The 57,671-nt window shown below is 64.5% G+C and carries 48 protein-coding genes; 19 read left to right on the forward strand and 29 right to left on the reverse strand.

The features are described from left to right. Together EPN80_RS15975 and EPN80_RS15980 are read right to left on the reverse strand one after the other, a co-directional pair. Positions 1 to 521, reverse strand: a 521-nt coding sequence (locus EPN80_RS15975) for an ATP-binding cassette domain-containing protein (RefSeq protein WP_293029406.1), incomplete at its 3' end; no start/stop codon positions are given. Beyond that, positions 518 to 1,297, reverse strand: a complete 780-nt coding sequence (locus EPN80_RS15980; protein ID WP_293029409.1) for an ABC transporter ATP-binding protein — start codon at positions 1,295 to 1,297, stop codon at positions 518 to 520. The genes EPN80_RS15975 and EPN80_RS15980, both read right to left, overlap by 4 nt. A gap of 544 nt (positions 1,298 to 1,841) precedes the next feature. Here EPN80_RS15980 and EPN80_RS15985 point away from each other — a divergent pair. Beyond that, entirely contained in the window at positions 1,842 to 3,242 is a 1,401-nt protein-coding gene (locus tag EPN80_RS15985) for a sigma 54-interacting transcriptional regulator (RefSeq protein ID WP_293029559.1), read from the forward strand. 227 nt (positions 3,243 to 3,469) lie between these two features. Continuing rightward, the gene (locus EPN80_RS15990; RefSeq protein ID WP_293029411.1) at positions 3,470 to 4,243 is read left to right on the forward strand and encodes a 3-hydroxybutyrate dehydrogenase; all 774 of its coding nucleotides are present in this window, start codon (positions 3,470 to 3,472) and stop codon (positions 4,241 to 4,243) included. 22 nt (positions 4,244 to 4,265) lie between these two features. Here EPN80_RS15990 and EPN80_RS15995 read toward each other — a convergent pair whose 3' ends face one another. The 7 genes from EPN80_RS15995 to EPN80_RS16025 form a co-directional block, all read right to left on the reverse strand. Further along, the gene (locus EPN80_RS15995) at positions 4,266 to 5,675 is read right to left on the reverse strand and encodes an amidohydrolase family protein (RefSeq protein ID WP_293029414.1); all 1,410 of its coding nucleotides are present in this window, start codon (positions 5,673 to 5,675) and stop codon (positions 4,266 to 4,268) included. A gap of 17 nt (positions 5,676 to 5,692) precedes the next feature. Next, entirely contained in the window at positions 5,693 to 7,057 is a 1,365-nt protein-coding gene (locus EPN80_RS16000) for a nucleobase:cation symporter-2 family protein (protein ID WP_293029417.1), read from the reverse strand. A 75-nt stretch (positions 7,058 to 7,132) separates the two neighbouring features. Next, the gene (locus EPN80_RS16005) at positions 7,133 to 8,233 is read right to left on the reverse strand and encodes a GTP-binding protein (protein ID WP_293029420.1); all 1,101 of its coding nucleotides are present in this window, start codon (positions 8,231 to 8,233) and stop codon (positions 7,133 to 7,135) included. After that, a complete protein-coding gene (locus EPN80_RS16010; RefSeq protein WP_293029423.1) occupies positions 8,230 to 8,874 on the reverse strand; it encodes a UbiX family flavin prenyltransferase in 645 nt (214 codons plus the stop codon). Before EPN80_RS16010 ends, EPN80_RS16005 begins: the two co-directional genes overlap by 4 nt. After that, positions 8,871 to 10,250 (reverse strand): UbiD family decarboxylase, encoded by a 1,380-nt coding sequence (locus EPN80_RS16015; RefSeq protein ID WP_293029562.1) that lies wholly within the window; start codon positions 10,248 to 10,250, stop codon positions 8,871 to 8,873. The genes EPN80_RS16010 and EPN80_RS16015 overlap by 4 nt, the downstream gene beginning before the upstream one ends. Positions 10,251 to 10,332: 82 nt before the next feature. Beyond that, positions 10,333 to 11,241 carry an amidohydrolase family protein gene (locus tag EPN80_RS16020; RefSeq protein WP_047213925.1) on the reverse strand — a complete coding sequence of 303 codons (909 nt, stop codon included), beginning with the start codon at positions 11,239 to 11,241 and terminating at the stop codon, positions 10,333 to 10,335. A 15-nt stretch (positions 11,242 to 11,256) separates the two neighbouring features. After that, positions 11,257 to 12,201 (reverse strand): amidohydrolase family protein, encoded by a 945-nt coding sequence (locus EPN80_RS16025; RefSeq protein WP_293029428.1) that lies wholly within the window; start codon positions 12,199 to 12,201, stop codon positions 11,257 to 11,259. 251 nt (positions 12,202 to 12,452) lie between these two features. Between EPN80_RS16025 and EPN80_RS16030 the strand changes: the two genes are divergently transcribed. Beyond that, positions 12,453 to 13,433, forward strand: coding sequence for a LysR substrate-binding domain-containing protein (locus EPN80_RS16030; RefSeq protein WP_293029431.1), 981 nt, complete (start codon positions 12,453 to 12,455; stop codon positions 13,431 to 13,433). Here the strand turns inward: EPN80_RS16030 and EPN80_RS16035 are convergent. From EPN80_RS16035 to EPN80_RS16050, 4 genes are all read right to left on the reverse strand, one after another. Then, complete coding sequence (locus EPN80_RS16035; protein WP_293029433.1) at positions 13,387 to 14,196, reverse strand: alpha/beta hydrolase; 810 nt, start codon at positions 14,194 to 14,196, stop codon at positions 13,387 to 13,389. The genes EPN80_RS16030 and EPN80_RS16035 overlap by 47 nt on opposite strands. Positions 14,197 to 14,246: 50 nt before the next feature. Further along, entirely contained in the window at positions 14,247 to 15,848 is a 1,602-nt protein-coding gene (locus EPN80_RS16040) for a benzoate-CoA ligase family protein (RefSeq protein WP_293029436.1), read from the reverse strand. A gap of 95 nt (positions 15,849 to 15,943) precedes the next feature. Further along, on the reverse strand, positions 15,944 to 17,527 hold the full coding sequence (locus EPN80_RS16045) for a 3,4-dehydroadipyl-CoA semialdehyde dehydrogenase (protein ID WP_293029439.1): 1,584 nt from the start codon (positions 17,525 to 17,527) through the stop codon (positions 15,944 to 15,946). Between the two features lie 74 nt (positions 17,528 to 17,601). Further along, positions 17,602 to 18,075 carry a DUF4863 family protein gene (locus tag EPN80_RS16050; protein WP_293029441.1) on the reverse strand — a complete coding sequence of 158 codons (474 nt, stop codon included), beginning with the start codon at positions 18,073 to 18,075 and terminating at the stop codon, positions 17,602 to 17,604. Positions 18,076 to 18,246: 171 nt separating this feature from the next. Between EPN80_RS16050 and EPN80_RS16055 the strand changes: the two genes are divergently transcribed. The 4 genes from EPN80_RS16055 to boxA all read left to right on the forward strand — a co-directional run bounded on the left by EPN80_RS16055 (position 18,247) and on the right by boxA (position 23,754). Continuing rightward, positions 18,247 to 19,176: a helix-turn-helix transcriptional regulator gene (locus tag EPN80_RS16055; RefSeq protein WP_293029565.1), complete on the forward strand. Its 930-nt coding sequence runs from the start codon at positions 18,247 to 18,249 to the stop codon at positions 19,174 to 19,176. A gap of 119 nt (positions 19,177 to 19,295) precedes the next feature. Continuing rightward, entirely contained in the window at positions 19,296 to 20,954 is a 1,659-nt protein-coding gene (boxC, locus tag EPN80_RS16060; protein WP_293029444.1) for a 2,3-epoxybenzoyl-CoA dihydrolase, read from the forward strand. Positions 20,955 to 21,037: 83 nt separating this feature from the next. Beyond that, entirely contained in the window at positions 21,038 to 22,465 is a 1,428-nt protein-coding gene (boxB, locus tag EPN80_RS16065; RefSeq protein WP_293029447.1) for a benzoyl-CoA 2,3-epoxidase subunit BoxB, read from the forward strand. 38 nt (positions 22,466 to 22,503) lie between these two features. Beyond that, entirely contained in the window at positions 22,504 to 23,754 is a 1,251-nt protein-coding gene (gene boxA, locus EPN80_RS16070; RefSeq protein ID WP_293029449.1) for a benzoyl-CoA 2,3-epoxidase subunit BoxA, read from the forward strand. A gap of 12 nt (positions 23,755 to 23,766) precedes the next feature. Here the strand turns inward: boxA and EPN80_RS16075 are convergent, their stop codons facing one another. The 3 genes from EPN80_RS16075 to EPN80_RS16085 all read right to left on the reverse strand — a co-directional run bounded on the left by EPN80_RS16075 (position 23,767) and on the right by EPN80_RS16085 (position 26,273). Continuing rightward, entirely contained in the window at positions 23,767 to 24,282 is a 516-nt protein-coding gene (locus EPN80_RS16075; protein ID WP_293029452.1) for a hypothetical protein, read from the reverse strand. Between the two features lie 66 nt (positions 24,283 to 24,348). Beyond that, positions 24,349 to 25,800 (reverse strand): DHA2 family efflux MFS transporter permease subunit, encoded by a 1,452-nt coding sequence (locus EPN80_RS16080; RefSeq protein WP_293029455.1) that lies wholly within the window; start codon positions 25,798 to 25,800, stop codon positions 24,349 to 24,351. 38 nt (positions 25,801 to 25,838) lie between these two features. Then, positions 25,839 to 26,273 (reverse strand): VOC family protein, encoded by a 435-nt coding sequence (locus tag EPN80_RS16085; protein ID WP_293029458.1) that lies wholly within the window; start codon positions 26,271 to 26,273, stop codon positions 25,839 to 25,841. Positions 26,274 to 26,401: 128 nt separating this feature from the next. Between EPN80_RS16085 and EPN80_RS16090 the strand changes: the two genes are divergently transcribed. Beyond that, positions 26,402 to 27,046, forward strand: a complete 645-nt coding sequence (locus EPN80_RS16090) for a TetR/AcrR family transcriptional regulator (RefSeq protein WP_293029461.1) — start codon at positions 26,402 to 26,404, stop codon at positions 27,044 to 27,046. Between the two features lie 48 nt (positions 27,047 to 27,094). Here EPN80_RS16090 and EPN80_RS16095 read toward each other — a convergent pair whose 3' ends face one another. The 5 genes from EPN80_RS16095 to EPN80_RS16115 form a co-directional block, all read right to left on the reverse strand. Continuing rightward, positions 27,095 to 27,523 (reverse strand): heme-binding protein, encoded by a 429-nt coding sequence (locus tag EPN80_RS16095; protein WP_293029464.1) that lies wholly within the window; start codon positions 27,521 to 27,523, stop codon positions 27,095 to 27,097. Between the two features lie 117 nt (positions 27,524 to 27,640). After that, the gene (locus tag EPN80_RS16100) at positions 27,641 to 28,612 is read right to left on the reverse strand and encodes a GTP-binding protein (RefSeq protein ID WP_293029467.1); all 972 of its coding nucleotides are present in this window, start codon (positions 28,610 to 28,612) and stop codon (positions 27,641 to 27,643) included. After that, positions 28,605 to 30,254, reverse strand: coding sequence for an amidohydrolase (locus EPN80_RS16105; protein WP_293029470.1), 1,650 nt, complete (start codon positions 30,252 to 30,254; stop codon positions 28,605 to 28,607). The genes EPN80_RS16100 and EPN80_RS16105 overlap by 8 nt, the downstream gene beginning before the upstream one ends. Before the next feature lie 48 nt (positions 30,255 to 30,302). Next, complete coding sequence (locus EPN80_RS16110; RefSeq protein WP_293029473.1) at positions 30,303 to 31,691, reverse strand: sodium:solute symporter family protein; 1,389 nt, start codon at positions 31,689 to 31,691, stop codon at positions 30,303 to 30,305. Positions 31,692 to 31,709: 18 nt separating this feature from the next. After that, positions 31,710 to 31,919, reverse strand: a complete 210-nt coding sequence (locus EPN80_RS16115) for a DUF3311 domain-containing protein (protein ID WP_293029476.1) — start codon at positions 31,917 to 31,919, stop codon at positions 31,710 to 31,712. A gap of 429 nt (positions 31,920 to 32,348) precedes the next feature. Between EPN80_RS16115 and EPN80_RS16120 the strand changes: the two genes are divergently transcribed. From EPN80_RS16120 to galE, 10 genes are all read left to right on the forward strand, one after another. Continuing rightward, positions 32,349 to 33,365, forward strand: coding sequence for a M23 family metallopeptidase (locus EPN80_RS16120; protein ID WP_293029479.1), 1,017 nt, complete (start codon positions 32,349 to 32,351; stop codon positions 33,363 to 33,365). Positions 33,366 to 34,155: 790 nt separating this feature from the next. After that, positions 34,156 to 36,876: a sugar ABC transporter gene (locus EPN80_RS16125; RefSeq protein WP_293029482.1), complete on the forward strand. Its 2,721-nt coding sequence runs from the start codon at positions 34,156 to 34,158 to the stop codon at positions 36,874 to 36,876. After that, entirely contained in the window at positions 36,869 to 40,789 is a 3,921-nt protein-coding gene (locus EPN80_RS16130) for a tetratricopeptide repeat protein (protein WP_293029484.1), read from the forward strand. The genes EPN80_RS16125 and EPN80_RS16130 overlap by 8 nt, the downstream gene beginning before the upstream one ends. Before the next feature lie 72 nt (positions 40,790 to 40,861). After that, positions 40,862 to 41,401 carry a penicillin-binding protein activator LpoB gene (locus tag EPN80_RS16135; protein WP_293029487.1) on the forward strand — a complete coding sequence of 180 codons (540 nt, stop codon included), beginning with the start codon at positions 40,862 to 40,864 and terminating at the stop codon, positions 41,399 to 41,401. A 10-nt stretch (positions 41,402 to 41,411) separates the two neighbouring features. Beyond that, positions 41,412 to 42,797: a PelD GGDEF domain-containing protein gene (locus EPN80_RS16140; protein ID WP_293029490.1), complete on the forward strand. Its 1,386-nt coding sequence runs from the start codon at positions 41,412 to 41,414 to the stop codon at positions 42,795 to 42,797. Beyond that, positions 42,790 to 43,794, forward strand: a complete 1,005-nt coding sequence (locus EPN80_RS16145; protein WP_293029493.1) for a hypothetical protein — start codon at positions 42,790 to 42,792, stop codon at positions 43,792 to 43,794. Before EPN80_RS16140 ends, EPN80_RS16145 begins: the two co-directional genes overlap by 8 nt. Next, positions 43,791 to 45,344, forward strand: a complete 1,554-nt coding sequence (gene pelF / locus EPN80_RS16150; RefSeq protein ID WP_293029496.1) for a GT4 family glycosyltransferase PelF — start codon at positions 43,791 to 43,793, stop codon at positions 45,342 to 45,344. The genes EPN80_RS16145 and pelF overlap by 4 nt, the downstream gene beginning before the upstream one ends. Continuing rightward, complete coding sequence (gene pelG / locus EPN80_RS16155; RefSeq protein ID WP_293029499.1) at positions 45,344 to 46,723, forward strand: exopolysaccharide Pel transporter PelG; 1,380 nt, start codon at positions 45,344 to 45,346, stop codon at positions 46,721 to 46,723. Before pelF ends, pelG begins: the two co-directional genes overlap by 1 nt. Beyond that, entirely contained in the window at positions 46,716 to 47,618 is a 903-nt protein-coding gene (locus EPN80_RS16160; protein ID WP_293029502.1) for an endo alpha-1,4 polygalactosaminidase, read from the forward strand. The genes pelG and EPN80_RS16160 overlap by 8 nt, the downstream gene beginning before the upstream one ends. Positions 47,619 to 47,662: 44 nt before the next feature. Next, complete coding sequence (gene galE / locus EPN80_RS16165; protein WP_293029505.1) at positions 47,663 to 48,715, forward strand: UDP-glucose 4-epimerase GalE; 1,053 nt, start codon at positions 47,663 to 47,665, stop codon at positions 48,713 to 48,715. 149 nt (positions 48,716 to 48,864) lie between these two features. Here galE and EPN80_RS16170 read toward each other — a convergent pair whose 3' ends face one another. From EPN80_RS16170 to mdcA, 8 genes are all read right to left on the reverse strand, one after another. After that, positions 48,865 to 50,172, reverse strand: a complete 1,308-nt coding sequence (locus EPN80_RS16170) for an MFS transporter (protein ID WP_293029567.1) — start codon at positions 50,170 to 50,172, stop codon at positions 48,865 to 48,867. 178 nt (positions 50,173 to 50,350) lie between these two features. After that, on the reverse strand, positions 50,351 to 51,283 hold the full coding sequence (gene mdcH, locus EPN80_RS16175) for a malonate decarboxylase subunit epsilon (RefSeq protein ID WP_293029508.1): 933 nt from the start codon (positions 51,281 to 51,283) through the stop codon (positions 50,351 to 50,353). Further along, entirely contained in the window at positions 51,280 to 51,948 is a 669-nt protein-coding gene (locus EPN80_RS16180; RefSeq protein WP_293029511.1) for a malonate decarboxylase holo-ACP synthase, read from the reverse strand. Before EPN80_RS16180 ends, mdcH begins: the two co-directional genes overlap by 4 nt. Positions 51,949 to 52,037: 89 nt before the next feature. Next, entirely contained in the window at positions 52,038 to 52,859 is an 822-nt protein-coding gene (mdcE, locus tag EPN80_RS16185) for a biotin-independent malonate decarboxylase subunit gamma (RefSeq protein ID WP_293029514.1), read from the reverse strand. Further along, positions 52,856 to 53,707, reverse strand: a complete 852-nt coding sequence (locus tag EPN80_RS16190; RefSeq protein WP_293029517.1) for a biotin-independent malonate decarboxylase subunit beta — start codon at positions 53,705 to 53,707, stop codon at positions 52,856 to 52,858. Before EPN80_RS16190 ends, mdcE begins: the two co-directional genes overlap by 4 nt. Further along, positions 53,704 to 54,021 carry a malonate decarboxylase subunit delta gene (locus tag EPN80_RS16195; RefSeq protein ID WP_293029520.1) on the reverse strand — a complete coding sequence of 106 codons (318 nt, stop codon included), beginning with the start codon at positions 54,019 to 54,021 and terminating at the stop codon, positions 53,704 to 53,706. Before EPN80_RS16195 ends, EPN80_RS16190 begins: the two co-directional genes overlap by 4 nt. Before the next feature lie 6 nt (positions 54,022 to 54,027). Then, positions 54,028 to 54,942 (reverse strand): triphosphoribosyl-dephospho-CoA synthase, encoded by a 915-nt coding sequence (locus tag EPN80_RS16200; protein ID WP_293029523.1) that lies wholly within the window; start codon positions 54,940 to 54,942, stop codon positions 54,028 to 54,030. Continuing rightward, on the reverse strand, positions 54,942 to 56,603 hold the full coding sequence (mdcA, locus tag EPN80_RS16205; RefSeq protein ID WP_293029526.1) for a malonate decarboxylase subunit alpha: 1,662 nt from the start codon (positions 56,601 to 56,603) through the stop codon (positions 54,942 to 54,944). The genes EPN80_RS16200 and mdcA overlap by 1 nt, the downstream gene beginning before the upstream one ends. Positions 56,604 to 56,721: 118 nt before the next feature. Between mdcA and EPN80_RS16210 the strand changes: the two genes are divergently transcribed. Next, a complete protein-coding gene (locus EPN80_RS16210) occupies positions 56,722 to 57,633 on the forward strand; it encodes a LysR family transcriptional regulator (RefSeq protein ID WP_293029528.1) in 912 nt (303 codons plus the stop codon). The last annotated feature ends 38 nt before the right edge of the window (positions 57,634 to 57,671 follow it).

Genomic DNA, 57,671 nt, shown 5'->3' on the forward strand with positions numbered 1-57,671 from the left:
ATCTCGTCGAGCAGCAGCAGCCGCGCCCCCGTGCGCAGGATCCGCGCCACCGCCAGCATCTGCTGCTCCCCGCCCGACAGCCGCGTGCCCTGGCTGTGGCGCCGCTCGTACAGGTTCGGAAACATCGCATAGATCTCCTCGAGCGACATCGCCTGCGTGCGCGGGCCCACCAGCGGCGGCAGCAGCAGGTTCTCCTCGCACGAGAGCGCCGCAAAGATCCCCCGCTCCTCCGGACAGTAGCCGATGCCCCGGTGCGCGACCTGGTGCGTCGACAGGTGAATCGTCTCCGCCCCGTCGACCCGGATCGAGCCCTGGCGACGCCCCGTCAGTCCCATGATCGCGCGCAGCGCCGTGGTGCGCCCCGCCCCGTTGCGCCCGAGCAGCGTGACCACCTCGCCGTGCCCCACCGACAGGTCCACCCCGTGCAGGATGTGCGACTCCCCGTACCACGCCTGCACGCCCTCCAGTTCCAGCGCCGGCGCGCTCGTGCCGCCTGCCTTGCCGTTGCTTGCCTTGCTCACCCGTGCGCCCCCTCCAACTCCGCCTCGACCGTGCCCATGTAGGCCTGCATCACCTGCGGGTTCTTCGACACCTCGGCATACGCCCCCTCGGCCAGGATCTCCCCGCGCTGCAAGACTGTGATGGTGTCCGAAATACCCGCGATCACGCTCATGTTGTGCTCGACCATCAGAATCGTGCGCCCGGCCGACACCTTCTTGATCAGCGCCGTGACCCGGTCCACGTCCTCGTGACCCATGCCCTGCGTGGGCTCGTCAAGCAGCATCAGCTCCGGCTCCATCGCCAGCGTCGTGGCAATCTCCAGCGCACGCTTGCGCCCGTACGGCAGCTCCACCGCCGGCGTGTGCGCGTACTCGGCCAGCCCCACCTCGCCCAGCAACGCCAGCGCCTGCTCGTCGAGCACCGCCAGCGAGCCCGCCCCGCGCCAAAAGTGAAACGCCGTGCCCAGGCGCCGCTGCAGACCCACCCGCACGTTCTCCAGCACGCTCAGGTGCGCGAACACCGCCGAAATCTGAAACGAGCGGATGATCCCGCGCCGCGCAATCTGCGCCGGGCGCTCCCGCGTGATGTCCTCGCCGTTGAACAGGATCTGCCCCGCGCTGGGCTCCAGAAATTTGGTGAGCAGGTTGAAGCACGTCGTCTTGCCCGCCCCATTGGGCCCGATCAACGCATGGATCGTGCCCCGCGCCACCCGCAGGTCCACCCCGTTGACAGCCGTAAAACCGCGGAAGCCCTTGCTCAGGCCCCGGGTCTCCAAAATGTATTTTGACGAATTCATGTCTCCAACCAAGCTTTATTTGTCGTGCCGCCGATCTTCGATGCTGGCCCTCCCCAGCAGGCAAGGTTGCCCGTTGCTCGGGTCCTGCCGCGACCGGACGTAACAGAGCAAAACGCGTGCCAGCCGCGTGCGGTATCACGATCATCCGTGCGCCGGGCGGTTGGGCTCGCCCCGGCGGGGCCGGCGTGCGGCTGATGTCTCGCCATCGAGACATGCGTTCCCGATGGATGGACGAATTTGGCACGGCCGGCGCATGTGCGTTTCTACGGATGGAGACGAGCGGGGGCTTGCGCTATGCTTGCCGCGGTTTGCTGCGCGCCGGATCCGGGTCCTGGCCACGCGCAATGGCTTGATATCGAGGCGCTTGATGACGTTACAGAACGACGACATAACATTGATGATTGCCACCGCGGCCGGCAGCCGGGCGGTCGACGCTCAGTCCGGCGCCGCGTCGCAACAAAGCGGGCTTATTGGTACCCGGCAACGGGAGCACAGCACGTCGGAGCCTACCTCGTCCGACTATGCCCGTCTGCGGCTGCTGGCGATGCGCTCGCTTTTCGAGACGTTCGAATGCGCCAGCGAGGGTACCCTGATCGTCGATCGCGATGCGCGTATTGTCTGGATGAATGAGCGATATGCGCGCCGCTTCGGCCTGGAGTGCGCCGCGGAGGCGATCGGCCGCTCCTGCGAGTCGGTGATTCCCCACAGCCGGATGCGTGAGGTGGTGCAAAGCGGAGAGCCCATTTTGCTCGACATTCTCGAGGGTGAGGCTGACCCGCTGGTGGTGTTGCGTCTGCCGATCAAGGACGAGCACGGACAAACCATCGGCGCGATCGGCGTTGCCTTGTTCGACAAGTTGCGCTCCCTGTCGCCGCTGCTCTCACGCTACTCGCTGATGCAGGCGCAACTTGCCCGCGCGCACGAGACGCTCAAGCGCGAACGGCGTTCGAAATACTCGTTTGCCAGTTTCGTCGGTACCAGCACGCCGACCCTGGAGCTCAAGCGCCATGCGCGCCGTGCGGCGGCGACCGAATCGCCTATTTTGCTGCTCGGCGAGACCGGTACCGGCAAGGAACTGCTTGCCCATGCGATCCACGCAACGTCCCAGCGCGCGCACAAGACCTTCGTCAGCGTGAATCTGGCGGCAATCCCGGAAGCGCTGCTCGAGGCCGAGTTTTTCGGGGCAGTCGCCGGCGCATACACCGGGGCCGACCGCAAAGGCCGGCCCGGGAAATTTCAGGCCGCGCAAGGCGGCACGCTGTTCCTCGACGAAGTGGGTGATATGCCGCAGCAGGTGCAAGCCAAGCTGCTGCGCGTGCTGCAGGAAAAGGAGTTCGAGCCGCTCGGCTCCAATGAAGTCATTCATGCCGATGTGCGCATTATTGCGGCGACCTCCCGTGATCTGCATGAAGAGGTGCGGCAAGGCCGCTTTCGCGCCGACCTGTTCTATCGGCTGAATGTGCTCACCGTCGCTGTGCCACCCCTGCGCGACCGGCTGGAGGATATCGAGGTGCTGTGCGAGGCCATCTTTGCCGACCTGCTGTCGCAAGGCGGGTACGAGAGCGCCGTGCTCTCGCAAGGGGCGCTGGCCGTGCTGCATCAATACGACTGGCCGGGTAACGTACGCGAATTGCGCAACGTGCTCGAGCGCGCGCTGCTGGCCGCCGATGGAGCGCCGCTGGAGGCGGGCGATATCGAAGCCGCCATCGCTGCCGGCATGCGCGTCGAATCATCGCCGCCGGCGCGTGTTTCATCGAGCGCATCGCTTTGCGCGAGCACCCGTTATGACGATGCGATGGGGCGCTTCGAGCGAGGCCTGATCGAGGAGGCGTTGCGCGAGTGCGGCGGCAAAGTCGCGGAGGCCGCCAGGCGGCTCGGTATCGGGCGCGCCACGCTCTACAAAAAGATGGCGCAACTCGGTGTCGCCGCGCCGCGCGGCGCCTGAGTCTCGGGCGATCGTTGCGGGCCACGGGTCCCGCTCGGGCAGTCTCTGATCGGAGACGATTTCCCGATTTCGAGACGCGGCGGCAAGTGCGGCGGACGTTGGGCCATTGGCATGCAATTCGCTTTAAGCGATCGTGCGTGCCTGCAAAATGCAGCAGGTGTGAAAAGGCCCCGGCAAGTGTTTGAAAAGGCTGCCGCGCGCACATTAACCAGCAAAGGAGATTCGATATGTCACTGCAAGGAAAGACGGCGCTCGTCACGGGATCGACCAGCGGGATCGGCCTGGCGATTGCCGACGCGTTGGCCCGGCAAGGCGCGCACGTCATGCTCAATGGCTTTGGCGACCACCAGAGCGCGCAGGCACAGATCGCCCGTCACGGCCACCGCGTGAGCTACCACGGCGCCGACATGAGCAAGCCCGGCGAAATTGCCGACCTGATCGAACAGACCGTGAGCACGTTCGGGGGCATCGATATTCTGGTCAATAACGCCGGGATACAGCACGTCGCGCCGATCGAGGCGTTCCCGGTGGAGAAGTGGGACGCGATCATCGCGATCAATCTCAGTTCGGCATTCCACACCACCCGACTCGCCTTGCCGCACATGCGGGCGCGGGGCTGGGGGCGAATCGTCAACGTCGCCTCGGTGCATGGCCTGGTTGGCTCGGTGCAAAAGTCAGCCTATGTCGCTGCCAAGCACGGCATCGTTGGATTGACCAAGGTCGTGGCGCTCGAGACCGCTGAGCAACCGATCACGTGCAATGCGATCTGCCCCGGCTTCGTGCTCACGCCGCTGGTGCAACAGCAGGTTGCCATGCGCGCGGCCGCGTTGTCGGTCGACGATGAGCAGGCCAAGCGCGCGCTGCTGCAGGAAAAGCAGCCGTCCGGCGAATTCGTCGCCCCCGAGCAACTCGCCGGGCTGGTCGTTTTCCTGTGCAGCGATGCGGCCGCGCAGGTGCGGGGCGCGGCCTGGAACATGGACGGCGGCTGGACCGCCCAATAACGCCAAGCCGCGCCGCCGGGGCTCAGGCAGCGGCGTCGAGCCCCGCGAGCAATTGCTGCACGCCACGCTGCGCATCGGCGCGCAATTTGGCGATGTCCAGCCCGGGGATGATGCCGTCGTCGACGACCACGCGGCCGTTGACGATGCTGGTGCGCACGGTGACCGGCTCGCCGGCGGCCACCGGCGCCACGGCCGGATCGTGGAAGCCGAAAAAGCGCGGGTGATCGATGTCGTACAGCACCAGGTCGGCGGCCTGGCCGACCTCGAGCGTGCCGACCGCGTCAAGACCAAGCACCCGTGCGCCGCCGGCGCTGCCCCAATGAATCACTTCCTCGACGGTGGTCGCCCCGGCGCCTTGCGCTGCGCGGTGAATCAGCCACGTCATGTGCGCCTCGCCGATCATGCTGCCGGATTCGTTCGACGCCACACCGTCGACCCCCAGCGAGATCGGCACCCCGGCCGCGGCGAGCTGCGGGATCGGCGCGATACCGCTGCCGAGCCGGCTATTGCTGACCGGGCAATGAGCGATGCCGGTGCCCGTTTGCGCAAGCAGCGCAATTTCAGACGGCTCCAGGCACACCAGATGGGCGAACCAGACGTCGCTGCCCAGCCACTCATGGTCGGCGACGAACTCCACCGGCAGGCGGTTATAGCGCTCACGGCAAAAGCGCACGTAGTTGTCTGTCTCGGACAAGTGCGTGTGCAGACGCAAGTTCATCGCCCGGGCTGCCCGAGCGAGCTCGCGCAGCAACTCGGGCGGCAGCGAGAAGGTCGGCGTAGTGGGCGCGACCACCACGCGCCGCATCGCGTGCGCACCGGCATCGTGGTAGCGCGCCTTGAGGCGTTCGAGGTCGGCGAGCATGGTATCGAGGCTTTCCGGGCGCAGCGCCGTTTTGGAAAATCCCGGATGGTCGCCGGCCGACTGCAGCGCGCCGCCACGGCAAAGCACGAAGCGCATGCCGAATTCCTCGGCGATGTCGAACAGCGCGTCGCCCGTTTCGCCGCCACCGCCGGCGTGATACAGATAGTGATGATCGGCGCAGGTGGTGGCCCCCGAGAGCAGCAGCTCGGCCATGCCCAGGCGGGCCGCGATGCGCGTGAGCTCAGGCGTGAAGCGGGCCAGCCGGGGGTAGGGCACGCTGGCGAGCCACCCCTGCAGATCCTCGTTCATGCCGTCGGGCACGGCCTTGAGCAGGTTCTGGAACAAGTGGTGGTGCGTGTTGATCCAGCCCGGATACACCACGCAGCGGCTGGCGTCGATCACGCGCTCGCCAGGCTGCGCCTGCAGGCCGGGGCCGATTGCGGCGATGCGGCCGTTTTCGATCCGCAGGTCGACGCTGCCCGCGCGGGCGCCCTCCCCGGGCAGGCCGGTCATGACCGCGACCGGTTTGCGAATCAGAATGCTTTGTCCAGCGTCGCTTGTTTGCTTCATGATCATGATGCTTCCTGTTACACGCCGCCGATCGCGGTGTGCTGCGATGATTTTTCCAGGGGGGGCACGCCGCCGGCGGCTGCGTCGCGCAGGCCGTTGAGCAATCCGTTCAGGACCACCGATACGATGCATGCGATAACGACGCTGCTGTTCAGGAACGGCTGCGTCCAGTCCGGGAGCTGCTTGAAGACCGTAGGGGCCATCACCGGTATCAACGCCGTGGCGAGCGTGAATCCGACGATCAGCACGTTGTAGCGGTTATTCTCGTAATCGACTTTGGCCAGGGTCTGGATGCCGGCGGCCACCACCACGCCGAACATCGCCAGACCCGCGCCGCCGAGCGCCGCGGCCGGCGTCGACGCGAACACCGCGCCGGCTTTCGGAATCAGCGCGATCACGCACATCAGCACGCCGCTTACGGCGACCACCCAGCGGCTGCGCACGCCCGTCAGAATGACCAGCCCGACGTTTTCCATGAAAGCGATGAACGGGAAGGCGGCGAACATGCCTGCGATCGCGCTGGCCAGGCCATTCGCGCGCAAGCCATTGACTACATCCGCTTCGCTGATGTGCTTGCCGGTGATGTCGCCGATAGCGAGAAACAGCCCCATCGATTCGACCATCTGCACGATCATCACGACGATCATCGTGGCGATGGGCACCAGGCTGAATACCGGTGCGCCGAAATGAAACGGCACCGGAACGGTGACCCACGGCGCACGCGAGACGCCGCTGTAGTCGCCCATGCCCAACCCGCAGGCCAGCAACGCTCCGACAATCAGTCCAATCAGTACGGCGAGATTGCGCAGCAGCGGATTGCCATAACGATTGATGCAGAGGATCGTGATGAGTACCACCAGTGACACGAACAGGAACAATGGCGCGCCGAAGTGGGGGGCGCCGCGGCCGCCGCCGACCCACTCGTAGGCAACCGGAAAGAGCTGAAGCCCGATGACGGTCACGATGCAGCCGGTGACGACCGGCGGGAAAAGACGCCGCAAGCGCCCCACGAACGGCGCGGCAAGCAGCGTGAAAATGCCGGCGCCGATCACTGCGCCGCAGACGCCGGCGAAACCCACATGCGGATTGGTGCCGATGGCGATCACCGGCCCGACGCTACTGAATGCCACGCCCTGCAGGATCGGCAGGCGCACGCCGAATTTCCAGAAACCGACGGTCTGCATCAAGGTCGCGATGCCGGAACAGAAAAGCGCGGTACTGATCAGCACGATCGTGTCGGCTTGCGACATTTTCAGCGCCGAGGCGACGATCAGCGGCACGGCGATCGCGCCGATGTAGGCGACCAGCATGTGTTGCAGACCGAGCATGACCATCTGCCGGGCCGGCAACACCTGGTCGACCGGGTGGGTTGCATTGTTCATTGTTTGTCTCCTGAATGTCGTTATGAATTGGGCGTTGCCGTTCGGCGTTATGCGCCCGTATGGGATAACTCTAGTTCATGCAGCTAAACACGCGTGGAATCGCTCGTTCAAGGCCGCCCGATCGAGATCCCGGCCGATGAAAACGACGCGGCTCGAGCGCGGCTCGCACCCCCACGGCTGGGCGGGGCGAAACTCGATCAGGCTGTGCACGCCCTGCAGCACGTAGCGAAGCTCCTCGCCCTTGACGGCCAGGATGCCTTTCATGCGGAACAGGTTTTCCGTATCGGCAGCGCGCAACTCGTCGATCCAGCGCTGAATTGCCGTGATGTCGACGTCGGACGAGACTTCAATGCCGACCGACGATACGCTCGGGTCGTGCTGGTGATCGTGCGGCTCGTGCGCGAACGCATCGTGCTCATGATCAGGCGCGTGCGAGGCGTGATCGTCGTGGTCGCGCACCGCGGCGTGATCGGCCGGCGCGGTAGTGTGGTCGTCGCCGATCTGCATCAGGCGCTGAGACACTTCGAAGGCGCCTATGCCAAGAATCTTGCCGAGGTCGATCTGCGCGTAGTTCGAGGTGACGATGTCGGCCGTGGCATTCAGGCCGCGGATGCGCTCGGTAAGCGCTGCGATTTCCCGGGCGTCTACCAGATCCACCTTGTTGATCACAATGCGGTCGGCGCAAACGATCTGGTCGACCGCCTGATTGTCGATGCCATCGAGCTTCACGTCATCCAGGTGCGCAGCGATATGCTTGGCGTCGACCATCGTGACGATCGCATCGAGCGTAACCTGGCGGGCGATCGGATCGTCAATGAAGAAGGTTTGCGCGACTGGATACGGATCAGCCAGCCCACTGGTCTCGACGATGATGTGGTCGAGCCGCTCGGGCCGCTCGAGCAGCATCTTGATGATGCGCACGAGATCCTCGCGCACGGCGCCCACGCAGCAGATGCAACCGTTGGTCATCTCGTAGATTTCCTCGGTCGACTCGAGCACCAGGCCACCATCGATACCGATCTCGCCGAACTCGTTTTCGATGACGGCGATCTTGCGCCCGTGCTTCTCGCGCAAGATGTAGTTCAGTAGCGTGGTCTTGCCCGCGCCGAGGAATCCGGTGAGCACCGTGACAGGGATTTTGTGAACTTCATTGGGGGCCATGGACAAGGTGTTCATGCGTGCTCCTTCGTGGTAGAGAGGTGTGGCTGATGAATCGGGGAGGGCGTGTCAGGCTCGCCCCAGCGCAATGCAGTACCGGCATCCAGCCCGAACAGGTCGAGCGCGCGGCCCAGCGTGTGGTCGACCATCTGGGCCAGGCTCGCGGGGCGCGCATAGAAGGCCGGCACCGGCGGCGCGACGATACCGCCCATTTCGGTGACGGCCAGCATATTGCGCAAGTGCGCCAGCGTGAGCGGCGTCTCGCGGGCGAGCAGCACGAGCGGGCGCCGTTCTTTGAGGGTGACGTCGGCCGCGCGGGTCAATAGGCCCGATGACGTGCCAGTCGCGATTTCGGCCAGGGTTTTCATCGAGCAAGGCGCGACGATCATGCCCAGCGTGCGGAACGATCCGCTGGCGACGCTGGCGGCGACATCGTCGGCTCGGTGGTAGAAGTCGGCGCGGGCGACAATCTCGGCGAGCTTGTAATCGGTCTCGTGAGCCATCGTGAGCTGCGCTGCGCGCGTGACCACCAGATGCGTCTCGATGTCGAGCGCGCGCAGCAATTCGAGCAGCCGCGCGCCGTAGATGAAACCGGACGCGCCGCTGATCCCGACCACCAGACGCGTGCGCGGTGCGGCCGTCGTCACCCGGGCGTTCATGAGCGCGCTCCCGCCGGACGCTGCAGCAGGATGCGCGCGCGCTCGAGCGCGGCCGGCTCGACCACCGCGCGCTTGCCTTCGAAATGCGCGCCGCGTGTGGCGTCGATGCCCAGGCGCGAAGTGGTACCGTCGACCGACGAGGAAGGGTCGAGCGGGCTACCGGGTAGGCCGTCGACGACGAACAGATCCTGGTGCGGCTGAAAGTGCGTGGCCATCGCCCAGAGGACTTGTGCGTCGTCGGTGATGTCGATGTCCTGGTCGACCGCGATCACTGTCTTCAGGTAAGGGTCCCAGCCGAGCAAGGCCAGCATGATCTGGCGTGCTTCGCCGTCGCGCGTTTGTTCAAGGGCGACATAGCAGTGGAAATGGGTACCTGAATTCGGGTAGTGCAGCGCGGTGACCGACGGGAAGCGCGCCTTGAGCTTCTCGCTCATTTCGGCCTCGCGAGGCAGGCGCGCCAGCGTCAGGTGTTCGGCATACGGCCCGCCGACCACATCGACCAGCCAGGCGTCGCGCCGCCGCATCAGCGTATCGACGCGCAGCACATTGTTGGTCGAGCGGTCGGACGAGTAGCCCGTGAATTCGCCGAACGGGCCTTCTTCGGCGTAGGCGGTCGGATCGATCGCACCCTCCAGCACGAACTCGGCACAGGCGGGCACGCCAATGCCGTAACGCGGCGTGCGCACCAACTCAAGCGGCGCGCCGAGCAAGCCGCCGGCGATCGTCCGCTCATCGGTGCCGAACGGCACGCGTGCCGAGGCAGCGAGCATGAACAGTGGATGCGCCCCGATGACCATCGCCACGCGCAATTCGTCGCCGCGCGCACGCGCTGCCTGCAACATGCGCCACAAATGGCCCCGCGAGTGCAGGCTGGTGGCCAGCGCGTTGCGTGCATGTCGCATCGAACGGTGATAACTGAGATTGGCCACGCCCGTGACGGGATCCTCGGCGACGATCACGGCGTTGGTCACATAAGGGGCGCGATCGCTCAGAAAATGCTTGATCATCGGCAATTGCGCCAAATCGACCGCGTCGCCTTCGAACACTTCGTCCAGGATCGGGCCGTAGGGCACATAGCAAGGCGGGATCGGCGCGTTTGCGCGTTGCTGATATGCCGCATGCAACTGACTTGTCTCGACGCCGAACAGGCGAGCGATGCGCTCGCGCGAGGCGAACACGTTGGTCGCCAGCGGCGCGCCCAGGCCGTCGACATGCTCGCACACGACCATGGGATGCCGGTTTTGAGCGGCCAGCTCGACCACCACGGCGGTCACGTCCTGATCCGAAGACAGCGTCTGGCCAACGGTCAGGACGTCGTCGGGAAAGCAATCGCGGTACGCGTTCACGAATGCGTGAAAGTCCTGCACATTCCGCATATCGACAAAAGACCCCAAGGTCATCGTATACCTCTGCAAAAAGCGGGCGCGGATTCCGGGAAAAACGCGCCCGCAGTAAACATCACTTCACATACGTGCTGGTCAGGCGCTTTTGCGCTTCTTCCAGGTCTTTCGGCGGCTTGGTCGGCTCGATGCCCACCAGGCGGGCAATGTTGTTGCCCATGTAGTCCTCGAGCCCGTCCTCGTCGAGTCCCATGCCTTGCGGTTCCGGCGAGCACAGGACTTCCAGCTCGCGCAGCCACATGCCGGGCTCGTTGGGCGGAGAATCCGTGCCGAACACAATCTTGTTGCGCGGCAATTGCTTGGCGAACTCGACGATGCGCGACTGGAAGCACCAGCCCGACTCGCAGTACACATTGGGGGTGTCCATGGCCATCCAGAACGCCTCGAACGAGTAATTGCCGCCGGTTTGGATACCGAAGTGTCCGATGATGAAATTGACCATCGGAAACTCACGGATGATCGGGTAGAACTGCGTCGGAATGGTGTAAGGGCCATCACCCGTGTGAATCAGCACCACCACCCCGAGCTCGGCGCATTTCTTCATCGCCGGGCGCAGCCAGTCGAGTGCGCGATCGGGCCGGTAGCCGTGCATGTTGGCGTGCAGCTTGAGCATCTTGAAGCCGTATTCCTTGACATGGAACTCCAGCTCCGCGGCGCCGTTTTCCGGGCCCCAGCGCGGGTTGTAGGTGAAGTTGCCGATGAATCGATCGGGGTACTTCTGCGTCAATTCAGCGATGTACTTCATATAGTCGCGAATGCCTTCGCGGCCGCGCCGGTTGCCGTCGCGATAGCCGGTGTTGCCGGGCGGCGGCTGGATGAATCCCATGTCGATGCGGCGCGGCTTGCCATTGATGATGTAGGGCCCGTCCATCAACTTCAGCAGGCGCTCGCCGGTGAACGGCTCGCCGGTGTGGCGCCACGCTTCGTCGACGAGATTGGTCGGGTGCAGATGGGTATCGATGATCATTGAAAGGACTCCCGCTCAGGCAACCAGCGTCGCCAGATAATGTTTGTTTTCGATGCCGTAGGCGGCCAGTTGGGCTTCGGCTTGCTCGACGCTGCGCGGCGGCTCGGTCGGGGCAAGGCCGATCATGCGGGCGAGGTTGTTGCCGAGGTAGTCCTCGAGCGTGTCTTCGTCGAGATTGAGCCCTTGCGGCGGCTCGGTGCACAGCACTTCGAGCAGGCGCAGCCACATGCCGGGTTCATTGGGGGGCGTATCCGAGCCGTAGAGGATCTTGTGCTTGGGCAGCACCTTCGAGAATTCGACGATGCGCGATTGCAGGCACCAGCTCGATTCGCAGTACACGTTGGGCAGTTCCATCGCCCACTGGAACGGCTCGAAGCAATACACGCCACCGGTCTGCACGCCGAAGTGCGCCATGATGAAATTCACGTTCGGGAATTCCTTGATCATCGGCACCCATTCGGTGGGTATGCTGTAGGGACCGTCGCCGGTATGCAGCTTCACCGGGACGCCGAGCTCGGCGCATTTTTCGAACGCCGGGCGCACCCAGTCGATCGCGCGGTCGGGACGGTAGGCGTGCATGTTGGCTTGCATCTGGACCATCTTGAAGCCGTGTTCCTTGACATACCGCTCGATGGCCTCGACGCCGTTTTGCACGCCGCAGCGCGGGTTGTAGACGAAGCAGCCGAGGAACCGGTCGGGGTATTGCTGGACCAGTTTCAGGGTATACGCCATGTAGGCGTCGATCGCCTCGCGCCCGCTCTGCACGCCGTCGGTCCAGGTGTAGATGGTGTTGCCCTGCGGGGGCTGGATGAATGCGCGGTCGATGCGGCGCGGCTTGCCGTTGATCCGGTAAGGGCCGTCCATCATTTGCAGCAGGCGTTCGCCGGAAAACGGCTCGCCATCGTGCCGCCAGGCCAGATCGACCACGTCGGTCGGGTAGCAGCTGGTATCGATAATCATGTACTCGATCTCCTAAGACAGGGAAGTCGGCGGAACTCTTCTGCTGTTGCAGCGAGTTCCTCTCCAACCTTCGAATCGCGGGCAGCCACGTCTTGCCACGGCCTTTTACTAAGCGCGTTGCCGCGCTTTCCCCCGCCCTGCATCAGGTGACACATGACGTGCACTGCTGCTTGAGTCGCAGTATCACGATCGCGATGCGCTCTGTACAATATTATTTAAAGCGATGTTTGATACTTATTCGATATGGCGATATGGACATCCGTCTCTTGCGTTACTTCGCGGTGCTCGCCGATGAACTGCACTTCGGGCGTGCCGCCGCCCGGCTCAACATGTCCCAGCCGCCGCTCAGCCAGCAGATCCGTTTGCTCGAGGAAGAGATCGGCACGCCTCTGTTCGTGCGCACGCATCACCGGGTCGAGCTCACGCCGGCGGGGCAAACGCTGAAGGACCAGGTGCCGCTGATATTCGCGCAGATCGAGCGTGCGCTCGACCTGACGCGGCAGACCGGGCGCGGCCAGCTCGGCAAGCTGGAGATCGGCATGCTCAGCTCGGTGCTGGTCGGCGTGATCCCGCGTGCCATGCATGTGTTTCGCGAGCGCTATCCGGATGTATCGTGGAACCTGCGCGAGATGACGCCGGCGGCGCAACTCGCGGCCTTGCGCGAGAGGCGCATCGACGTGTGCTTCTTTCGCATGAGCCATGACGATCCGGGCCTGTGCAACGAAGTGTTGCTCTACGAGCCCATCATGGCGGTGCTGCCCGAGACGCATCGCATGGCCAGCCAGGCCGAGCTCGCGCTGGCCGACCTGGCCGCTGATCCGTTTGTCTCGTTTGGCCTGGGGCAATCGCGCTTCGCCGATTTCCTTTACCAATGCTGCGTGCAGGCCGGTTTCGCGCCGCAGATCCGCCAGCAGGTGATCGAGGTGCAAACGTTGCTGAGCCTGGTACGGGCCGATTTCGGGGTGGCCTTGCTGCCGGCCTCGATCGCGCATATCGCGCCGGCCGGGGTGGTGTTCCGGCGCCTGAGCCCGGCCGTGCCGGAGGTGCCGTTGTATGCGATTTATCGCGCCGACGACGTGTCGCCGGCGCTCAAACTGTTTCTCGATACGATTCGCGAAGTGGTCGCGCAAGACAGTCGCGCGCCGGCCAGCGAGCCGGCCAACGCGCAACGGATCGAGGCGGTGTTTACCGCGCGCGTGCCTGCGCCGCGTGCGAGCTCACGAAAGCCTTGATGTGTTGATTCAGCACGTCCGGCGCGTCGCGATGCGGCGAGTGACCGCAGGCGGGCAGCTTGACGATTTGCGCGTGCTGCACGTGCTGGCCAATGCTTTCCATCTGCGCCATCGTGCCGTACTCGTCGTCGAATCCCTGCACCGCAAGCAGCGGGCAGCGTATGGCGCCCAGCGCACCCTCGATGTTCCAGTCCCGAAAGGCCGGATCGAGCCAAATGTCGTTCCAGCCCCAGAACGCGGAGTCCACATCATCGTGATAGCGCGCCAGACGCGCGCGCAAGCCCGTGCCGGTATAGGCCTGCCTGGCTTGCGTAATGCTCTGCACCGAGACGTCTTCGACGAACACGTGCGGCGCGATCACTGCCGCGCCGGCCAGCGCATCGGGAAACGCCGCGGCGTAGAGCAGGGCGATCGAGCCGCCATCGCTATGGCCGATGAGCCACATGCGCCGGCGTTGCGCCTCGTCCACGCCCAGCGCATCGAGCAGTGCGGGCAGCACTTCGCGGGCCTGGCGATGCATGAACGTCACTGGCCACTTTTCGTTGGCCGCGCGAGGGCTCGAACGACCATAGCCGGGGCGCGAGTAGACCAGGCCGCGCATGCCCAGCGCCGCGCATAGCGTGCGCGGCCAGTCCTTCCACATCGCCACCGACCCGAGTCCTTCATGCAGGAATACCGCCAGCGGCGCGTCGAGCGCCGCCGTGTCGAGCCACTGATATTCGATTTGCAGCGAACCTGTCGATGCAGTGGCAGGCAACGTCATCAGTTCCGTCCCGGACGGTGGGGGCACAATGGATCGCGAAGCGTTGGCGCTCATAACAACTCCCTCAATTTGAAGCGCTGTATTTTACCGGTGGCGGTCTTTGGCAGATCGTCGACGAAAACGATCTCGCGCGGATACTTGTGCGGCGCCAGGCGTGTCTTGACGAAGGCCTTCAGGTCCGCCGCCAACGTCTCGGAGCCGGTGAAGCCTCGCCTGAGCACCACGAAGGCGCGCGTTTTGACCAGCCCGTCGTGCGTGACGCCGGCCACGGCCGCTTCGAACACGCATTCGTGCTGGGTGAGCACCATTTCGACTTCGATGGGCGACACGTACTGGCCGCTGACTTTGAGCATGTCGTCGCTGCGCCCGGCATAGACGTAGCAGCCGTTGGCGTCGCGCCGATACTTGTCGCCACTCCTGAGCCACTCGCCGAGAAACGTTGCGCGCGATTTTTCGCGGTTGGTCCAGTACATCAGCGCGGCACTCGGCCCCTTGATGTAGAGGTCGCCGATCTCGCCGTCGGGTACCGGATGGCCGGCTTCGTCGCGCAACTCGACCTCGTAGCCCGGCACGGGCTTGCCAGTGGTCCCGTAATGAATGTCGCCCGGCCGGTTCGACAAAAAGATGTGCAGCATCTCGGTCGAGCCGATGCCATCCAGGATGTCGCAGCCAAAGTGCGCGCGGAAGTGCTCGCCAATCTCGCGTGGCAGCGCTTCGCCCGCGGAGGTGCACACGCGCAGGGCGACCTGCTCGCGCGCCGGCAGGTGCGGCGAGGCGAGCATGTTGGCGTACAGCGTGGGCACGCCGTAAAAAATCGTGGGGCGGTCTCGCGTGAGGCGCTCGAATACCGCCTCGGCGGTTGGGCGCCCGGCCATCAGCACGACGCTCGCGCCGACCGACAGCGGAAACGTCAGGCCGTTGCCCAGTCCGTAAGCAAAGAAGAGCTTGGCCGCCGAGAAGACCACGTCGTTTTCAGTGATGCCCAGCAGTGGCTTGGCATAAAGCTCGGCTGTCCAGTACAGGTTGGCATGCGTGTGTACCGTGCCCTTGGGCCTGCCCGTCGAGCCCGACGAATACAACCAGAATGCGATGTCGTCGGCGCTGGTGTCGACGGCCTGGGCTACCGGCGTGGCCGCGGCGATCAGCTCGCTGAACACCGGCACGGTGGCCGGCATCGCGATCGATGGCTCGGCCACGATCAGCCGGCAGTCGGCTTGCCCGCTTTGCGCCAGTGCCTGCTGCACGGTGTCCAGCAGCGGGCCGGAGACGATCGCCGCGCGCGCATGGCAATGGCCGAGCATATAGGCATAGTCGGCCGCGCCCAGCAGCGTGTTGACGACCACCGGCACGATGCCGGCGTATAGCGCGCCGAGAAACGCGACCGGCAATTCGACGGTGTCCTGCATCACCAGCAGCACGCGCTCTTCGGGGTGAATGCCCAGAGCGCGCAGGGCGCCGGCGCAACGCCGCATACGTTCGGCCAGTTCGCCGTAGCTGAGCACGCTCGTATCGTCGATATAGGCCGGCTTGGCGGCACGTGCGACATTGAGCGCTTCCACGTGCGCAGCGAAATTGAATTGTGGCGGCGGCGGCTCGCACGGCGGATGCTGCGGCTCGCCCGAGGCAATCGGGGATGGCGTCTGGACTTCCATACTTCCTCCTGTGGAAATGCGAGGCGGCGCTATTGAATAGCGTTTTGTTGCGCCGTCCGAATCGTGCTGAATGGGTTTTGCCGGCTTAAACGGTATTACGGGGCGTACGCTGCGGCGGTCTCGGCCGTGGCCGCGACGGTAGCGCTCGGACCCTGGATTGCCGTGCGCCTGTGATAGAACGCCAGGGCGCGCAACCCGCCGAGCTCCTCGCCACCGCCGGCACGGCCGGGGCCGCCGTGCAGCGACATCGGCATCACATTGCCGTGACCCGTCTGGCTTTGGGCGACCGACGGCGAGACGGTATGCACGCGCCCGTGGGTGCCGGCCAACTCGAGCGCGATGCGCGTCAGGCGTGTTTCATCATTCGAGAACACCGACGCGACCAGCGAGCCTTGCCCGCGCCGGGCCAGCGAGACGGCATGGCGCTCGTCGCCGATCGCCGCATCGTAAGGCGCGAGTGTCGCGACCGGACCGAACACTTCAACATCGTGCAAATGCGCAGCCTGCTCCGGATGCCGCTGCACGAACAGATGCGGCGCGAGGCACGCGGCAAGTGCCGGGTCGGTGTCGACCAGCGGCACTTGGGCGCCATCGAACGCCAGTTCCGCCTCCTGGGCCAGCAGCGCGATACCCTCGCGCACGCTGTCGTACTGAGCGCGACTGACCAGCGCGCCCATGCGCACGCTGTCGTTGCGCGGATTGCCCACCGTGATTTTGGCCAGCCGGGCGCACAGCGCCTCGGCGGCCGCATCCAGATGCTGCGCGGGCACGAAAGCACGGCGGATCGCGGTGCATTTCTGACCCGACTTGACGGTCATCTCGCGCACCACTTCCTTGACGAACAAATCGAAGGCCTCGGTGCCGGGAGTCGCGTCGGCGGCCAGAATCGCACTGTTCAGACTGTCCGCCTCGACGTTCAGGCGCGCGCCGCGTTGCACGAATGCCGGATGCGCGCGCAACTGCGCCGCGGTCTGCGCCGAGCCGGTGAACGACACGACGTCGAAGGCCTCGATCCGGTCGAGCAGTCCGGCGGCGCTGCCGCAAATCACCGAGAGAGCGCCCGGCGGCAGAATGCCGGCATCGACCACGTCGGCCACCATGCGCTGCGTGAGCCAGGCCGTGGCGGTGGCTGGCTTGACGATGACCGGTACACCGGACAGCAGCGCCGGCGCTGCTTTTTCCCACAACCCCCAGGACGGGAAGTTGAACGCATTGATGAACAGTGCGAGGCCATGCGTGGGCGTGAGGACGTGCCGCGTGTTAAACGATTGGTCTTTGCTCAGACTGACCGGCGCGCCGTCGCTCAGCACCTGCGCGTCGCCCAGCGTTGCACCAAGCTTGGCGTAGTGCGACAGCGTGAAAATGCCGCCGTCGATGTCGACCGCGGAGTCGTTGCGGGTGGTGCCCGAGTTGGCCAGCGCAATCGCGTAGTAGTCGTCGCGCTTGCTTTGCAGCAGTTTGACCACCTCGCCCAGCAGCGCGGCACGCGCGCCATAGCTCAGTGCGCGCAGCGCGGCTGCGCCCTCGTCGCGGGCAAAGCGAAACGCCGCGTCGAGATCGAGCCCGTCGCTGGACACGCGCACCAGTGCCTCGCCGGTGACCGGATCGGTCAGCAGGGTGCCGTCGCCGCGCCCGGCGACCCAACGGCCTGCGACGTAGTTTTTCAATAACTCTGTCATGGGGATGAAATCTCTCTAAAGGGGGAAACGACGAGCTCGCCTCGTCGATTTGCACCGTGGCTGCCGGCGGCGTGCTATGCGGCGGTTTTGGAAAACTCGATGGCGCCGCCGGGCAACAGGTACAGCACCAGCGCCTGGCCGTTGGCGACCGTGGGGCGGTGGGCGCTGCCCGGTTCATAGACGCACCAGCCGGCGGGATGGCCGTCGAAGGTGGCGCCTTCGGTCAGGGGCATGATCAGGTCGATCTCGCCGTTCGGGTGTACATGGTGCGGCCCTGCAATGTTTTGCATGTCGACGACATCGACTGAAAATCCATGCGTTTCCGGCAGTGCCTTGAAAATGCGGCCATATTTGATGCCACCGCCTTCCCGGTTGCATAGCCAACCGTCCGCCACACCGCTCCGGCATGCGTGCGCCAACGCCCGGTAGGCGAGGCTGTCGGCGCCATATTCGCGATTGAGCCAGGCGGCCAGGGCGCCATCGAGCGGGCGTCCTGCCAGACGCGCGGTCACGCCGGCAATCAATTGCTGGAATTCGTTGGGGGACATGGCACGTCTCCTTGTATCATCGTGCGAACGGATGCGGCACGGGCGGCGGGTACGCGAGGGAACGCGGCGCCCACGCCGTTGTATTTTTGCCGGGGTGCGATGAAAATTAGCACGCGACAAAACCCGAGTCAAGCACTATATTACATAAAATCAAGCAATGGAATTGAGATGATGAAGCAAAGTGCTGCAATGCAACCCCTGGAAGCCGTGCCGGAGTCCGACCACGAGAAGGAAGCGCCGCGCGATCCGTTCCTGAGCGCCATGGGCGAAAGGGTAAGGCTGCTGCGCGCGCGCCGCGGCTTGACGCGCAAGGCGCTGGCGCACGAGGCGGCGGTCTCCGAGCGGCATCTGGCCAACCTCGAGTCCGGCACCGGCAATGCCTCGGTCCTGTTCCTGCGGCAATTGACGCACGCACTGAACTGCACGCTGGCGGAATTGATCGGCGACGAAACCACCACCTCGGCCGAATGGCTGCTGATCCGCGAGTTGCTGCACGGGCGGGACGCCGACTCGCTCAAGCGGGCCCGGCAAGCGCTGGCGGAACTGTTCGCGCAGGCGCCGCCCGACCCGAACCGGCGACATCGCATTGCGTTGATCGGCCTGCGCGGCGCCGGCAAGTCGACGCTGGGGCGCATGCTGGCCGACGACCTGAAGCTGCCGTTCGTCGAGCTCAATCGGGTGATCGAACAGCTGGCCGGCTGCCCGCCGTCGGAAATTCACGCGTTGTATGGCGCGAATGCCTACCGGCGCTACGAGCAGCGCGCGCTCGAAGCCGTGATCAACGAGCACGAGCGGGCCGTGATCGCCTCGCCGGGCGGCCTGGTGTCGGAAGCCACCACCTTCAATCAACTGCTCGCGCACTGCTATACGGTTTGGCTGCAGGCGTCGCCCGAGGAGCACATGCGACGCGTGATCGCACAGGGAGATCTGCGGCCGATGTCGGGCAACAAGGAAGCAATGGACGACCTGAAGCGGATTCTGGCGGGCCGCGCGGAGTTCTACGCCAAAGCCGATATGACGTTCGACACCAGCGGCAAGACGCTGGCCGACAGCTATCTGCAGTTGCGCGAGCGTCTGGCGGTGCGTCTGACGTCCGAATAGGGTGCCGGTGGCGGGGGTGGCGGTGCCTTTGCAGTAAAATGCATTAAAGTGCTTGACTCGTGAAATTTGCTGCACTATGATTCCTGTAACCCGCCAGTCGCGTATTTCAGGAGACAAGCATGTCAGGCATCCCCCCGGTCGATTACCGCACCGATCCTACCCAGTACAAGCATTGGAAATTGTCATTCGACGGCGCTGTTGCCACGCTGGGCATCGATATCGCCGAAGATGGCGGCATTCGCGAAGGCTATAAGCTCAAGCTCAATTCCTACGATCTGGGCGTCGACATCGAACTGCACGACGCCATTCAGCGCATCCGCTTCGAGCACCCCGAAGTCAAGACGGTAGTCATCACCAGCCTGAAGGATCGCGTGTTCTGCTCGGGCGCGAATATTTTCATGCTCGGCTTGTCGGCTCATGCGTGGAAAGTCAACTTCTGCAAATTCACTAACGAGACGCGCAACGGCCTGGAAGACTCGTCGCGCCACTCCGGGCTCAAGTTTCTGGCGGCCGTCAATGGCGCCTGCGCGGGCGGCGGCTATGAGCTGGCGATGGCCTGCGATGAAATTTATCTGGTCGACGACCGCTCGTCGTCGGTGGCGCTGCCCGAAGTACCGCTGCTGGGCGTGCTGCCGGGCACCGGCGGCCTAACCCGCTTGACCGACAAGCGTCGCGTGCGCCACGATCGCGCCGATATTTTCTGCACCATCGTCGAAGGCGTGCGCGGCGAGCGCGCCAAGGCCTGGCGGCTGGTCGACGAAGTGGTCAAGCCGAATCAATTCCAGCAAAGCGTTCAGGCCCGCGCCCTGGAGCTGGCCGCGCAAAGCGACCGGCCTGACAGCGCGCAGGGCGTGACGTTGCCGCGCCTGGAACGCACAGTCCGCGAAGACGGCCTGTTCTATGAGTACGTTTCGGTCGCGATCGATCGCGCCAAGCGCACCGCGACCTTCACCGTCAAGGCCCCGGCCGACACGCCAGCGACGCAAATCGAAGCGATCTTGGCAGCCGGCGCGCGCTGGTGGCCGCTGCAGTTCGCGCGCGAGCTGGACGATGCGATTCTCTCGATGCGCACCAACGAACTCGATATCGGCACCTGGATCTTCAAGGCCGAGGGCGAGGCGAAAAACATTCTGGCGGTCGATGCGGCGCTGCTGGCGCACGGCGATCATTGGTTCGTGCGCGAGACCATCGGCATGCTGCGCCGCACGCTGGCGCGCATCGACGTGTCGTCGCGCTCGCTGTTCACGCTGATCGAGCCCGGTTCCTGCTTCGCCGGGACCTTTGCGGAGTTCGCTTTTGCCGCTGACCGCACCTACATGGCCGCGCTGCCCAGCAACGAAGAGGAAGAACCGGCCATCACGCTCTCGGAAGTCAACTTCGGCCTGTATCCGATGGTCACGCGCCAGTCGCGTCTGGCGCGCCGCTTCTACGACGAAGCAGCACCGCTGGAAGCTGTGCGTGCCAGGATCGGCGTGCCGGTCAAGCCAGTCGAAGCCGAGCAATTGGGGCTGGTGACCGCCGCGCCGGACGATATCGACTGGGCCGATGAAATTCGCATTGCCCTCGAAGAGCGCGCGGCGATGTCACCCGATGCGCTGACCGGACTGGAAGCCAATTTGCGTTTCAATGGCCCGGAAACGATGGAAACGCGCATCTTCGGGCGGCTCTCGGCATGGCAGAACTGGATCTTCAACCGGCCCAACGCGGTCGGCGAGCGCGGTGCCCTCAAGGTGTACGGCAAGGGCAGCAAGGCTCAGTTCGACATCTCGCGCGTTTAACCCGATTCATATCAAGCGGCGGCCGGTGCGCATCTGCGCCGGTCGCTGGAGACAATGCAGCGCCTTTGCACAGGAACCGAAACATGTCTTCGATCAACTACAGCGAAAAGATCCCGAACAACGTCAATCTGGCCGACGACCGCACGCTGCAGCGCGCGCTCGAACAGTGGCAGCCGAATTTTCTGTCGTGGTGGGGTGATATGGGCCCGGAGGGCTCGCACGGCTATGACGTGTATCTGCGCACGGCAGTCAGCGTCGACGCCGGCGGCTGGGCACACTTCGATCACGTGAAGATGCCCGACTATCGCTGGGGCATCTTCCTGACCCCTGGCCAGGAAGACCGCAAGATTCACTTCGGCGAACACAAGGGCGAGGCGGCATGGCAGGAAGTGCCGGGCGAGCATCGCGCCAACCTGCGCCGCATCATCGTCACGCAGGGCGACACCGAGCCGGCGTCGGTCGAGCAGCAGCGTCACCTGGGGCTGACCGCGCCGTCGATGTACGACCTGCGCAACCTGTTTCAAGTCAATGTGGAAGAAGGCCGGCATCTGTGGGCGATGGTGTATCTGCTGCATCGCTACTTCGGGCGCGACGGCCGCGAGGAAGCCGAGGCGCTGCTCGATCGGCGCTCGGGTGACGCCGACAATCCCCGTATTCTCGGTGCCTTCAACGAGAAAACGCCTGACTGGTTGTCGTTCTACATGTTCACTTACTTCACCGACCGCGATGGCAAGTTCCAGCTGTCGGCGCTCGCGGAATCGGGCTTCGATCCGCTGGCCCGCACCACGAAGTTCATGTTGACCGAAGAAGCGCATCATATGTTCGTCGGCGAATCGGGCGTCTCGCGTGTGATCCAGCGCACCGCGCAAGTGATGAACGAGCTCAAGACCGATGATGTGAACAAGATTCGTGCTGCGGGCGTGATCGACCTGGCCACCATCCAGCGCTACATCAACTTCCACTATTCGGTGACCATCGATCTGTTCGGCGCCGACCAGTCGTCGAACGCGGCGACTTTCTATAATTCGGGGTTGAAAGGCCGCTACGAGGAAGCCAAGCGTGACGACGATCACCAGTTGAACGGCCAGATGTACCGCTTGCTCGACGTGCAGGACGGCAAGCTGGTCGAGCGCGAAGTGCCGATGCTCAACGCCATGAACGAAGTGCTTCGCGACGACTACATCAAGGACTCCGTGGCCGGCGTCGGGCGCTGGAACAAGGTGCTGGAAAAGGCCGGCATCGATGTGCGCCTGACGGTGCCGCACAAGGCCTTCAACCGTCAGATCGGCACCTTCGCCGGCGTGCGCGTGTCGCCTGACGGGCGCGTGATCAGCGAGGCCGAATGGCAGGCTAACCAGGCCAGGTGGCTGCCCACGCCGGAGGACCGCGCCTATGTCGCGTCGCTGATGGGGCGGGTGATGGAACCCGGCAAGTTCGCCAACTGGATTGCGCCGCCGGCGATGGGCATCAATCGCCAGCCGGTGGATTTTGAATACGTCCGTTTCAACTAAGCGCGAACGTTGATTATCGGACGGTGGTGGAGACGACTATGAACGGCCCAGTTTCGATCGAAGTGCTCAAGCAACATTTGATCGATCCCGAAATCTGCATTCGCTGCAATACCTGCGAAGAAACTTGCCCGATCGATGCGATCACCCATGACGATAACAACTATGTCGTGCGGGCCGACGTCTGCAATGGCTGCATGGCGTGCATCTCGCCATGCCCGACCGGCGCGATCGACAACTGGCGCACGGTGCTGCGGGCCGAAGCCTATAGTATCGACGAGCAACTCACCTGGGACGTGCTGCCGGCGCAAGGCACCACCGCCGCCGACGCGCTGCGCGCCGGGCAGGCGGGGGGCAACGATGCCGGCGCGGGCGCGGCGGCCGAACCGGCCGGCATCGAGGTCGACACGGTGCGCGGATCGACCGTGCCGCCGTGGTCGGCCGCCAAGCCGTACGTCAATCTCTACACGCACAAGGCACCGCTGCGCGCGACGGTAGTGGGCAATTACCGGCTCACCGAAGCCTCGACCGAGAGCGATATCCACCACATCGTGCTCGATTTCGGCACGACGCCGTTTCCGGTGCTCGAAGGACAGTCGCTCGGCATCCTGCCGCCGGGCACGGCGCCCGACGGGCGGGCGCACCATGCTCGCCAGTACTCGATCGCCAGTCCGCGCGATGGCGAGCGCAAGGGATACAACAACGTGTCACTGACGGTCAAGCGGGTGACGCAGGACTACCAGGGCAAGCGCGTCGACGGGGTGTGCTCGAACTATCTGTGCGATCTCAAAAAGGGCGACACGGTGGAGGTGATCGGGCCGTTCGGCAATACATTCCTGATGCCGAACCATGCGGACTCGCATTTGCTGATGATCTGTACCGGCACCGGGTCGGCGCCGATGCGCGCGATGACCGAGTACCGGCGGCGACGCCGGCTCAAGGGCGCAACCGGCAAACTGATGTTGTTCTTCGGCGCGCGCACGCAGGAAGAGCTGCCGTATTTCGGGCCGCTACTCAATTTGCCCAAGGATTTCATCGACACGAATTTCGCCTTCTCGCGCACGCCGGGGCAGCCCAAGCGATACGTGCAGGATGTCATGCGCGAGCGCGCGGCCGATGTCGCACAAATGCTGCGCGACGACAGCACCTACATTTACGTGTGCGGCCTCAAGGGCATGGAAGACGGCGTGCTGCAGGCGCTGCAGGCCATCGCCGATCAGCACGGCCTGGCCTGGGAGACCTTGTGGCCCAAGCTCAAGCGGGACGGCCGGCTGCATCTGGAGACCTACTGAAAATCTCGCGAATCAACGCGGCGGATTGAAGTCATCGGCGATCCAGGCGGCCGCCGTGGTGGCGTTGAGCTTGAAGCCGGGCGTCACGCGCACCTCGGCGAGCAGTTCATCGCCAGCGTCGCGTGCGCTCAAGCTGGCATAAGGATCGTCTTCGTCGGGCACGATGTCGAGCAGCACGGTAATGGTGCCGCCGGCAGTTGCAACGTCGATGCGCTTGTGCAGCGTCGCCTGCCAATGCTGCTCGTGCCGGCGCAATACCTCCGAGGCGGTTTTCACCAAGGTGCGAAACGCCGCGCCGTCCAGCGGCTTGGGGTTCTTCTTGTCGCGTCCCATGGTCCATGGGCCGACCAGCGCAGGTTCGGCCTCGCCGTCCTTATACATCGCGACCGCCCAGCCCTCGTCGTCTTCATTCTTGATGACCTGCGCGGTCCAGCCATCCTGGCGCCAGCGTCGCGGGGCCTGTATCAGCGCGGTGTCGTCGGCAGCGGATTGGTCGGGTAGATGCGATAGCGAAACGGATTCGGTCATGGCCAGGCGGGTTCCAGGAGGTATTGCGCAGGACAGCAATTCTAACCCGTCGCGCGAGGCGGCCCGCTAGGAGCCCGCGGCATCGGATGACAACATCGCGCCGTCCCCACCGGGCTCCCGCACCCTAAGCAACAAAGCCCCGATCAGGGCGGCCGCGACTGCGGAGATCGCGCCCGACATGAAGGCGGCGTGATAGCCGGCATTGAGAGCCGCGAGGGAATTCGCACCGGCGGCCTGCATGCCGCTCGAAACGGCCGCAGCCAGACTGGCGAGAATCGCCAGGCCAAGCGCGCCGCCCATCATGAACGACGTGTTGACCACGCCCGAAGCCAGGCCGGAGTCGCTCGGCGCTACCTCACTCATGGCCGCCAGCAGCACCGGGTTGAAGGCGATCCCCGCACCGAGCCCCAGCAGCAGCATGCCGGGCAGCACGTCGGCCAGGAACTGGCCGTGGATGGGGGCGAGGGAAAAAAGCAACAGGCCGGCGGAGGCCATCAGCAGTCCGGCGACCAGCGGCCACTTGATGCCGAGGCGCATCACCAGTCTGGCCGACAGGCCCAACGAAAAAGCCGCCATGATCAAATTGGCCGGCAAAAACGCCAGGCCGACCTGCAGCGGACTGTAGCCAAGCACCAACTGCAGATACAGCGCTGAGATGAAAAACCACGCGAACATCGCCGCGGCCCACAGGACGCCGACGACGTTGGCAATCGTGACGTTGCGCACGCGAAACAGGCCCAGCGGCACCAGCGGGTGGCGCACGCGCGCCTCGATGCCGATAAACAGCGCGAAGCACAGCACCGCGACCACCAGCAGTCCCAGCGTGCGCAACGATCCCCAGCCGGCTGCGTTGCCGTTGACGATCGCATAAACCGCCAGAATCAACGATATCGTCACGGTAAGCGCGCCGGCGACATCGAGGCGACCCGCCTCGGCTTTGGCGTGGCGGGCGGGCAGCAGCGCGCGGCACAGGAGAAAGACCGCGATGCCGATCGGCAGGTTGACCAGGAAAATCCAATGCCAGCTCAACGATGCGGTAAGCACGCCGCCGAGCAGTACGCCGATGCTGCCGCCGCCGGCGCACACGAAGCCATAGACCCCCATCGCCCGGGCGCGCTCGGCCGGCTCGACGAACAAATTCATGATCAGCGACAGCGCGAGGGCCGATACCACCGCGCCGCCGAAGCCCTGCACGGTGCGCGCGGCGATCAGCAGCGACTGCGAAGTCGATAGTCCGCAAGCCAGCGATGCGGCCGTGAAGCAGGCGATGCCAGCGAGGAACAGGCGGCGGTGTCCGAACAGGTCGCCCAGCCGGCCGCCCAGCAGCAGGAAGCCGCCGAAGGTCAGCATATAGGCGTTGACGACCCACACCAGCGACGTCTCGGAAAAGCCGAGATCGGCTCGTATCGAGGGCAGGGCGACATTGACGATGGTCGTATCGAGCACGATCATCAGTACGCCCAGGCACAGCACCAGCAGGGCCAGCCAGCGCGTGCGCTCGTCGTCAGCGTGGGTCATGCAGGTTACTCCTCCAGGTTTGCAAATCGGTGATCGGCCTACTCGTGCCCGGGAACGATCACCATCCAAGATACACCGAAGCGGTCGGTCACCATGCCGAAGCAAGGCGAGAAGAACGTTTTGTCCAGCGGCATCAGCACTTGGCCGCCGTCGGCCAGCGCATTGAAACGTCGCCGGGCGTCGTCTGGGTCGGTCAGCGTCAGCGACAGCGATACGCCGCGAAACTCCGGCTTGCCGCCGAAGGTCATGCCACCGGAGGCGCCGTCGGACGCGTGCAGCAGCGTCTCGCCCACGCGCATCGTGACGTGCATGACTTTCTCTTCCGCGCCGGCCGGCGCGCATTGGCCTTGCACGTCGGGTGGGGCGTCCTTCATGCGCATGAGCATGGTCACCTCAGCCCCCAGCGCGGTGCGGTAAAACTCGATCGCTTCGTCACAACGTCCGTCGAAAAACAGGTACGGGAAAATCTGCATGGTGACTCCTTTCAGGTAGGTGGCGCTAACGCCGTGGGTCAAGCGGTTTGGCCGCGCTTGATGAAAAGTTGTGTACACTGTCCACAAAAGATAGCAGATAAAATGTACGCCGTCCACAAGGAGCTGAAATGTCGAATCTGGAAGCGAAGCATCCCGCGCGGAACACCTACCGGCATGGAAATTTGCGCCAGGCGCTGCTCGAGGCCGGCTTGCAGCTGGCGCGCGACGGCGGCCCCGGGGCGGTCGTGTTGCGCGAGGCAACGCGGCGTGCCGGCGTGGTGCCCAACGCGGCCTATCGGCATTTCGCCAACAAGCAGGATCTGCTGCAGGCGGTCAGGGCCGCGTCGCTCTCGGCGCTGGCGATCGCCATGGAGGAGGAACTGGACAAGGTGGAGGCGCCGCCTCGCTCGCCGGAATACGCCCGCGCGAGTCTTGCGGCCATCGGCGCCGGGTACCTGCGCTTCGCCAGAACGGAGACCGGGCTGTTCCGCACGGCCTTTTCCATGCCAGACGAGGTCGAGAACGACGTCGATCCGGCCAAGGCCGGCAACAGTGGGCTGAATCCGTTTCAGTTGCTGAGTGCCGCGCTGGATCGGCTGGTGATCGCCGGCGTGCTGCCGCCCGAGCGGCGGCCCGGCGCCGAATACCTGGCGTGGTCGGCCGTGCACGGCCTGGCGCTGCTGGTGATCGACGGCCCCTTGCGGGCCCAGCCCGGCGAGCAGATCGATGCGATCGGACTGCGCCTGCTGGCGATGGTCGAGAAGGGGCTTTAACGAAGCGTTGCCGTTTTGGCAAGCGCCGGCGATGCCGGCGCGCAGGGCTCAGAGTGTGATGTTCAGGCCGTGCGCATCGGCGAGCGCCTTGATGCCGGCCCGTGCCACCTGCGCGTCCTGGTCGGAGCGCACACCCGACACGCCGACCGCGCCGATGCATTGGCCGTCGACGAGAATCGGCACGCCGCCCTCGAGCACCACCAACTCGGGCACCGACAGGAAAGCGGTGCGACCGCCTTTGACGACTTCCTCGTAGAACTTGCTTTCCTTGCGCGAGATGGCCGCGGTATTGGCCTTGCCCACGGCGATTTTCGCCGACAGCGGCGCCGCGCCATCCAGGCGCAGGAAGCCGAGCAGTTGGGCGCCGTTGTCGACCACCGCGATCGAGACGTTCCATTGTTGCGCGAGCGCCTCGGCTTGCGCGGCGTCGAGAATCTTCCGCACGTCGGCGGCTTCTAGCGTGGGAATCTGTTTCATGCTGTCTATCTATCCTAGGAAGCGGCGGGCACGATCAAATTCGCGCCCGCCCAGTGATCCGGGTAATTCAATCAGCCCAAAGGCCCCCACGAGGATACCTAAAAATGCGACAGCGCGTCAGCCGCCACTCACGGCTTCGACTGCGCCAAGCCGCGCGGTGACGGCCGATTCGATGTCGTCGTCGAAGCAGCCGATGAATACCAGCACCGAGTCGGCTGGAGCCGGGCCGCCGAAAGGCGCAATGCGCACACGGCCGCCGACCACGTGCAAGGCCTGGGGTATCGCCTCGCCGGCGAGTCGGACGATGCCTTTGGCACGCAGCAACGGCGCCGGAAAGTCGCGGAAGAATTGTTTGAGTCGTGCCTTGTCGAGCGGCTCGCCCAAGCGGCACGAGAAACTGCTGATGCCCGCGTGCGGCTGGTCCGGCCGCGCAGCACGCAGGCGTTCCGAATGGTGGTGCGGCGCGCGCGGCATGACCTCGGTATCGAAGAACAGCGCCAGCGGCACCGCCCCGTGTGCGGCCTCGAACTGCAACGCGGTGGGGGCAATCGATCGGAGGGTGCGCTGCGCGGCCGCCTTTTGGGATGCCCCGACGCGATCGGTTTTGGTCAGTACCAAAGCCGTCGCGCCAGCGATCTGGCGCGTCGCGATATCGCCCACCAACGCATCGCCCAGGGTGGCCTCGAGCCGCTCGGCGTCGACCGCAACGATGATGCCGTGCAGGCGAAACGCGGGATCGAGCATGCCGATCTGGGCCACCTTGGCCGGATCGGATACGCCGCTGGCTTCGATAAGCAGCAACTCGGGCCGCTCCGGCCGGGCGGCGATGGCTATCAGCGCGTCGGCCAGACGGCCGCCGATCGAGCAGCAGATGCAACCGTTTTCAAGTGCGATGACATCGCTGCTGCGCTCGCGGATCAGCGCCGCGTCGATGTTGATGTCGCCGAAATCGTTGACGAGCACCGCAATGCGTCGTCCGCCTGCATGGGCGAGCACATGGTTGAGCAGAGTCGTCTTGCCCGCTCCGAGATAACCGCCGATGACCGCCAGGACGATCGGCGGCGCGCCGGCAGGATGAACATCATTCATGTTCGGGGGATTGGAAAACGCGGCCCGCCAGCACCGTGCCCCATACGCGCACGTCTTTCAGGCGTTCGGCTGGGATCTCGGTCGGATCGTCGTCGAGCACGGCGAAATCGGCGAATTTTCCCACCTCGATACTGCCGATGAGGTGATCCATCTTGAGCGTATAGGCCGCGCCCAGCGTAATCGCGCGCAAGGCATCGGCCACCTCGACCCGCTCGCCGGGGCCCAGCACGCGGCCCGAAGCGGTCGTGCGCTGGACTGCGCACCATGCGGTGAACAGCGGGTTGAGCGGGGTAATCGGTGCATCCGAATGAAACGCGAACGGAATGCCCAGGCGCCGTGCCGTGCCCGCGGCGTTCATCCGGTTGGCGCGGTCCGGCCCCATGGTCTGGCTGTAGTGGGCGTCGCCCCAGTAGTAAATGTGATTGGAGAAGAAGTTGATGCACAGGCCCAATTGCGCGGCGCGCGCGAGCTGGCTCGGGCTGGCCATCTGGCAGTGCTGCAGCGTATGGCGGTGGTCGCGGCGCGGGTATTGGTCGAGAATCGTCTCTAGCGCGGCGAGCACGACCTCGGTGGCCTCGTCGCCATTGGTGTGAATGTGCAACTGCAGGCCGGCGCGATGATAGGGCGTAAACAACTCGACCAGCTGGCTCGGCGGAACCAGCCAAAGCCCGTTGGGCTGGCCACCGAAATAGCCAGGCCACAGCAGGCGGGCGGTGAAACCCTGAATCGAGCCGTCGACAATGAACTTGACCGGACCGAACCTCAATTTATCGGTGCTTTCGGGCATGGCCGCCAGCACTTTTTCGGCGCCTTCGCCGGGGCTGCGCTGCGGCGCGAAGGCCGGCACGATCCGCACCGGATAGTCGGGACTGGCGGTGACCTCTTGCAGGTTGCGATTGCCCAGCGACGACAGGTCGTTGACCAGGTCGGTCGCGGTCGTCACGCCAGCCAGTTGCGCGACTCTGCCGAAATTCCAGATCGCGCTCGGCTTCTCGCTGGCGGCAATCGACAACTGCTTGCCGATGACCCGATATACCGGGAACATCGCGGCGAACTCCTGCAACTCGCCGGTCGGCCGCCCCTGGGCATCCTTGTCGATGCCGTCGATATCAGTGTCTTCGTCGATGCCGGCCAGCGCGAGCATGGCCGAGTTGACGTTCATCAAGTGTACGCTGGCGTGCAATATCACGATCGGTCGCTGCGCCGCAACCGTGTCGAGTTCCTTGACCGACAGGCGCTGCGTGCCGAAGAAAATCGGATCGAAACCCCATGCCAACAGCGGCGCGGCCGGATCGGTCAGCGCCGCCTGCGCCGCGCGCAAACGTTCGATCACCTGCTCGAGGTCTTTCAAGCCGCGCCAGAGCTTGCCGTCCGGTCCGCGGCGATCGTAGTAACCGACGTACACGGCGTCCCACATGGCGCCTTCCATCAGATGGCAATGGCCTTCGACCAGACCGGGCATGAGCACCTTGTCGCGCAGCGTGTCGATGATGTCGGCCTCGCCCCATTGGCGCACGTCCTCGAGGCCGCCGACCGCCAGCACCTTGCCGTCGCGCACGGCCACGTGCGTCGCGAGCGGCTGGGCCGGGTTCATGGTCAGGATTTTCCTGGCGACATAAATGCTGATCTGACTGGATTGCATGCGACTCATCCCTGATTTTGCGAATTCAAAATACGTGCCCGTCAAGGCTCACGAGGCGGACTGCAACTGCGCGCGGCCGCCAGCCAGCAAGTTGGCCACCGAGGCGACCACGATATTCGCGACCAGGCACACCAGCCCCAGATTCACGCCGCCCAGATCGATGTGATGCAGATAGAGCGCGACCGCCATGATCTGGCCGGTCAGGATGCCCAACGCAATCGCCATGGGCTTCACCCGCAGGCCAAACAGAATCACCATCACGCCGGGGAAGAACTGCGTAATGCCATAGTAGGCTGTGTTGATCAGCGTGAGCATCAGCTTCGGCGTGAGCAGGGTCATCACGATCGATACTAGCAAGTAGATGACGATGACCACTTTCGCGCCGGCCTTTTGCTTGCTCTCAGGCATGCCCGGCAGCAGATTGCGGGTGACGATCGGGCCGATTGCCAGGCAGATGCCTGCCAGAACCAGCAAGCCCGAGAGCGATGCGCCGGCGGCCACCAGGCCTAGCAGCCAGCCCGGCAGCAGGCGGATTGCCGCGGCGAAGAACGCTTCATTGGGCGAGCCCAGGTGCAGGTTCTGGCTCAGCGCGTAATAGGACGCCAGCACCAGAAACGGGTACATCAACATATACAGCGGCATCGCCACCTGCGTGCGCCGGATCGTATTGGCGCTTTTGGCGGTGAAAAAATTCTGTATGCCGAACGGCATCATGTAAAAGCCGAGCGACTGGAACAGCATGGTGCTCATCGAGAAAGACAGCTGCCGCGAATTCATCTGATTGCTGAAATGCTGGCTGGCGGTATGGAACACATGAGTGACGCCGGTCTCCCACGAGACCGCCACGCCGGTGATCACAATTGCCAGCACCATCAATACGTCCTTGAGCACCGCGATGTAAGCCGAGGCCCGTACGCCCGAAATGGCGATATAGGTAAACGCCAGCGCCGCGGCGATCAGTATCAGGTACAACGGCTGGAAGTCCCACCCCAGTCCTTTGAGCGCGGCGACCAGGCCGGTGAACTGCAATTGCCCCCACGGCAATAGAAACAGAATGGCGGATGCCGCCACGACGATCTCCAGCACGCGGCTACGGTAGTGCCCCTTGAACAGATCGGGGAGCGTAATCGCATTAAAACGCTTGCCCGCTTCCCAGATTTTGGGGCCGATGAAATAGCCGATCGGGTAGGCGAGCAAAATGTAGCCGAGGAACCAGATGCCGTATGTGGGTCCTTTGGCATAGATGCCGCCGGGGAACCCGACCATCGTACCGATGCTGTAGATTTCACCGGCCGCGAGGAAGAACACCAAATAGGCGCCAAATTGGCGTGATGCGACAAAAAAGTCGTGCACGCTTTGCGCGCTGTGCCCCTTTTTCGATCGAACTGCCAAGTAAATTGAGAAAACGATGAAGCCAAGAAATACGATGGTCGACATGGCAATGCGCTCCTGGCTTTAGGTATTGTGCGGGTCGGCTTCGCTGACGGCGCCGTCGAACAGACGCCAGCACAGCAGGAGGCACCCGGAGGTCAAGACGAACCAGGCGAAAATCCACGCGTAGATAAACGGCACGCCGAGCACCGTCAGGTTGACCGACGAAACCCACGGCAATAGGCCTATCACGCCGATATAAGGAATGCCGATGCCAATAAAGAATTTGAGCATGCTGTCTCCGCTGGTTGTCAGGTTTTCTATATTTGTGTCTTGAGCGCAGTAGCGCTCGGGATGCCGGTTTTGGCGTGTCCCGCGCATGGGGTGCGCGGGGCAGGCGCTCGTTGGCGATCGTCTCGATCGATCGTCGCGGTGCCGCGATGCCGTGCCTGGCGGCACGTCGATGCGATCACTTGAGTATGCGCAAGCAAAAAAGGGCGGGATAGTACCAGTTGATGCGAGTCGATTGGTCCAATGGGCTAGCCGCGCGACAGTACGCATGCTATGATCGTTCGCGTTCATGCGGGCGAGCGGTTTGTCTTCATCGCCCGGTCTGTTTTACCTCAGTGTGTTTGCGAAGTCCCCCCGCGCGTCATATCCGCCTCGAAAATTGGCGTATCGGGAGAGCTTTTGCTGCCCGCTTGCCAATGTACGGATTTGTCGATGCCACTGCCGTCAAGCACAGCCCTGTCTCGCGCCCCATCGAAGCAACTCGTCTGCGTCCTGCTCGGATTGGCAGTCATCGCCGTGGCTCCCCGCGGCATCGAATATCTGTCGGGCCGCGCCGCGGCGCCCACCGACGACGCGCTCGATGCGAGCGGCGACGCGTCATCGGCGGCAAACGACGCCACGGTAGCGCCTTCGGCTTCGCCGCCTGCCCCTGCACCTTACGTCACGCGCTCGGTGACGATCGAACGCTCGTTCGATAGCGCCGCGCTCAAGGCTGGCGTCAGTCCTCAGGTGGCGGCCTCGCTGGTCAAGGCGTTTTCGTCCGAGATCGATTTCCGTCGCGACCTGCAAAAGGGCGACAGTTTCACTCTGGTGTTCAAGCGCAATGGAATCGATGGCGACGATGTCGCAGCCGATCGCAAGCCGGTCGCGGCAAAAATCGATCTCGGTTCGACGACGCACACCATCTACTGGTATCGCAAGCCAGGGGGGGAGGGAAGCTACTACACGCCCAATGGCAGCAGCACGCTGCCGGCGTTTTCGCGCTATCCGATCGCCTTCACGCGCGTATCGTCGCCATTCTCTCTCGCCCGTTTCGACCCGGTTCTCAAGCGCGTGCGCCCTCATGACGGCGTCGATCTGGCCGCCCCGGTCGGCACGCCGGTGCATGCAACCGCCACTGGCAGGGTCAAGTTCGTCGGTTGGCAACGCGGGTACGGCAAAGTCGTCATACTGAGTAATCCAAACGATTTCTCGACGCTGTTCGCTCATTTGTCCCGCTTCGCGCATGGCCTGCGCCGCGGCGAGGCAGTACAACGCGGGCAGGTCATCGGTTACGTGGGCGAAACCGGCTGGGCGACAGGGCCACATTTGCACTTTGAATTGCGCCGCGACAATGTGCCGGTGAATCCGCTGACTGCGCGCTTGCCAGTCGAGCACCGCCTCAAGGGCGCTGACAAGGAGCGCTTCGCAAGCCAGGCGCAGAAGCTGTCGTCGTTCCTGTCATCTTGATTCGCCGCGGCTGGCGGTGCGCCGCCGCCGCTGGCCAAGTCGCATGCATTCGTGCGATTCCTCAAAAATATCCTTCCCATCTCGTCAAGTACTTACATTTAATCGCCGCCAGCAAAAACGAATGTTAATTACCGTTAAATCGGTGCGGCTCAACCCTGTCGGATGTTTTCAATTCGACTCAAGGTGAAGATAATTATTTTTGAAAAGCCCAGAGAGAACCGCTGGGGCAAAATTGCTCCTTTATCCAAGGGGTAACCCTTTCCCTCATGACTCCTTAAGTTTGGCAGATGGATGTTTTCACGCCTTTTAAATCCGGTTAAATTTATTCCGAATATCAGGTACAAAAAAAATGCAAAAACAGACCACTGTCACGATGTTGAAGAGAAGGCGGGCTTGATCAAAAAATCGCCTCCTTTAATGAGCCATCAATGCGCTGGTGACCCATTGATAAAAATCATCAAATAAGCATCTTTTGTTTTGTAAAACCCCTATATACAGAAAATGACGAATCGATTATTCTTGCCCTGGGGGAAATTACGGATTGCTACGATTAACTCTGTTGTCGGGAATTCCGAAGATCGGGCTGGCTGGCCGATTTGATGAGTCGCTTGATCAGACAGGCTCTGGCGGGCGGCGGGGGGTTGTCGGTCGGTAGTATCCAAAAAGAACGATGCTGGAAGCGAGCTTTGATCATTCGGGGAAAAAAGTGATCGTACGTGGGCTTCATTTTGGCGGGCGACCGCCTGCCAAAGGTGTAAAGGAGCGGCTGTTCCGCCTGCTGCTTGCGGTCATGGGGTTTCTACTTATTGGTAGCGCCAACCCCGCCGTGGCGGCTGCCAGCCCGGCGGCGGCTGTTGCCAATCCAAATATTGCGTTTTATTACGGGGAGCACCCGCCGGTCGACGAGTTGCAGGCGTTCGATGACGTGGTGATCGATCCCGCCGTCGCGGCACTGCCTGATACCCAGGCAACACCTCATACCGCCTGGCTGGCACGGCTCGACCTGCGAGCTCAGGCCGACAGCCCCGGGCAAACGGCCGAAGCTTATGTCTCTGAGGCGGTAACGCCGCTTTGGAACAAGGGTTATCGCGGCTTCCTGCTCGACGACGGCGCACCGCTCGACCAGAATGACAGGCCCGACGATGCATGGCTTGCCGGGTTGGTGCAGGCAATTCACGCTCAATATCCCCAGGCGCGCGTGATGTTGCGCAATCACCTGGGGTTGGCCACGCGCATTGCCGATCAGTTAAACGCCGTGATGGTCGACGCGCTGTACCGACGCTACGACCTGCTCGGCGGATTCTTTGCCAACGTGCCCGATGCCGAGCGCACCGACGCGCTGCGGCGGATCCAGGCGCTGCGCCGCGGCGCCTCGTCGCTTGCCGTGGTTGCCGTCGATTACTGCGGGCGCGATGATCGGGCATGCCGGCGCGACACCGCGCGCCGGCTCGAACACGATGGCCTCACGCCGTTCGTCACCGACCCGAGCTTCGCGACGGTCGGCATCGGCCGCATCGAGGTCATGCCGCGCAAAATTCTGGTCGTGCAGACGCCGGAGCAGGGCGAGCCGCTGGATCTGACGGCCGGCGTGCGCGACATCGCGATGCCGCTCAATTATCTCGGCTACGATATTCAGTATGCCGACGCCAATCAGGCATTGCCGCGCGACATCGACAGCGACCGCTATGCCGGCATCGTGGTGGCGATCGACCGGACGGTCGACAACCCCGATGCCTGGCGCCGTTGGCTGCTCGGCCGTATCCGCGCGGGCGTACGGGTCGCGGTGGTCGGGCAATTTGGTTTTCCGATCGATCAGGAAGCTGCCCGCGTGCTTGGCCTCGAAGTGGTGCCGGGGGCTGCTCCGCCCGACGTTGCGCCGCAGATCGTGGACAAGGCGCCGATGATGGGCTTCGAAATCCTGCCGCCGCCCGATATTCGCGACGCTTTGGGCGTGCGCGTCGGGGCGCAGGGCAAACCGCTGCTGCGGCTGCAAGCCGGCAGCTACGTCTATGACATGGCCGGCATGTTGCCGTGGGGCGGCTACACGCTCGACCCCTACGGCATTGCCACCCTGGGCGGCATTCAGCAGGAGCGCTGGGCGATCCAGCCAATCGAATTCTTCGAGCAGGCCCTCGCGCTGCCCGAGATGCCCGTGCCGGACGTGACGACCGAAAACGGCCGCAGGCTCCTGTTCGTGCATGTCGACGGAGACGGCTTCGCCTCGCGTGCGGAGTTCCCTGGCCCCGCCTATGGCGGGCAGGCGCTGTACGATCAGATTTTCACCAAATTTCCGATCCCGATGACCCTTTCGGTGATCGAAGGCGAGGTCGGGCCGACCGGCCTGTATCCGAAAATATCGCCGACGCTCGAGTCCATCGCGCGCCAGATCTTTGCCTTGCCGAATGTCGAAATCGGTAGCCATACATACTCGCATCCGTTCAATCTGGAGATGATCGATCCGAAGACCGGCGGGCGCATCACCGGCAAGGTCAGAAAGGAGTGGGGGGGCGACAGCGCGTTCTCACTCGATATCCCACACTACAAATTCAATTTGAATCGCGAAATCCAGGGCTCGATCGACTACATCAATCGACGCCTGGCGCCGCCCGGCAAGCATGTTGTCGTGCTGCAATGGCCCGGCGACGCCGCACCGCCGGCCATCGCGGTGCGCCGCGCTTATGCGGCCGGCGTGCTCAATATCAACGGTGGCGATACGGTCATCACCAAAACCAACAACAGCTGGACCAATATCGCGCCGTATGGCGTGTCCAAGGGGCCGCAGCCCGACGACTTTCAGGTCTATGCGGCCGACATGGACGAAAACGTCTACACCGGCGACTGGACCGGTCCGTTTTACGGTTTCACGCGTGCGCTGGAGACTTACGCGCTGACCGACCGGCCGATCCGCTTCAAGGCAATCGATATTTACTACCACTTCTATTCGGGGACCAAGCTTGCATCGCTGCGCGCCTTGCGCCAGATATACGAGAGCACGCTCAAGCAGGCGGTTCTGCCGATCTACACGACCGAGTACATCAAGCGCGTTCTCGACTGGCGCGGCGTCGCGGTGGCCCGCGAGGGCAATCGCTGGCTGGTGCGCTCCGGTCCCAATTTGCGCGAGTTGCGCTGGCCGCTCGGGCGCGGCGTCCCTGATCTGACCACCGCCACCGGGGTCAGCGGCTATCTGCCCGGGCCCGGTGGGCTGTATATCCACATGGGCGGGGACCAGGCCAGTTTCTCGATCACTCCCCATGCCACCGCCAGGATTCCCTATATCGCCGAGGCGGCGGGATTTGTGCGCCATTATCAACGAGATGCACGCACCATGAGCTTTGATTTCGGCGGCTACTACAAGCCTTTCGTGAGCTTCGCCGATGCGAATGGCTGCCGCGTGACGGTCGACGGCAAGGCGATCGCGGCGCCGGTCAGAAACGGCGTCCTGCGCGTCGACGTCGCGGGGCGCGTGGCGCAGCAAGTGACCTACCATTCGCTCAAGGTGACCTGTGAATAGCGATCGTCCTCGCCTTTGTCCGCCATGGCTGTCGGGTCTGATCGCCCTGGGTATCGTATTGGCCCTGGCGGCGGCCTATCCGCGCGGCGGCATGCAGGCCCGCCTGCTGGCCGCATCGCCGCCGAGCGAAGTCACGGTCGCCTACATCGAGGCGTGGCTTCGCATTGAGCCCAACTCGCCGACCTACCTGAGTTTGCTTGTCGATCAGTACATGGGGCTGGGGCAATGGGAGAAAGCCGAGCTGGCCGCGCAAAAGCTGGCGCTGATGGGCGGCGAAGACGGCCGCGCCAGGGCGCTGCTGATTCAGCTCACGGCGGCCGAGCGACGGGCCTACGCGGTTAGGCCGGACGACCCACAGCGCCCGGCGCTGATGGTCAAATATATCGCGCTGCTCGAGCGCACTACCCAGCGCACCTGGGATGTACCGGTGATGCGAGAGCTGGCGGCCAAGGCGCGCGCGGCGGGCGCGACCGGCGTGATGCTGCATTTTTACCGCGAGCTGGCCGCGGCCGACAGTGCCAATCGCGCTGAATGGGACGAAAAACTCGCTACCGAGGCGCTGGCCCAGCAATCGTACGCCGACGCCGCCAATGCCTACTTCGCCGCGCAGGATGCGGCGCAGACCTTGCCGGACAAGCGACGCTATTTCATCGCGGCGCTCAAGGTGCTGGTCTCGGGCAATCAGGTCGGGCAAGCCTGTGATGAGGCCGCCAAACGCATCGGCGTGCTGGCCGAAGATCCGCAAACCTTGCGCTATCTGATCGGTCTGGCACGCCAGGCGCATCGCACGGACCTGATGAAGCGCTATGCGCGCGCCCTGGGCCAACTCTCCAGTCTTGAACCGGCCGGCCCGCACGTTGCGACCTTTGCGGCGGCGAACTCGCCCGGCACGGCCCGCCATCGGCCGGTCTATCTGGATGGGTACGAAGCAAGCCTGCGCGGTGTTCGATTCGGTGGCGCCAGACTTCGACTGATCGCCGCGACGGCCCCGGCGGGTGCCAACGCGGTGACCCCCAGCGATTACGATCTCGCCTTCAAGGCCTTTGTCGAGAGCGGAGCGCTCGACGACGCCGAGAAACTTGCCGAGCAGGCGCTCGCGCACCATCTGGACCCGCTCGTCTGGACCCGTCGGCTGGCGCAAGTCGCGCAATGGAATAATCACCCGGCGCTGGCGCTCAAGTATTGGCTGGCGTTCGCGCGCGACTCCGGTAACGACGAAGCGTGGCAAAACGTCCTGAAGCTGGCGCCGCAACTGGATGACGATACCGCCTATGTTGCGGCCTTGACCCAAGAGGCAGATCGCCAACCCGCGAATCTGGCCTTGAAAGACCAGTTGATCAACGCCTATGAGCGCCTCGGCCAGCCGCAACAAGCGCTCGACTACCTGAAGCAACGCGCGGTAGGCGCGCAGCGAGAGCCGCTGCTCGAGCGCTATGCGCTCGTCGCCGAGCGGGCAGGGCAAGATAACGAGGCGCTGCGCACCTACCGCGTTCTGCAAACCGAATTCGGGCCGAACGCCAAATATGCGCTGCATATCGCCAACCTCGAATACCAGCAGGGGCACTACGACGCGGCGCTCGATGCGTTGCGGCGGGTTCGCGACAAGACGCCGAGCCTTCCGCAGGACGCACTGTACTGGCGTACCTACAGCGAGCTGGCGCGGCTCACGCGGCATGACGAAGATGCCAACTTCGCTTATCAGCGGCTGCTGGCGACCGGACAGGCCGAGGCGACCGACTTGAGCGGCATGTCCTACTTCTATCAGGGCTATCCGATCGATGCCGGGCGCACCGCCGAAATGGCGTTCCGCAAGGACGGTTCGGCGAGGTCGCTGCAATCGGCGCTGTATTTCTATACCGTCGCCCACGCGTGGCCGCGCGTCCGGGATTTGCTGGCCAGCCTGACGCCCGCGCAACGCGACATGTTCGATCACTCGAGCGCGTTGCTCGCCGCCCGCGCGGACTATGAACGCCAGGTCGGGCAGTGGGATGCGTCGCTCGCCGATCTGCGGCGCGCGGCGTCGCTATCCGATGCCAGCGACGATACCAAGGTGTCGTATCTGTGGGCGCTGATCGACTTCGGCGGTGACGGCGAGCTGCGGCAGGCGATGCGCCGGTGGCGCTCGATTGCTGACGCCAACTCGGACTACTGGGGCGCCTATGGGGCGGGCGAGGTGCGTCTGGGCGATCCGGCGCGCGCGCTCAAGTACCTGCGCCGGCAAGTGTCGCAAGCGCAGGACGATCCTCTGTGGCTGATCGCCACAGCCGACGCGGAAGCCGCCGCCGGCCATGCCGACGTCGCCTGGCGACTGCGCCGCGCGGCCTGGCGCGCCCTGCCGGCCAAACTCGCCGCGCCAGCAGCGCCGGCCGCATCAACCGGGACCGGGGCTGCGCGATCTCACGTCGCGGCCTTGCCCGGCACGCCCGAGGCGATCGCCCAGGCGCGCATGGCGCAGGTGACGCTGAGCCAGACATTCACCAACGGCGACCGCTCGCGCGATCTGCTGATTGCGTTGCTCAAGGCCGATCGCCGCGAAAACGGCAGTGCGGCGGTGGCCCGCTCCCTGCTTGGCATGCGCGCCAAGGGGCTGGCCCCCGATCTTGTGATGCCGGATCAAGTGTCCGGCAAGACCGCGCAAGCGGCCGAGGCGCGCCGGCAACTGATCAGCGCGGCGGCCAAGGACGTCGTGCAGGCATGGGCGATCAGCGGCGAACACAATGAACTCGCGCGTGCCTGGCTTGCCAGGGAATACACCGATCGCTTGCTGCAGCCGGCCGATGCGCAGATCACGCTGGCGCTGGCCGACAACGATCACGAGGCGCTGGCGCGGGCGCTCGCGCACGGGCGCGGCGGCGTGCCGGTGGGCAGTCGCATCGATGCGCTCAATCGACTGGGACGGACCGACGAGGCGGAAACGGTTGCCTTTCGTGCCGTCCAGGGTGCGCCGGACAACGACGAACTGCAGGAGTCGCTGCGCGAGACGCTGCTGCGCGACCGCCCGGCGCTTGGCGCCGATGTCTTCGGCACCCGCGCCAGCCCGCTCAACAGTATCACCAGCTCGCTGCTGGGCGGTGTTGCCTTGACCGGCAGGCTTGCTTTGATTATCGAGGCGATCCAGCGCAATCAGCACTCGGCCGATACCAGTCAACTGGCCTGGGTGCCTGCGCAAGACCGCTCGTTCGAGGCCACCTTGCGCGACCATACGGTAGAGCGCGACCTGTCGGCAAGCGTCGGACATCGCAATGCGGTCAACTCCTTCTATACCTTCAAGGTGCACGGCGAATTCAACCGGCGTGGGCCGCTGACCACGGACATTACCGCCGGGCTCAACCAGTTCACCGACATCTCGCCGCAGATGCAAGTCGCCTCGACCAAAGACATGCTGCGCATGGGAGCGCTGTGGGATACGCAAACGCGCTGGTTCATGCAGGGCAGCGCCGAGGTCGATGGATTTCACGCGCAGGATCGCACCTACCTGGGGCGCGGCGTGATTCTCGCTGCCGAATTGGGTTACCGCCTGCGGCTTGGTTATCCCGACTGGAACGTGCGCCTGACTGGCGAGCGCGGCATTTATACCGCCAGCGGCAACGTGATCCCCTCGCTGGCGCGATTGCTGCCGGCGGGCCAGACGCCCACGGCGGACCAATTCATGCCGCAAAGTGTGACGCGTTATGGCCTGATGACCGGATTCGGCATGGATTACGAGAACGCCTATCGGCATGCCTGGGTTCCGTATCTCGACGTCGGTGTGGTGCACGACAGCATCGAGGGATGGGGTCCGCAGGTCAACGTGGGCCTGGCAGGCTCGATTTTTGGCAACGATCATGCGCGCGTGTATTACTCGCATGAGGCAGTGACCGGCGGCGGAGCGTCGGTGACGCAACTCGGCGTGGCGTACCGTTTGTACTACTAGCGCGCCGAGACGGAAGAGGCGGGCATCGCGCGGCTAGTGGCCGCTGTTTCATCAAAACCGGAGAGGAAGAAAATGAAAGGCTTGAGAGCGGGAAATATTTATCGGCTGATCGGCGCCGTGCTGCTGGCTGTGCTGGCGGGCTGCTCCACGATCGACGCGGGACATGCGCCCGCCCTGAGCAAGACCGACAACTGGGCGCTGTTGCCGGTAGCGAACTACACGGAAACGCCGGAAGCGGGCAAACGCGCCGAGAGCATCGCACAGAGCGTGCTGCAGCAGGATGGCTTCACCAACCTGTGGCAATACCCCGGCGATAACGATACCGACGCGCTGCTCAACGGTCACCCCAATGCCGCGCGAGCCAAGGCGCTGGCATGGGCGCGCAAGGCGGGCGCTCGCTACGCGCTGACCGGCTCGGTGCAGGAATGGCGTTACAAGGTCGGCGTGGACGGCGAGCCGGTGGCCGGCTTGACGTTCGACGTGATCGACGTGAGCACGGGCAAGATCGTGTGGAGTGCCACGGGCAGCCGCAGCGGTTGGAGTCGCTCGAGTCTGGCCGGCGTCGGTCAAACGCTGATCCGCCAGTTGCTGGCCCCGCTCGCGCAACGCTGAGGTGTCCGCCGTGCAAACCGATAAGCAAACATCGCCGCCGCAAGCGCGGGCCTCAGATCCACTCGGGAACGTCGGCTACTACGGCCGTTTGCTTGCACCGGCGCTCACGCGTCCCGTTGCCGTCGTGGAAGTCATCTGCGTGATGGCGCTGGTGATCGGTTGCAGTTACTTGCTGCGACCTGCGGATCCGCTGTTGCTGCATATCGGCTTTCCGTGGCTGTGGCTGGTCGCCGCGATCATGGCACTGCGCTACGGCGCGTTGCTCGGTGTGCTGGCAGGAATCTGCATCACCGCTGCCTGGTACGGATTTTACGGGCACGCGGCAGGCGCGGAATTTCCGGCCATGTTCTTCGTCGGCGGTCTGGCGCTGGTGGTGATCTCGGGACATTTTTGCGACATCTGGGGCAATCGCGCCAATCGCATCAGCAGCATCAACACCTATCTGAGCGACCGGCTGGTAGCGATTACGAACAATCACTACCTGCTGCGCATCTCGCACGATCGGCTCGAGCATGACGTGCTGACCCGGCCGGTCACGATGCGCGATGCGATCATGCGCTTGCGGGATTTCTCGCCAGCCCGGAACAACGCTGCGCCCGATGCGCCGTTGCCCAACGTTCAGGGCATGCTGGAATTCGCCGCGTTGACCTGCCAAATCGGCGACGCATCGATATTTCCCGTGACAAAGGGCCGTGTCGAGCGTGTGGCCGCCGCGTCGGTAGGGGAGTCCTTCGAAGTCGATTCCGACGATCCGCTATTGCGTGATTGTCTTGAGAAGAGCGCGCTTTCGCATTTGCGCGAGCTCGATGAAACGGGCCGCAGCGCCTATCTGGTATGCGCTCCGCTGATCGCGGCATCTGGCAAGCTGATCGGGGTGCTGGTTGTGCGGCGCATGGCCTTTTTGTCGCTCAATCAGGACAACCTGCAACTGCTGCTGGTGCTGCTCGGCTACTACGCCGACAGCGTCGAACATCGCGCGATGGTCGACGCGATCACCCAGCGCGTGCCCGATTGCCCCTATGATTTTGCACTCGAACTGGCCCGTCTGACGCATATGAAGCGCGCCAGCAATATCGATTCCGCGCTGGTGGCACTGGTGTTCGCCCGCGACGCCGACGGCGATTCGCTGTTCGATCAGGTGACCCGGACGCGGCGTGCGCTGGACGTGCTCTGGGCGTTGCGCGATGACGAGCGTCAGGTGGCGATCACCCTCATGCCGCTGACCGACGACAACGGCATCAACGGCTATCTGATGCGCACCGAAAACACCCTGAAAAGCCAGTTTTCGACCGACTTCGAAAAATCGCGTGTCGCGGTGCATACGGTTGCGGTCAGCCCGACCGATCCTGGCGACGTGTTGCAGCGTTTGCTCCAACGGTGCGGCCATCATGGCTAAGATGCTGCGCTCATTACTGTTTGGCGTGCTGGCGCTGCTCGCGCAAGGCAAGGCGGTCTATTCGTTGTGGCACCCGCTTGGCGGGATCGATCCGATGGTCGTGTTCTTTGTCTGGCAAGCGTTGGCCGCGCTGGCAACCGCGTTGTTCGTGAGTGACATTCTGCCGCCGCATTACCGCCGGGCGAGGAGCGGCGCGTTTGTGCATGTTTTTGTCATTTGCCTGTTTCTCCCGGTCGCCGGCCTGGTGCTGTTTCTCAGCTTGATCCTCGTGGCGCTGATGTTCCCCACGCCGCCCGATGACGTCCCGATCGAGGCCGTCGAGGCGCCGCAATTTGCCACCTATCTGGTCTCCCGTGTGACCCACGGCACGGGCGCCCGGTTGCGCGCTCGCCTGGAGAATCTGCGCGCGCCCGCCGGCGATCGCGTCGCCGCGCTGGTCGCCATGCAATCGCTGCCGTCGCGCATCAGCAGCGGGCTGCTGCACGACTTGCTGTCCGACCCCATCGAGGAGATTCGCCTGTTGGCTTACGGCATTGTCGATGGCACCGAAAAGGAGATCATGCAAAAGATCTTCGTGGCCAGGGCGCAGCTCGAGCGGGCCGCCGGCGGGAGCGAGCGGGGGCTGGCCTGCTCCCGCCTGGCCGAACTGTATTGGGAATTGATTTATCAGCATCTGGTGCAGGGCGAGGTCTACCGCTATACCCTCGAGCAGGTAGAGTCGTTTGCGCAACAGGCCCTGGCGCAAGGACAGGAGGCCGCCGTGATGTGCTATCTGCTCGGGCGCTGCGCGTTGCTGCGCAACGCTGCCGAGCGCGCGGAGGAATTCTTCCGGCGCGCCCAGGCGTTGCGCTTTCCGGCCGACCGGCTGGCGCCCTGGCTGGCCGAAGTGGCGTTTCTCAAGGGTGACTACGAGCGCATTCCGCCATTGCTCGATACACTCAACAAGGCGACGGCCACGCCTTTTCTGCAACCCATCGTGCGCTATTGGTCTCAATGAACTCAGATCTCCATCGCCGCGCGGCTTCGGCCGATATCGCCTTGCTGCTCGAGGGCACGTTCCCCTATGTGCGCGGGGGTGTCTCGGCGTGGGTCAATCAGATGATCCGCGCCTTTCCGGAATTCACATTCGCGATTGCCTTCATCGGCAGCCGGCGCGACGATTATGGCGGCGCGCACTACGCGCTGCCCGACAACGTGGTGCACTTCGAGGAACACTACCTGTACGATTTCGAGACGGACAAGCCGGTGATCAGCAGCCAGGGCGACCGTCAAGCGTTCGAGCACGTCGCGCGCATGCACGATGAACTCAAGCAGCACAAGCACGCCGGGGCGATCGGCAAACTGATGCGCGAACTGATGCCGATGCTCGAGGAGGGCGGACCGATCAGCGAACAGGAATTCCTGCACAGCCAGCGCTCGTGGGATGTCATCACCGACCGCTACAACCGGTTTTGCACCGATCCGTCGTTCACCGACTATTTCTGGACGGTGCGCATCATGCACAAGCCCTTGTGGCAACTGGCGCGGATCGCCGAGAGGCTGCCACAGGCCAAGATCTACCACACGGTGTCGACCGGTTACGCCGGGTTTCTCGGTGCGCTGCTGCATTTTCGCCATGGCCGCCCGTTGCTGGTGTCGGAGCACGGCATTTATACGAAAGAGCGCAAGATCGACCTGTTGCAAAGTCAGTGGATTCGCGACAACCGCGGTATTTTCGAGCGCGACGTCTCGCAAGTCGGCTACTTCCAGGAACTGTGGGTGCGCTTTTTCGAGGCGATCGGGCGCATTGCCTACGAGGCGGCCAGCGATATCGTCGCGCTCTACGAAGGCAATCGCCTGCGCCAGTTGGAGGACGGCGCCCCGCCGGACAAGACCTGCAGTATTCCGAACGGCATTGCCGTGGCGCAGTTTGCGCCGCTGCGCGCCCAGCGCCCGGCGAGCGTGCCGCCGGTGGTGGCGCTGATCGGCCGGGTCGTGCCGATCAAGGACATCAAGACATTCATTCGCGCGATGTTCATCGTCAAGCGCCAGTTGCCGGCGGCGCAGGGGTGGATCATCGGCCCGGAAACCGAGGATCCCGATTATGCGCAGGAGTGCCGCGACCTGATCGACAGCCTGGGCATGCAGGAAAGCATCAAAATGATGGGTTTTCGCCAGATCCGCGAACTGTTGCCGGACGTCGGCCTGGTGGCCCTGAGCTCGATCAGCGAGGCCTTGCCGCTGGTCGTGCTCGAGGCCTTTGCCGCGGGCGTGCCGGTCGTGACCACCGACGTCGGTTCCTGCCGGCAACTGGTCGAGGGGCTCGATGGCGACGACAGGGCGCTGGGCGCCGCCGGCAAGGTGGTGCAGATCGCCGATCCGGAGAAATTTGCCCAGGCGGTGCTGGCGCTGCTCGGCGACGAAGACGCGTGGCGAGCCGCGCAGCGAGCTGGCATCGCGCGCGTCGAGCGTTACTATACGCACACGCTGATGGAAGACAGCTACCGGTCGCTGTATCGCAAGCTGATCGCGGACAGTGCCGGGCAACAATCCTCGGAGACGCAATAATGGCCGGTATCGGTTTCGAGCTGCGTAAGATACTCAAGCGCGATAGCCTGACCGGTACGCTGACCGCTTACGGCTACGCCGGCATCATCAGCGCCGGGCCCCTGGTGCTATCGATTCTGGGCATGCTGCTCATCGGCCTGCTCAGCCTGTCGACGGTGGAGCCGCCGGTGCGGATCGTGCAGTTCCAGATTTCCGTCACCTACCTGATGGCCGTCAGCCTGATCGTCACCGGCGCATTGCAGTTGTCGTTCACGCGTTTCATTTCCGATCGCCTGTTCGAACGGCGACCCGATCGCGTGCTGCCGAACTACAACGCTGTGGCGCTCGTCACGACCGTGATCACCGGCTTGTCGGGCCTGATCCTCGCCTTGACGGCATTTCGACACGAATCGACGCTTTACCGCCTGCTGATGCTGGCCGGGTTTGTGATCATCAGCAATATCTGGATCGGTGTGATTTTCCTTACCAGCGTCAAGCAATATCGGGCTGTTCTGGCGATTTTCTTCGTCGGCTATCTTGCCACGGTGATTTTTGCCGTCGCGCTCAACCGCTATGGCCTGAATGGTTTGATGGGCGGTTTTGTGATTGGCCACTTGATCCTGCTGGTCGGCCTGACCAGCCTGATCCATCGCAACTACCGCTCCGACGACTACATTGCGTGGGAAGTTTTCGACCGACGCTTTGCCTATCCGAGCCTGATGTTCGTTGGCGTGTTGTTCAATCTGGGCGTGTGGCTGGACAAATTCATGTTCTGGTTTTCTCCGGCGACCGGGCATGTGGTGATCGGCCCGTTGCGTGCATCACTCATTTACGACTTGCCGGTCTTTATCTCGTATCTTTGCGTGATTCCCGGCATGGCTGTGTTTTTGCTGCGTATCGAGACCGATTTCGTCGACTACTACGATGCCTATTACGACGCCATCCGCAGCGGCGGTACGCTGAAGTACATCCAGGACATGCGTGACATGATGGTGCGCAGCGTGCGCACCGGCCTGTATGAAATCCTCAAAATCCAGGCATTGGTCACCTTGCTGATCTTTGCGTTCGGCGACAAACTGCTTCGCCTGCTTGGCATCTCGACGCTTTACCTGCCGCTATTGCACATCGATGTGATCTCGGCGAGCCTGCAAGTGCTGTTCCTGGGCGCGCTCAACATCTTCTTCTACCTCGACCGGCGTCGCGTGGTGCTGGGGCTCACAGCCACCTTCGTGGTGCTTAGCGGCCTGTTTACCTGGATCACCCTGGAGGCGGGGCCGAACACCTACGGTTATGGCTATGCCGGTGCGCTTCTGGTGGTGATGCTGCTGTCGGTGGACATGCTCGACCGGCGCTTCGCCTCGCTCGAGTATGACACCTATATGCTGCAGAAAGATGCGTGAGCCACGGCCGGCGGCTGCGCCGCCTTTCAGTGCCGGTCGCGCCGCGCGCCGGGCCCGGGCCGGATGGCGACCCTTGCTGGCCGGGCTGATGGCGTCGCTTTGCCTGGGCAAGGCGATTGCGGCACCCGCGCCATTGCCCTGGAGCATTGCTTTCTACTACGGGGATTCGCCCCCGCTGGCGCAACTGGCGGAATTCGACCTCGCCGTGATCGAGCCCGACAGCGGATTCGATCCCACCGCATTCCCGGCCCTGCCGACGCAATGGTTTGCGTATGTCAGCGTGGGCGAAGTCGATCCATCGCGCAGTTACTATGCGCAGATTCCCAAGCGCTGGCTGATCGGCCGCAATGGCGAGTGGCATGCAAGCGTCGTTGACCCGGCCGCGCCCGGCTGGCCCGCGTTTTTCGTCGCGCATGTGATCGATCCGCTGTGGAAGCAGGGTTATCGCGGCTTTTTCCTGGATACGCTGGATTCCTATCAACTGGTGGCCAAAACCGACGTGCAGCGCGAGCGTGACCGCGCCGGCCTGGTGGCGCTCATCGAGGCGATCCATCGACGCTACCCGACGGCCAGGCTGATCCTCAATCGCGGCTTCGAGCTGTTGCCCGAGGTACACGACGCCGTTTTCGCCGTGGCATTCGAATCGCTGTACCAAGGTTGGAGCGAAGCGGCTGGCCGATACGTCGAAGTCCCGCAAGACGACCGCCAATGGCTGCTCGGCCAGGCCGACCTGATCAGGCAGCGTTATGGTTTGCCAGTGATCTCGATCGATTACTGCGCACCTGCCGACGCCGAATGCGCGAGCCGCACGGTGGCGCGCATCAAAGCGTTGGGTATTGTGCCGTACGTCGGCGATGGCCACCTGCAGACGGTCAACCCGGCATCGGCGAATTAGCGCCCGCCATCCTCTGTCATCATTAAATTCCGAATGGGTCTTGCATGAATACCGCCTCCAAACGCACCATTCTCGTGACCGGTGGCGCCGGCTATATCGGCTCGCACACCTGCGTCGAGTTACTGTCCCGGGGCGATCGCGTCGTGGTGCTGGACAACCTGGCCAACAGCTGCGCCGAATCGATCGAGCGGGTGCGCCGGATCACCGGCCACGAGATCGAACTGATCGTGGCCGACGCATGCTCGGCCGAGGCCATGCAACGGGTCTTCGACACCTATCCGATCGACGCGGCGATTCATTTTGCCGCGCTCAAATCGCTGGGCGAGTCGATCAGCCAGCCGCTGGCCTACTACCGCAACAACCTCGACAGTCTGCTGACACTGGTCGATACCATGAGTCGCCGCAACGTCAAGACCCTGGTCTTCAGTTCGTCAGCAGCGGTGTATGGCATTCCCGCCTCGGTGCCGGTCGACGAGTCGTTTCCGCTGCAGGCAGGCACGCCTTACGGGCGCACCAAATTGATGGGCGAACAGATTCTGTCCGATCTGGCCGCAGCCGACCCGCAATGGCGTATCGGCATGCTGCGCTACTTCAATCCGGTCGGGGCGCACCAGAGCGGTTTGATCGGCGAGGACTCGTCCGACGCGCCGAGCAATCTGATGCCCTATGTCGCGCAGGTCGCGGCCGGCAAACAACCGATTTTGAGGGTTTTCGGGGGCGACTACGACACCATCGACGGCACTGGCGTGCGTGACTATATCCACGTCGTGGATCTGGCGCGCGGGCACCTTGCCGCACTGGACACGCTGTTTGGGCAGCCCGGCGGATTCACCGTCAATCTGGGCACCGGGCGCGGCTACAGTGTGTTGCAGATGATCGAAGCCTTCGAGCAGGCCAGCGGGCGCAAGATCCCCTACGAAATCGTCGCGCGTCGCGCGGGCGACGTCGGCGCCTGTTACGCCGATGCGTCCGCGGCAGCACGTCAACTGGGCTGGCGCGCCACACTCGGGATCGAGCGCATGTGCGCCGACCAGTGGCGTTGGCAATCGCAAAACCCCGATGGCTTTGGCCGGCGCAAGCCCCCGACGGCAACCTGAGCGCTGGGCAGCGTGTTGAAAAGCGACTGTGCGCGCCCGACCCTGGGTCGGGCAGTGCTCGGCATCCTCAGCTATACCGGGTACGATCGCGCTCCTGCGAGCGGGTCTGCCGCGATTCAAACCCGCTCGCTACGTCTTTCGACAACCCGTTAGCTCGGCAACTCGTTGCCTTTGGTCTCCGGCGCGAGCGGGATGATCAGCAGGCCCAGCACGAACACGATGGCTGTGAGCGCTACCGGCACGCCGAGCGTCTTCATGTGCAGCACCATCGCGCCGAGCGCGAAGTTCACGCCGGCGCCGATAAAGCGGCCCGCCGACGTGCAGAAGGCGAATGCGGTGGCGCGCACGCGCGTCTCGAACTGTTCGGGTAACCACAGGCTGAACAGCGCGAAATTGCCGCCGAAAAAGCCGAGCACGAACAACAGCGCGATGAATGGCACCAGCCCGTTGGGCAGGTAGAAAGCCCAGCCGAAGCTCACCGCGATTGAGACGGCCATGCCGAGGAAGTACACCGCGAGCGTCTTGCGCCGGCCGATTTTCTCGGCCATGGGAGGCAGGGCCAGACAACCCAGAATCGTGCCGATCGACAGGATAGCGGTGGCAATCGAGGCGGTCTTCACCGCGTCGACCTTGGCCATGCCCGCCTTCAGCGCAAGGTGGATCACGGCGGCCGGCTCGTACACAGCGCCAGCCCACAGGCCGATGATGGCCACCGTCAGCAAGGCCGCGGCCACCAGGGTGCGCCTGGCATAACGCGCACTGAAAATTTCGCGCAGCGGCCTCGTATGCTGGACCACGGCCGTCTTTTCCGCACGCTCCCATTTGTCGGTTTCCTTCACGCGCAGCAGCACGAGGATCGACACCACGACCGGCACCGCGCCGGTGAGGAACATTGCGCGCCAGCCGAAGTGCGCACCGACCGTGTAATTGAGCGCGGCGGCCAGGAAAAAGCCCGCGTAGTAGCCGGTCTGCAGATAGCCGGCGCCCATCTTGCGACGGTCCTCCGGCCAGGCCTCGGCCACGTAAGTGCCGGCCAGCGCCCACTCGCCGCCGATGCCGATGCCCGCGATCAGGCGATAGATCGCCAGCGACCAGACCGACTGCGCGGTGGCGGCCAGTCCGGTGAAAATGGCAAAAATGAAAATCGTCGCGGCGAGCACGCGAGTGCGCCCGAATCGATCGGCGATGGGCCCCCAGATGAACGACAGCCCCCAGCCGACCAGAAACAACGCGAACAGAATCGAGCCGGCCAGGCCGATATTGCCGGGCGTGGCGGCATAGCCGGACTTGGGCAGCAATTCGGTCAGCGCCGGCGCGAGCACCAGCGCGTAGATGAACGAATCCATGCCGTCCAGTGTCCAGCCCGCCCAGGCGCCCCAAAAGCCGGCGATTTGCGAACGATTGAGCGGCGTGCGCTGCTTGCGCGCCCCGCTGCCGGCCATCGTGTTATCCAACATCTCCATAGACTCCTCCAGATTGAGCTTGTAACCGGCCGTCTCGCCGGGGTCGTACCTTCTACTCTGAGTTGTTTTTTTGCGCAAGAACCTCTTGCCGGGTTGAACTGCGTGGTCTCGAACGTGTTGCGATGATCTCCTAAGCATTGAAATAGCGTGCGGCCGGTGGGCGCCGCACAGGTCAGTTTGCGACGGACTCCCGGTCGCTCAGCCACACCAGATCGTCGAGCCGATGCTCGTCGGCGCTGACCGCATTCCATTGGCTACAGGCGCCTGCAGCCAGCCGCGTCAGGACGCTGCCGCCGGGCATCTCGATGGCCAGGCGGGCGCCACGTTCGCGAGCCACCTCCATGGTGTCGCGCCACCGCACGGGACGGGCCATGTTGTGGGCGAGATCGGCAGCAATCAGATCGCCGCGCCACAACGGGCGAGCAATAGTGCTGCTCAGATAGACGCAGTGCGGGGCGTGCGTGGGCACGCTGGCGAACGCGCGAGCGAGTTCAGCCGCCGGCTCGGCCAGCAGCGGGCAGTGCGACGGCACCGCCACCTGCAGCATTTCGCAGCGGCGTGCGCCATGCTCGCGCGCCAGCACGTCGATCCGCTGCAGCGCGGCCTGCGCGCCGGCCACGACCAGTTGAGTCAGATCGTTGAGATTGGCCAGAAACAGCGGCGTGGCCGGTGTATTGACGAGATCGATCAGCGGCTGCAAATCGGGTTGGGTCAGGCCGATGATCGCCAGCATGCCGTAGCCATGCGGATAGGCGGTCTCCATCAGGCGGCCGCGCAGTTCGACGAGCCGCACCGCGTCGCCGAAGTCGAGGGCGCCGGCTGCCACCGCCGCTGGATAGGCGCCGATCGACAGGCCCGCCACCATCTCGGGCGGTCGGGTCAAGTGAGCAAGCAGGCGGGCGAAGGCCACGCCGGCGATCAACAGGCAGAGCTGCACGGCAACGGTCGAGCGCAGCGCCGCGGCGTCGTCGAGCGAGCGCGCATCGCGACCCAGGACCGTGCTGGCCTCATCGAGCGTGGCGGCGATCAAGGGATGCGCAGGCAGGGCGTGTAGCATGCCGGCACGCTGCGCGCCCTGACCGGGAAAGGTCAATACGGTACTCATAGGCCGGATAAGCACGGTTGAGCCGACGCGATCGCGGCCCATGGATCGCCGGACAACACGGGTCCGCGGTCGGTTTTGAGCAGCACCGCGCCGCGCGCGGCGGCCCACTCGGCCAGCGCAAAGGCGCCATGTCCGGTGTCGGCCTGAACGTCGATGCGTGCCGCCGCCTCGGAACATCCCGTCAACCCGGCCAGCGCGCGCAATAGTTCGGCTGCTTCGCAGGCGGACATCGCGCGGGGCAGACGCAGCAACAGATCGAGATCGCTGTCCTGGCGCAGCACCGGCAGGCCGCTGGCCAAGCTGAAACCGACACTGCCGGTGATGCCCCACGCCAGGCCGCGCTCGTCGAGCATCGGCGCGCTCAGGTCCAGCATGCGCAGGCATGGCAACACGTTGCGTTGCGGATGCGCTTGCCAGGCGCGCGAACTGGCCAGCGCCTCGGGTCTCACGCGACGCGTTACTTCGCGCGCGTCGATCCAGGCGGCGTGACGCTCGCCGCGGGTGCGGCCGCGCAGGCCCACCGGGATACGTGTGGGCAGCTCGCGCGGGGCACGCCGCACGACGGCGGGCGCGTTGCCTAACCATTGTCCCGAAGCCCACCGCGGCAGCAAGTCGCGCGATTCATACGCACCGGGCGATGCAACCCACAGGAGGTCGTGCGGCATGAAGCCGCCCGCGATTTCAGCGCTCGCGCGGGATGGATTCGTGGCCTGCCTGCGCGGGGCGCCGGGTGCCATGGGGCCGCGCATCGCCGTCACCATTGTTCGCGCAGCAAGGCCTTCACCCGGCAGGTGGCGGCGCGGTGCGGTCCGGCCAGCGCCACGCCGGGGCGGCGGTCCGGCTCGGCGCGGATGTCGCGCACGGCCGCTTCCAGCGCCTCGCGCACCAGTGCCACGTCGGCCGGCGCCGGCGCGTCGGCCTGGCGCACTTTGAGCAAGCGCCATAACAGGCCCAGCGACGCATAGTTGCCGATGTCATAGGCCATCGGCGGGACTTGCGCGGTCAGCGCCTCGAGCGCCTCGACCGTGCGCAGCGTGATGCGCGCAGCCGAGGCCTTGCCCATCGCGTGCACCATCACCTGCGGGTCGTCGAGCGCAATCAGCCGGTTGGCCTGGTAGCCATGTGCCAGGAAGGCGCCCGACATGGCCCGCCCCACCAGTAGCGCGATGACCGGATGGCCAAGCTCGCGCGCGCTCGCATACGCATCGACGGCGCCGGCCAGCGCCTGGTGAATGCCCAATGCCTCCTCGTTGCGGCCATAGGCCTGGCTGGCGACATCGACTACCGCCACCACCGGTCGCTTGTGAGTGCTGCGCACGTCGGCGCGGACCATCTCGCGCACCGCGCGGGCGATGTCCCAGGCTTCGCGCAACCCGACTTCGCCGTGGCGGGCGCGGGGAAACAGATTATCGGGGTCGGGCACCACGGCGATATAGCGCGCCGGGGAGCCGGCCAGGGTGGCGTCGACCACCTGAACCGAGGCGGCATAGCCGGCCTGCGGCCTGGCCGTCCCGGTCAGCGCAGCCAGCCAGATACGCCCACGCTGCGTGAGTTCGGAGGGTTTGGAGGATGTCATGCGGCGAATCTCCTGCCATAAATCGTGGCCACCTGTTCCGGCGTGACGGCCGCGCCCGGATCGACATGCGCGAGACTGTCCTGAAACTGCCCGACGCGCTCGCTGCGGCATAGCGGCGGGGCGCCACGCGCGAAACAGGCGATGGCGGCCTCGCGCACCTGCGTCGCGTCGTCCTCCACCAGCCGGTCGGCCAGCCCGCTGCGGTAGCGCTGCTCGCCGCCGGTCAGGCGCCAGATCATCGGTTTGTCGCGCGAATCGAATTCGGCAATGCCGGCTTCCTGCTCGATCACCGCCGGACCATTGAGCCCGAGGCGTGCCTCGCGCGTGACGATCAGCTCGCTGCACAGGGCCGCCGCAATCGACATGCCGCCGTAGCAGCCGACCGTGCCGGCGATGATGCCCACCACCGGGCGGTGGCGCCGCAGTGCGACGATCGCGGCCTGAATCTCGGCGATCGCGGCCAGGCCGAGATTGGCTTCCTGCAGGCGCACGCCGCCGGTCTCGAACAAAATGAGCGCGCCCGTCGGCGTGCCGTTGCGATTGTCCTCGAGCGCCAGCGCCAGGCAGCCAGCGATTTTCGCGCCGGCGATTTCGCCCATGCTGCCGCCCTGGAATGCGCCCTCGATCGCGAGCACGACAGTCGGCCGCTGCGCCAGCAATCCTTTGGCCGCGACCACGCCGTCGTCGGCCTGCGCGGTAATGCCCTGCTGCATGAGCCATGGCGAATACAGGCGCTCGAACGGGCCGGCCAGTTCGCGCAACGACCCCGGATCGAGCAGTGCGTTGGCCCGCTCGCGCGCGCTCAATTCGATAAAGCTCTTTCTGTTCAGAATGTCTTGCGCGTTCATTGGCGGGCTCCGGTATCGTCGGCGGCAATCATGTCGAGGACCTGGCCCACGCGCATGCGCACCACGCCGGGCGTGGCGCCAAAATCATTGATTTCCAGGCGCGCGGCGGGCAACGTGCCGGCGCCGAAAATGCGTTCGAGCACGGCCCCCCAGACGCGGGCCATACCATCGACCGAGGTCGTCACGCGTACGGTGGTGCGAGCGTCGTCGGCCGGCTCGAGCAGCACTTCGAGATCGCCCGAGGCGACCACGCCGACGAGCGCGCGGCTGCGCGCACGCGTGCCGGCGGGGTAATCGAAGGTCAAGGTTTCCATGATGAACTACGCCTCAGAGGCAGCGTGCGCCGTGCGCAGCCGCCGATCCAGAAAGAGGGCGGCGGCCAGCAGATCGGCCGCCCCGCCCGGAGACACGCGCAGGCCCAGCAGCCGACGCGCCAGCGCCGCGAGCGCGCGCCGTCCGGGCAGCGTGGCTGCCCCGCCGGCGTCGAGCACGGCCCGTGCCCCTGCCTGCGTGGCCGCCAATGCGTCGGGGCCGCCCCGGGCGAGCACGCAGGTGTCGTCCAGGCTCGCCATCACCGCCAGCAGCGCATTCAGGCGCGCCGCGTTTTCATGATCGCCGCGCGCACGCGCTTGCCACAGGGCCGGCAAGGCGGCATGCACGACATGCGGGAAGCCGGCCTGCGCCTGCGCACGCGCGCCGCCCACGCCATAAGCCAGGCAAGCGTGCTCGCCCTTGTGGCCGGTCGACGCCGGCGCGTGCCGGTCGGTGAGGCGGGCGAGTGCGCCGGCACGCTCGGCAATGATCCCGGGGGCGCGCTCGCGGGGGCGTTGTGCGGCGGCCGACACCAGCAGGCCGAGGGCCCAGATCGCGCCGCGATGGGTGTTGACGCCGTCGGTGGCGTGCAGCATCGCCGCTTCGGCACGCCGGCCGAGTGCGCCCACCTGCTCGCGCAGCATGCTGCCCAGCGGCGCCTGCCAACTGGCCAGCGCCATGGCGTGAAATGAAGGCAGCAGCGCGCAGGCCGAGCGGCACATCAACGGCCAGCTCAGATCATCGTGCGCGCCGCAGCCGCGCAGGTCCACCAGGCCGGGTTTCGGCGTCAGCATTACCTCGTCGAGCAGTGCCGTCACCGCCTCGCGCGCCAGCCGGGCCGCGCTCCGGTGAGCGGCGGGCGATGCCGCGGGCGTGGAGGCGAGGGCCGCGGGCGCGTGTCGGCAGGTTGTGCGGGTCTGCATCACCAGCTCCTGAAGCGGACCGGCGGCTCGTACAGCCCGTCGGACCACTCGACCAGATCGGCCATGCTCTTGGCCGCCAGCAGAGAGCGGGTGGCGGCGCGCCGGTCGACGCCGAGATCTTCGGGCAGGGCCACCAGCCCGTCGCGGCGCAGTCTGGCGCGCACGGCAGCGTCCGAGCGCAGGCCAATCGGCGTGACGCCCGAGACCGCCGCGATCATCTGCTTGCGCTCTTCCAGCGAGCGGGCCTTGTAGAGATAAGCAATCCCTTCCTCGGTAAGCACGTGCGTCACATCGTCCCCGTAGATCATCACCGGCGCCAGCGGCATGCCGGCCGCGCGGCCGACCTCGACCGCATCGAGTGACTCCACCACCGACGGCCGGCCCGAACCCTGGAAGGTTTCGACCATCTGCACCACCAGCTTGCGGCCGCGCTCGAGCGGATCGTCGGTCTGCAGCAGATCGAGCCAGGCCGGACTGGCGTGGCGGCGGCCATGCGGATCATGCCCCATGTTCGGCGCGCCGCCGAAACCGGTCAGGCGACCGTGTGTGACAGTCGATGAATTGCCCAGGCCATCCATCTGCAGCGTCGAGCCAATAAACAGATCGACCGCGTACTGGCCGGCCAGTTGGCAAAAGGCGCGGTTCGAGCGCAGCGATCCGTCGCGGCCGGTGAAGAAAATATCGGGACGCGCGGCGATATACGATTCCATGCCGAGTTCGCCACCGAAGCAATGCACGCTCTTGACCCAGCCCGATTCGATCGCCGGAATCAACGTCGGATGCGGATTGAGCGTCCAGTATTGGCAGATTTTTCCCTTGAGGCCGAGTTGCTCGCCGTAGGTCGGCAAAATCAGCTCGATTGCCGCGGTGTTGAAGCCGATCCCATGATTGAGCGACTGCACCTGATGGCGCTCGTAGACGCCGCGGATCGCCATCATCGCCATGAGCACATGCATTGGCTTGATCAGGCGTGGATCGCGCGTGAACAGCGGTTCGATGAAAAACGGCCGATCGGCCTGCACCACGAAGTCGACCCACGAGCCGGGAATGTCGACGCGGGGCAGCTCGCCCGGGTCGTCGACGATCTGGTTGACCTGGGCAATCACGATGCCGTCTCGAAAGGCAGCCGCCTCGACCAGCGCCGGCGTGTCTTCGGTGCTTGGGCCGGTGTAGAGATTGCCATGGCGGTCGGCCTGGTAGCCGGCCACCAGCACGACGTTGGGCGTCAGATCAACGTATAGCCGCGCGTACAGCTCGATGTAGGTGTGGATCGCGCCGACTTCGAGGATGCCGTCCTGCAAAAATTGAGAGATGCGCAGGCTTTGCGTGCCCGCATAGGCGAAGTCGAGCTTGCGGGCAATGCCGCGCTCGAACAGATCCAGGTGCTCGGGCCGGCTCACGCTCGGTATGATCAGATGCAGGTCGTGCAGCACGCCGGGGTCGGCCTGCGCCAGCGAGCGCGACAGGAAATCCGCCTGTTTCTGGTTATTGCCTTCGAGCACCACGCGATCGCCCGGCATGATCAAGCGCTCGAGCGCCGCGACGATGTGCTCCCGGGGCAGCAGCACGCCATCGGCCAGCGAACGAACCTGGTCCAGGCGTCGTGCTTTTTCCGCGCGGCGCGTGGCCCAGCGATTAGCAGCAGGTGAATGAACGGTCATGCGCTTTCTCTCACAGAATATGCATTCACTTTAGGGCGGCAGACAACGCGTATCAATCAAGCCAAGCGTAAATACATTACTATTAAGTTAAATATTCGAAATACCGAGAGGCTCCCCAATGGCGATCGACGAAGCGGTCACGCTCAAGAAGCTGGAAGTTTTTTTGGCATTCATGCGCATGGGCAATATGGCCCGCGTCTCCGAGCGGCTGTCGCAGAGCGTGGTGAGCGTGCATCGCGCGCTGCACTCGCTGGAGGAGGGCGTGGGTTGCCCGCTGTTCAAGCTCGACGGGCGCAAGCTGATTCCGCTGCAAACCGCCTACACGCTGGCTGAATACGCCGAGCGGGTAGTGCGCGAATGCGAGGAAGGACTGCGCCGCACACGCGAGACCGCGGGCTTTGCTTCGCCGCGACTGAAAATCGGCTCGCTGTATTCGCTCACCGTTGGCACCATTCCCGAATTGCTCATCAAGCTCAAGGTGCGCAAATCGGGGCTGGACGTCGACCTGACGCTTGGCTCGAATCGCCTGTTGCTGGAGTTGCTCTCGCAGGGGCGGCTCGACGCGATCGTGATTGCATTGCGGGAGGAATATCCGGACGATTCACTGCTGTCGGTGCCGCTGTTCGACGACGACATCTTTTTCGCGGCGCCGGAAGGATCGCCCTACGCGCACGACAGCGAAATCGACCTGGCGCGCTTGCGCGACGAAAAATTCGTCGCGCTCGACGATGAATACGCCACTGCGTCGAATTTCAGCCATGCGTTCCAGATCGCCGGCTACGAGCCGCAACTGGCGATGCGCGTCGGCGATATTTTTTCGCTCGTCAACCTGGTCAGCGGCAGTGTCGGATATAGCCTGCTGCCGGGGCGCGTGCTGCCGTTCAGCCCGCGCATCCAATTGATTCCGCTGGCGGAGAAATACCGCACGCGTCAGACCATCGCCCTGATGCTCCCGAAAAAGCGCGAGCGCGATCCGAATTTGCTGGCGCTGGCCGCCGAATGCCGCATGCTGGGTGCGGCGCGCGCGTAGGCGGCGCGCCGGCCGGAATTTTCGCGGATGGCGCACCC

The organism is Pandoraea sp., from assembly GCF_004297875.1.
Taxonomy (GTDB): domain Bacteria; phylum Pseudomonadota; class Gammaproteobacteria; order Burkholderiales; family Burkholderiaceae; genus Pandoraea.

What these genes read in the sequence shown, in the direction of transcription:
- EPN80_RS15980 (WP_293029409.1), bottom strand. Translation starts at nt 1,297, where the DNA reads ATGAATTCGTCAAAATACATTTTGGAGACCCGGGGCCTGAGCAAGGGC.
- EPN80_RS15985 (WP_293029559.1), top strand. Translation starts at nt 1,842, where the DNA reads ATGCGCTCGCTTTTCGAGACGTTCGAATGCGCCAGCGAGGGTACCCTG.
- EPN80_RS15990 (WP_293029411.1), top strand. Translation starts at nt 3,470, where the DNA reads ATGTCACTGCAAGGAAAGACGGCGCTCGTCACGGGATCGACCAGCGGG.
- EPN80_RS15995 (WP_293029414.1), bottom strand. Translation starts at nt 5,675, where the DNA reads ATGAAGCAAACAAGCGACGCTGGACAAAGCATTCTGATTCGCAAACCG.
- EPN80_RS16000 (WP_293029417.1), bottom strand. Translation starts at nt 7,057, where the DNA reads ATGAACAATGCAACCCACCCGGTCGACCAGGTGTTGCCGGCCCGGCAG.
- EPN80_RS16005 (WP_293029420.1), bottom strand. Translation starts at nt 8,233, where the DNA reads ATGAACACCTTGTCCATGGCCCCCAATGAAGTTCACAAAATCCCTGTC.
- EPN80_RS16010 (WP_293029423.1), bottom strand. Translation starts at nt 8,874, where the DNA reads ATGAACGCCCGGGTGACGACGGCCGCACCGCGCACGCGTCTGGTGGTC.
- EPN80_RS16015 (WP_293029562.1), bottom strand. Translation starts at nt 10,250, where the DNA reads ATGCGGAATGTGCAGGACTTTCACGCATTCGTGAACGCGTACCGCGAT.
- EPN80_RS16020 (WP_047213925.1), bottom strand. Translation starts at nt 11,241, where the DNA reads ATGATCATCGATACCCATCTGCACCCGACCAATCTCGTCGACGAAGCG.
- EPN80_RS16025 (WP_293029428.1), bottom strand. Translation starts at nt 12,201, where the DNA reads ATGATTATCGATACCAGCTGCTACCCGACCGACGTGGTCGATCTGGCC.
- EPN80_RS16030 (WP_293029431.1), top strand. Translation starts at nt 12,453, where the DNA reads ATGGACATCCGTCTCTTGCGTTACTTCGCGGTGCTCGCCGATGAACTG.
- EPN80_RS16035 (WP_293029433.1), bottom strand. Translation starts at nt 14,196, where the DNA reads ATGACGTTGCCTGCCACTGCATCGACAGGTTCGCTGCAAATCGAATAT.
- EPN80_RS16040 (WP_293029436.1), bottom strand. Translation starts at nt 15,848, where the DNA reads ATGGAAGTCCAGACGCCATCCCCGATTGCCTCGGGCGAGCCGCAGCAT.
- EPN80_RS16045 (WP_293029439.1), bottom strand. Translation starts at nt 17,527, where the DNA reads ATGACAGAGTTATTGAAAAACTACGTCGCAGGCCGTTGGGTCGCCGGG.
- EPN80_RS16050 (WP_293029441.1), bottom strand. Translation starts at nt 18,075, where the DNA reads ATGTCCCCCAACGAATTCCAGCAATTGATTGCCGGCGTGACCGCGCGT.
- EPN80_RS16055 (WP_293029565.1), top strand. Translation starts at nt 18,247, where the DNA reads ATGAAGCAAAGTGCTGCAATGCAACCCCTGGAAGCCGTGCCGGAGTCC.
- boxC (WP_293029444.1), top strand. Translation starts at nt 19,296, where the DNA reads ATGTCAGGCATCCCCCCGGTCGATTACCGCACCGATCCTACCCAGTAC.
- boxB (WP_293029447.1), top strand. Translation starts at nt 21,038, where the DNA reads ATGTCTTCGATCAACTACAGCGAAAAGATCCCGAACAACGTCAATCTG.
- boxA (WP_293029449.1), top strand. Translation starts at nt 22,504, where the DNA reads ATGAACGGCCCAGTTTCGATCGAAGTGCTCAAGCAACATTTGATCGAT.
- EPN80_RS16075 (WP_293029452.1), bottom strand. Translation starts at nt 24,282, where the DNA reads ATGACCGAATCCGTTTCGCTATCGCATCTACCCGACCAATCCGCTGCC.
- EPN80_RS16080 (WP_293029455.1), bottom strand. Translation starts at nt 25,800, where the DNA reads ATGACCCACGCTGACGACGAGCGCACGCGCTGGCTGGCCCTGCTGGTG.
- EPN80_RS16085 (WP_293029458.1), bottom strand. Translation starts at nt 26,273, where the DNA reads ATGCAGATTTTCCCGTACCTGTTTTTCGACGGACGTTGTGACGAAGCG.
- EPN80_RS16090 (WP_293029461.1), top strand. Translation starts at nt 26,402, where the DNA reads ATGTCGAATCTGGAAGCGAAGCATCCCGCGCGGAACACCTACCGGCAT.
- EPN80_RS16095 (WP_293029464.1), bottom strand. Translation starts at nt 27,523, where the DNA reads ATGAAACAGATTCCCACGCTAGAAGCCGCCGACGTGCGGAAGATTCTC.
- EPN80_RS16100 (WP_293029467.1), bottom strand. Translation starts at nt 28,612, where the DNA reads ATGAATGATGTTCATCCTGCCGGCGCGCCGCCGATCGTCCTGGCGGTC.
- EPN80_RS16105 (WP_293029470.1), bottom strand. Translation starts at nt 30,254, where the DNA reads ATGCAATCCAGTCAGATCAGCATTTATGTCGCCAGGAAAATCCTGACC.
- EPN80_RS16110 (WP_293029473.1), bottom strand. Translation starts at nt 31,691, where the DNA reads ATGTCGACCATCGTATTTCTTGGCTTCATCGTTTTCTCAATTTACTTG.
- EPN80_RS16115 (WP_293029476.1), bottom strand. Translation starts at nt 31,919, where the DNA reads ATGCTCAAATTCTTTATTGGCATCGGCATTCCTTATATCGGCGTGATA.
- EPN80_RS16120 (WP_293029479.1), top strand. Translation starts at nt 32,349, where the DNA reads ATGCCACTGCCGTCAAGCACAGCCCTGTCTCGCGCCCCATCGAAGCAA.
- EPN80_RS16125 (WP_293029482.1), top strand. Translation starts at nt 34,156, where the DNA reads ATGGGGTTTCTACTTATTGGTAGCGCCAACCCCGCCGTGGCGGCTGCC.
- EPN80_RS16135 (WP_293029487.1), top strand. Translation starts at nt 40,862, where the DNA reads ATGAAAGGCTTGAGAGCGGGAAATATTTATCGGCTGATCGGCGCCGTG.
- EPN80_RS16145 (WP_293029493.1), top strand. Translation starts at nt 42,790, where the DNA reads ATGGCTAAGATGCTGCGCTCATTACTGTTTGGCGTGCTGGCGCTGCTC.
- pelF (WP_293029496.1), top strand. Translation starts at nt 43,791, where the DNA reads ATGAACTCAGATCTCCATCGCCGCGCGGCTTCGGCCGATATCGCCTTG.
- pelG (WP_293029499.1), top strand. Translation starts at nt 45,344, where the DNA reads ATGGCCGGTATCGGTTTCGAGCTGCGTAAGATACTCAAGCGCGATAGC.
- EPN80_RS16160 (WP_293029502.1), top strand. Translation starts at nt 46,716, where the DNA reads ATGCGTGAGCCACGGCCGGCGGCTGCGCCGCCTTTCAGTGCCGGTCGC.
- galE (WP_293029505.1), top strand. Translation starts at nt 47,663, where the DNA reads ATGAATACCGCCTCCAAACGCACCATTCTCGTGACCGGTGGCGCCGGC.
- EPN80_RS16170 (WP_293029567.1), bottom strand. Translation starts at nt 50,172, where the DNA reads ATGTTGGATAACACGATGGCCGGCAGCGGGGCGCGCAAGCAGCGCACG.
- mdcH (WP_293029508.1), bottom strand. Translation starts at nt 51,283, where the DNA reads ATGAGTACCGTATTGACCTTTCCCGGTCAGGGCGCGCAGCGTGCCGGC.
- EPN80_RS16180 (WP_293029511.1), bottom strand. Translation starts at nt 51,948, where the DNA reads ATGCCGCACGACCTCCTGTGGGTTGCATCGCCCGGTGCGTATGAATCG.
- mdcE (WP_293029514.1), bottom strand. Translation starts at nt 52,859, where the DNA reads ATGACATCCTCCAAACCCTCCGAACTCACGCAGCGTGGGCGTATCTGG.
- EPN80_RS16190 (WP_293029517.1), bottom strand. Translation starts at nt 53,707, where the DNA reads ATGAACGCGCAAGACATTCTGAACAGAAAGAGCTTTATCGAATTGAGC.
- EPN80_RS16195 (WP_293029520.1), bottom strand. Translation starts at nt 54,021, where the DNA reads ATGGAAACCTTGACCTTCGATTACCCCGCCGGCACGCGTGCGCGCAGC.
- EPN80_RS16200 (WP_293029523.1), bottom strand. Translation starts at nt 54,942, where the DNA reads ATGCAGACCCGCACAACCTGCCGACACGCGCCCGCGGCCCTCGCCTCC.
- mdcA (WP_293029526.1), bottom strand. Translation starts at nt 56,603, where the DNA reads ATGACCGTTCATTCACCTGCTGCTAATCGCTGGGCCACGCGCCGCGCG.
- EPN80_RS16210 (WP_293029528.1), top strand. Translation starts at nt 56,722, where the DNA reads ATGGCGATCGACGAAGCGGTCACGCTCAAGAAGCTGGAAGTTTTTTTG.